Source organism: Alcaligenes sp. RM2, from assembly GCF_052931795.1.
Genome location: NZ_JBRFIO010000001.1, coordinates 402,964 through 459,144, shown reverse-complemented (window position 1 = coordinate 459,144; position 56,181 = coordinate 402,964). Strand labels below are relative to the sequence as shown.

The window sequence follows — 56,181 nt, the reverse complement described above, 5'->3', positions numbered from 1 at the left end:
TGTTGCTCTTCAACCTACAACACAGGTCCGCTTGCCTACCACTTGCGTTCGCGCTGTCGCACACCCTGCTGACAGCCGGAGAGTCGCTCAAACCGGCGTTGCCCGGTTGCACACAAGCCATCCACCAGGATTACCCATCCCGGTCGGCCCCCTCTCAACCGTCTCCTACCCCTCTCGGTGTTCCATTGCATCCGCAAGGCCAGCTTGCCTGTGTTTACTTCAGGAACACCTATGAAATTGATTACCGCCATCGTCAAACCCTTCAAGGTTGACGAGATACGCGAGGCCCTTTCCGATCTGGGCATACAGGGGATGACGCTTACCGAGGTCAAGGGATTTGGTCGTCAGAAAGGCCACACCGAGCTTTACCGCGGTGCGGAGTATGCAGTCGACTTCCTGCCCAAGATCCGCATTGAACTGGCTATTCCCGACGAGCAGTTGCAAAGCGTTCTGGAGGCCATTCAAAGCAGTGCCCGCACCGGACGTATTGGTGACGGCAAGATCTTTGTCCAGCCGCTGGACCATGTCATCCGCATCCGCACCGGCGAATGCGATGAGCAAGCCCTGTAATCGGAGACTCCATCATGAACAACGCTGATCTATCGTGGATGCTGGTCTCCACGCTTCTGGTACTGATGATGGCCGCGCCGGGCCTGGCCCTGTTTTACTCGGGGATGGTGCGTCAAAAAAATGCCTTGTCCATGTTGTCCCAGACCTTGCTGGTGTTCAGTCTGGGGGTGGTGCTGTGGTTTATCTATGGCTACTCACTGGCCTTTACCGCTGGCAATTCCTTGATTGGCAGTTTCGACAAGGTCTTGTTCAACGGCATGTTCACCGCTGCTGACCAACAGTTCTCCATGTCGGGCACCTTGCCTGAACTGCTGTTTGCGTCTTTTCAGGCCACCTTTGCCGGCCTGACTTGCGCTCTGGTTGTCGGTAGTCTGGCAGAACGTACCCGCCTGTCCGCCATCCTGGTCTTTACCGTGATCTGGTTCACTTTGGCCTATCTGCCCATTTGCCATATGGTCTGGTTTGCCGATGAACAGAACGGCGGCTTGCTCAACTCCCGTGGCGCGCTGGACTTTGCCGGTGGCACGGTGGTGCATATCAACGCCGGTATTGCCGGTCTGGTCGGTGCCTGGATGATTGGCCCCAGACTGAACTACCGTCGTGAAGCCATGCCACCTCATAACCTGCCCCTGACCTTTATTGGTGCTGCTCTGTTGTGGGTAGGCTGGTTCGGTTTCAACGCAGGCTCGGCTTTGTCGGCCAATGAAAATGCCACGCTGGCATTCTTCAACACCATGCTGGCAGCCGCCATCGGCGTTGTGGCCTGGACTTTGGGTGAATGGATCAGCAAAGGTCATCCTTCCTTGCTGGGTGCCTGCTCGGGTGCGATCGCAGGTTTGGTCGGCATTACCCCGGCAGCCGGTTTTGTGGCTCCTTCCGGCGCACTGGCCATTGGCCTGATTACCTCCCTGGCGTGCTTGTGGGGTGTGAATGTTCTGAAGCGCTGGTTACGCGCCGACGATACGCTGGACGTTTTTGGCATTCACGGTTTGGGCGGGATTGTGGGCGCTTTGCTCACAGGTCTGTTCAACGCACCTGTTCTGGGGGGGCCTGGTACTGCAGCTGGCAACAGTATCTGGATGCAGTTGTGGATTCAGCTCGAAGGCGTGCTGGTTACGCTGGTCTGGTCCGGTGTGGCTGCCTGGATTGCCTTCACCGTTGCCAAACTAGTCTGCGGCGGCTTACGTGTCGATGCTGACCACGAGCGCGAAGGTCTGGATATCCGTACCCACGGTGAAACGGGTTATCAACACTGAGATCCCATCATGATTCGTGCCAATCTTGCCTGCAGGCAAACTGCTCCCTTTACACACAGGCACAGGCCTAAAAGAAAAAGCCCTCTTTCGAGGGCTTTTTTTTATAGGCAAACCAGTTGCTTATTTTTCTTTGCGGTAAGCGTCGTGACAAGTCTTACAGGACTTGCCCACATTACCGAAAGCCACGCGGAAGGCATCAAAGTCGCCCGAATCGGAAGCCACTTTCAGCTTATCGATTGCAGCGGTGAAATCATCGGTAGCTTGCTTGAAACCCTGAGCATCGCTCCAGGCCTCAGCTTTGGTCTCGCCGCCTTCGGTACCAGCGCCAAATGCGCCCCAAGGCAAAGCCGCCAAAACCGTCAGCACTTCTACGTTTTTAGCGATTGCAGCCGCATCATACGGTGCTTCTTTTTTGGCCACGGGAGCCATACGACCAAAGTGCGAGCCAATCAGTGACATGCTGGCTTGACGGTAGTCCACGGCCTGTTCTGGCTTGGCAAACTGGGCGGTAGCAGGCGTGACAAACGCAGCACACAAGGCGGCAGCGGCAGTCAGAAACGCGAATTTTTTCATGTGAACTCCTGTGTGATGAAACATAAAACACTTCATAAAGCACTGGCTCAAGATACCCGGCTGGCTGTGCCCTTGTGCAAGAACACAGCCGTTTGGATTTAGATCGCCTGGGCCAACTTTACTGCCACACCCAGATAGCTGCGTGGAGTTAGCTCAAGCAAATAGGTTTTAGCGTCTGCGGGCAGTTCCAGACCGCCAATAAACTCGCGCAACGCTTCCTGAGTAATACCACGACCACGTGTCAGGGCTTTGAGTTGCTCGTAAGGCTGGGGCAAACCGTAGCGGCGCATCACCGTTTGAACCGGCTCGGCCAGGATTTCCCAGCATGCGTCGATGTCCGCATCGACAGCTGCGGCGTTCAGTTCCAGTTTGCCCAGACCACGCAGGCAGGCGTCGTAAGCCACCACGCTGTAACCCAGAGCCACGCCCAGGTTACGCAGCACGGTCGAGTCGGTCAGGTCACGCTGCCAACGGGAGATAGGCAGCTTTTCGGACAGGTGGCGCAGCATGGCGTTGGCCAGGCCCAGGTTTCCTTCCGAGTTTTCAAAGTCAATCGGGTTGACCTTGTGCGGCATGGTGGACGAACCGATCTCGCCTTCTTTGAGGCGCTGCTTGAAGTAACCCAGGGAGATGTAGCCCCAGACGTCACGGTTGAAGTCCAGCAAGATGGTGTTGGCGCGAGCGATGGCGTCAAACAGAGCGGCCATCCAGTCGTGGGGTTCGATCTGAATGGTGTAGACGTTTTGCGTCAGACCCAGACCAGCCAGCACTTTCTGGCTGAAGGCTGGCCAATCAATTTCGGGGTAAGCCGAGAAGTGAGCGTTGTAGTTGCCGGTGGCACCATTCATTTTGGCCAGAGGCTGGACCGCAGCAATGGCCGCAATGGCGTTTTGCAGTCGAGCGGCCACGTTGGCAAATTCCTTGCCCATGGTGCTGGGGCTGGCTGGCTGACCGTGGGTGCGCGAGAGCAAAGGCTGCTCGGCGTGCAAGCGGGCCTGAGCCTTGATGGCATCGCACACTTCTTGCAGTTGCGGCAAGATTACTTGTTCACGAGCACGCGTCAGCATCAGCGCATGCGAGGTGTTATTGATGTCTTCAGAGGTGCAGGAAAAATGGATGAATTCAGCCGCAGCGGACAGCTCGGCGTGGTCGGCCACTTTTTCTTTCAACCAGTATTCCACGGCTTTCACGTCGTGGTTGGTGGTGCGCTCGATGGCTTTGATGCGGGCGGCATCGTCTTCCGAGAAGTTCTGCACCAGGCTCTTGAGTACCTCGCGGGCTTCGGCAGAGAAAGTAGGCAGTTCGGGCAGACCCGCGTCGGACAGGCCGATCAACCAGGCCACTTCGACCTCTACGCGATGCCACATAAATGCGGCTTCGGACAACAGGCCACGCAAGGGGGCGGTACGGCTGCCATAACGCCCGTCCAATGGCGACAAGGCATTCAGAGTGCTCAGGGTATCGGCTATGTGCATCGTTCTACAGAAAAGAAGGGGGAATAAAGTCAGCCCGCATTCTAACATTGCAGGCTGGCACCCGTATGCCACGCGTTCAGCATGGGGTCAGAATGCGACGGCTGTTCGAGGCTTTGACGAATAAACCACAGTTTTCCAACATTGTTTCCAGCGACAGGTTCAGGCCCGGCCTGCGGGACGTTCGCCCATAGGTTCCTGCTATACTTTTTGAGCCTGCAACTTTTGATAGCTTTTTATGAAACTTCTAGCTTCCCTCACCAGCCCATACGCGCGCAAAGTGCGTGTTGTCATGGCGGAAAAAAAGCTCGACTACGAGCTGATTCTGGAGGATGTGTGGGCCGATGACAGCGATATTCTGAAGCACAATCCACTGGGCAAAGTCCCCTGTCTGATTATGGATGATCAGGCAAATCTGTTTGACTCCCGCGTGATCGTCGAGTATCTGGATACCCTCTCGCCCGTCGGCCGCCTGATTCCCCAAGCCGGACGTGATCGCGCTGCAGTCAAATGCTGGGAAGCCATTGCAGATGGCTTGCTTGATGCCTGCGTTGCCATCGTGGTGGAAAAACGCCGTCCCCAGGAGCTGCGTCTACCTGCCTGGATCGACCGCCAAAACAGCAAGATTACCGCTGCCCTGCAATCCATGAACAACACCTTGGGTGACCAGTCCTTTTGCATGGGCACCAGCTTTAGCCTGGCCGACATTGCCGTAGGCTGCGCACTGGGTTATCTGGATCTGCGCTTTCCTGAACTGGACTGGCGCTCGCAGTACGGCAATCTGCAACGCCTGGATGAAAAACTCCAAGCGCGCCCCTCGTTTGCCAGCACCTTACCGCCTACGCAGTGAGCGTTGCGCCAGCAAGCCAGGGCCCATTCTTTTGAATGGGTTTTTTTATGTCTGCTGGTTCAGGCCTCGCCCAGCAATCGGTACATCCAGAAGGCCTCATCAGACTTCATGCGCTGGGCGAACTGGGCAGGTGAAAAGCCCGAAACCCGTTTGACCTCTCTGCCAAAATGAGACTGGTCGCTATACCCGGCTTGCAACGCCACATCAGACCAGACCGGATTTTCCTGCTGCTGCAACAAGGCAAAAGCACGCTCGGCACGCACATACAGCTGCAGCTCACGCTGGCTCTGCCCGGCCCAACGCTTGAATTGCCTTTGCATCTGACGCAAGCCCGTTCCCGTGCGTGTTGCTGCCATCCTCATCCCCAATGCCGTCAACCAATGATGCAAGGTGGCAGCACCTTCTGTCGCCAGACAGCCATGAGCACAACGATGAATTGCCGCCTCCAGTTGTTCGAATAAAGGGCCTTCTTCTGTGCCAGCTTGCCCAAGTGCCTGACAGCTGGCAGCGGGCAAGACCTGCTCCATGGGCAGTACCTGATCCAGAAAGTCGCTGGCCTCGATACCAAACACACGTTTCAAGGCATCCGGGTACAGTCCAATCGAAATCGCATGGACAGGCCCCGGAGACCAGCTAATGGAAGGTGTGCGCGAAGGCCCGGCAAACAGCATGCCGGGCAGGGGCTCTGACAGTACCGGACTCCCTCCATCCACGGGCGTCTGCACCAGGTGCAGCTGGCCATGGAAAACCCAGGACAACACCACCAGGGGCGAAGCCGGATAACAGTTCAGACGTTGCTGCGGCAGCAGATCCAGAGCACGGGTATCACGCTCCACGCCCAGATGGATAATGGACGCCGTTTTTCGGCTGGGGTGATGCAAACGGGCACAAGGCAAAGCAGACATGGGAGGTCGTTTCCGTTCTATCCGGCCCAGGCAAGCCGGGCCACACTGAAAGTCCTTTTATCCTACTTCAGCCCCGCCCTTTTATGCCCAAAACTATCTTGCAAGGATCCTGGTCTCATCGTTGCCGAAGCGCCCTCGCCCTCTGGGCCACCACCATAGACGTACTGGCTCGACGTATCATCGCCAAGCCGCTGGTGCCCGGCTGGTCTGTGCCTTTTGAAATCGCCACCCTGTTCTATCGCAAGCAGTTCAACCACGCCTTCCGCTTGCCAACCATAGCTGAAGGCCGCGCCTATTTCGACAGCCTGTACACGATTGCCGAACCGGACTTGCCCGTCCAGATGCAGGCCAGCACGTCCCCAGAACCACGGGGTGACTGGTTCATTCCAGATCGCCCGAACAGCAGCAAAACCATCTTGTACTTTCATGGCGGCGGCTATGCTTTCTACCCAATCGTGTCGCGCCACTTCATTCGTCTGCTGGCCTACAAGCTGCAAATACCCATCTTCGCCGTGGACTACCGCCTGACCCCGGAGCACCCTCACCCGGCCCAACAGGAAGATGCGCTAGACGCCTACCGCTATCTGCTTGGACGTGGGATCCCCGCCCAGGATATTGTCCTGGCAGGCGACTCGGCAGGCGGACACCTGGTGCTGATGAGCTTGGTCGGCCTGCGTCAAGCGGGACTGCCCCAACCTTCTCTGGCCTTGGCACTAAGCCCCTGGACGGATATAGGACGACGCGGCGCCAGCCAGTTTGGTCATGATCGCTACGATATAGTGCAGGGCTATCAAACGCTGCAATACGGTCAATGGCTAAAGGGCAACGGCCCCTGGAGTGATGATCGACTCTCACCCATTGCACAGGATCTGCGCCATCTGGCCCCCATCTACATTCAGGCAGGCGGCAAGGAAATTCTGGTCGACATGATCCGGGATTTTGCCCGAGAAGCGCACAAGCAGGGGGCCAATATACGGCTGGATGTCTGGCCGGATATGACGCACGAATTTCATGCTTACGGCAGCACACTACCGCAAAGCGAGCAGGCAATGACTGCGCTACGGACAGCAATTCAATGGACAGCTGGGGGAGTTTTTGAGCCGGCAGAAGAAACCGAGCTGAATGGGCTGGACTGTGCGTATGGCAAAGTCCAGCCAGAAAACATCAAGCCTGTGTGATGGCCTGCGTAATCATGTAGATCGCCAGCACAGTCAACATGCCAGCAAAGATGCGCTTGAGCGTCACCTGATCGATCTTGTGGGCCAGACTGGCCCCCAGGGGGGCGGTACAAATACTGGTGGCCGAAACAATCAACAAGGCCGGCCAGTAGATAAAACCAATCATGCCGGGGTGGCTGCCAAAGGTGGCCTGCCCGGACCAGATATAACCCACGCTATTGGCCAGAGCAATGAAAAAGCCCAAGGCGGCCGAGGTAGCGACGGCCTGCCGCACAGGCACATTGCCGCGCAGCATGAAGGGGACAGACAAGAAGGCCCCACCCGCCCCCAGCAGACCGGACACGAAACCGATCAAGGCTCCCATGGCAGCAATCCAGAATGGGGCAGGCAAAGAGCGGCCTTGCACCGGGGCCGACTTGCGTGCCATTTTGGAGGCCGAATACAGGACGAACACACCGAACACAATCGCCAGCGCCGTGCTGTTGATCATGGCAAAAATCGCGCCGCCCGACAGCAGCCCACCCAGGATCAGGCCGGGCACCATGACCTTGACCACATCCCAGCGAATGGCACCATGTTTATGGTGCGCCCTCACACTGGACAAGGAGGTGAACAGAATCGTGGCCATGGCCGTGGCAATGGAAGCATGCACGGCCAGCTCTTGCGGCACACCAAACAGCGGTAGCAGGAAGGTCAGGAACGGCACCAGAATCATGCCTCCGCCAATCCCCAGCAGCCCGGCGGCCAAACCAATACCGGCACCCAGCACCAGCAAACTGATGACAAGAATGGGATCCATGCCCGCCTCTTATTGAATAATGCCGCCGCCCAGGCAGCGGTCACCGTCGTACAGGACCACGGATTGGCCCGGCGTTACGGCCCATTGGGGCTGATCAAAATGAAGAGACAGGCTGTCGCCTTCGGCAGCCAGGATCGTGCAGGCCGCATCGGCCTGGCGATAACGGGTCTTGGCATGAATCGGGCCCAGCGCTGGCGGATGGCCCGCTACCCAACTGGTCTGCTCGGCCTTCAATTCAGACTGCAACAGCCAGGGGTGATCGTGCCCTTGCACCACATACAGCGTGTTCGTGGCCAGATCCTTGCGGGCGGCATACCAGGCGTCGGCGGTACCGTCTTCGCGCTGCTTGCCCTTGACACCACCAATGCCCAAACCCTTGCGCTGACCATAGGTGTGGAAAGCCAGGCCCACGTGCTGACCCAGCACCTGCCCTTCTGGTGTCTTGATCGGACCGGGTTGAGTAGGCAGATAGCGATTCAGGAACTCGCGGAAAGGACGCTCGCCAATAAAGCAAATGCCAGTCGAGTCTTTTTTAGCCGCGTTGGGCAGCTTCAATTCCTCGGCAATACGGCGCACTTCCTGCTTGTTGATCTCGCCCAAAGGGAACAAGGTGCGCGACAGCTGCGCCTGGTTCAGGCGATGCAGAAAATAGCTTTGGTCTTTGGACGCATCCAGACCTTTCAACAGCTGATAGTCTGTACCGCCCCCAGCCATGGGCACGCCACGCACACGGGCGTAATGGCCGGTGGCAATCCAGTCCGCACCCAAGGTCATGGCGTGATCCAGAAAGGCCTTGAACTTGATTTCCGCATTGCACAGAACATCGGGATTCGGGGTGCGACCTGCCGAATATTCCCGCAAGAACTCCGCAAACACGCGGTCCTTATATTCCGCAGCGAAGTTGACCGCCTCGATCTCGACCCCGACCAGATCGGCCACGCTGGCCGCGTCCAGCCAATCCTGGCGCGAAGAGCAAAATTCGGAGTCATCGTCGTCTTCCCAGTTCTTCATGAACAGGCCCACGACTTCATAGCCTTGCTCTTTAAGCAGCCAGGCCGAGACAGAGGAGTCCACGCCGCCGGACATTCCGATAACGACGCGACCTTTTTTGGTGGAAATAGTCATTGCAGTGATGATGAGAGGTGCCGCATTGGCTGGGCTTTGCGCCCAGTGCGCACCTGACTAACTAAAAAAGGCATTGTACGCCTGCCCTGACACATGTACAGGCAGACACCGCCCGTACCTGGGGTTTCTGGAAAACTGTGCTGCCCAAGACACAAAAGCCCAGACGACATGGTCTGGGCTTCCAAGGCGACTACCGCAGAATCAGTCCAGAGGACGCGGGGGCAACATCTTGCCGGGATTCATGATGTTGTGAGGATCCAGCGCCTGTTTGATGCTGCTCATTACATCCAGTGCATCCTGACCGTGCTCGGCCAGCATGAACTCCATCTTGTGCAAGCCCACACCGTGTTCGCCAGTGCAGGTGCCCTGCATGGCAATGGCACGCTCTACCAGACGATGGTTCAAGCGCTCGGACTCGTCCCACTCTTCCTGACTATCGGCGTCCAGCAGCATCAGGACGTGGAAGTTGCCATCGCCCACGTGCCCCACGATGGTGTACGGGAACGGAGCCTGATCCATATCGGCCGCGGTTTGCGCCACACACTCTGCCAAGGCGGAGATAGGCACACAAACGTCCGTGGTGCTGGAGCGGCAGCCGGGACGCAGCTGCAAACCGGCAAAGTAGGCATTGTGTCGCGCCGTCCACAAGCGGGAACGATCCTCGGCCTTATCGGCCCACTCAAAGTCCATGCCGCCGTTATCACGGGTGATTTCCTGAACCACCTGAGCCTGCTCCTGCACACCGCTGGGGCTGCCGTGGAATTCAAACAGCAGCAAGGGCGACTCTTTCAGCGTCAGCTTGCTGTAGGCATTGGTGGCACGTACAGCGGCCGTATCCATGAACTCGACACGCGCAATCGGGATACCCATTTGAATGACCTCGATCACGCTTTGCACGGCAGAGCGCAGATCGGGGAAATTACAGATGGCAGCCGAAATGGCTTCGGGCTGCGGGTACAGACGCACCGTCACTTCGGTAATAATGCCCAGCGTGCCTTCGCTACCGATGAACAAGCGGGTCAGGTCGTAACCGGCGGAGGATTTCTTGGCACGGTTAGCCGTATCAATAATGCGGCCATCTGCCGTCACAACCTTCAAAGTCAGGACGTTTTCGCGCATGGTGCCGTAACGCACGGCATTGGTACCCGACGCACGCGTTGCGGCCATCCCGCCCAGGCTGGCATCCGCACCGGGGTCGATGGGAAAAAACAAGCCCGTATCACGGATATGCTCGTTCAAGGCCATGCGTGTCACGCCAGCTTGCACGGTGGCGGTGAAGTCCTCGGCGTTGATTGCGACGATCTCGTCCATACCGGACAAATCCAGGCTGACACCGCCTTGAATCGCCAGGAAATGCCCTTCCAGCGAGGAGCCAGCCCCGTAAGGAATCAGGGGCACATGGTGCTCATGACAATGACGTGCCACCCAGGCTACTTCTTCTGTGCTGCGAGCAAAAACAACCACATCAGGCAGCATGGGTGGATACGGCGATTCATCCCGTCCATGGTGTTCACGCACGGCGTGCGAAAGCGAGCAACGCTCTTGGAACTGAGCCTGCAAGGCTTCTACAAAACCTTCAGGTAAAGGGCGCCGCGCTAGGTCGGCATGACCGGGAGCATTCATGAGCATTCCAAAAAGGCAAAACCCTATTATGAGTGGCTAAGTGCCCCCTCTTCAAGAGCGACTCGTGCCTGGCGACGCTGACGCACCGCTTCAGCCAGTTTTTCCAGAACCGCCACCGTGTCATCCCAATCGATGCAGCCGTCGGTAATGCTTTGGCCGTAGGTCAGCGGCTTGCCTTCAACCACATCCTGACGACCACCTACCAGATGGCTTTCGATCATCACGCCGCAAATGCGCATGTCACCACCAGAGATCTGACCAGCCACATCGGCCAGCACTTCTGGCTGACGGCGGTAGTCTTTATTACTGTTGGCGTGGCTTGCATCGACCATCACACGCGGCACCATGCCGGCCTTGATCATGGCCTGGCTGGTTGCCTCAACATTTTCAGCGTCGTAGTTCGGCGTCTTGCCACCGCGCAAAATCACGTGGCAATCGTTATTGCCCACGGTGGACACAATGGCGGAGTGACCACCCTTGGTGACCGACAGGAAATGGTGCGGCTGGGAAGCGGCCTTGATCGCGTCCAGAGCAATACGGATATTGCCATCCGTGCCATTCTTGAAGCCGACGGGGCAGGACAATCCGGAGGACAGTTCGCGGTGAACCTGGCTCTCTGTCGTGCGAGCACCAATGGCGCCCCAGGAAACCAGATCAGCAATGTACTGGGGAGTAATCATGTCCAGGAACTCGCAGCCAGCGGGCAAATCCAGCTGGTTGACGGCCAGCAGCAATTCACGCGCCGTACGCAAACCCTGATTGATGTTGAAGCTGCCATCCATGAAGGGGTCGTTGATCAGCCCTTTCCAGCCCACGGTGGTGCGTGGCTTTTCGAAGTACACGCGCATCACAATTTCCAGCTCGGGGGCAAAGCGCTTGCGCTCGACCGTCAGGCGACGCGCGTAGTCCATGGCGGCTTCGGTATCGTGGATGGAACAAGGGCCGACCACGACCACCAGACGATCATCGCGTTCGTGAAGGATCTTGTGAATGCTGCGGCGGGCCTTGTGAACCGTCGTCGATACAGCAGAGGTACACGGGAACTCGCGCATCACATGGGATGGGGGAGACAGCTCCTTAATTTCACGAATCCGTAAATCATCAGTATTGTGCGACACGATTGAACTCCAGTTGGTTTGCCAGGTCCGGGGGCAAACGAAAAAAAAGCCGCCCGGTCTATGCTGGCGGCTTATTTCAGGATTTAGGTCTTACTTGTGTTTGGTGCAACCCGTCCTTTCCTCCACCAGCGGCATCGGAAAAGCATAAAAATAAAAGAAGAAAACGGGGGTTGCGAAAGTCATGGGAAAAATCCTAACACAGTTCCTGACGCGCCGCCAACAAAACCAGCAAGATTCATCCACAAAAACGCAGAACAACAAAATATTTATACCAAAATGACACTAAAAAACGCCACCAAACGAAATCATTGTTTCGTTTTGAATTTTTTATTGGCCCTTTTGTTTCGTGTTATCGCGAAAAACCACGATAAATCGTTTAGATGCCTTGTTTGTCTTATTTTTACATCTACATACAAACCTGATGGCACACTGCCAGGCACAAATGCAAAAGGGCCAGAACACTGGGTTCTGGCCCTTAGCCGCCTAATTTAGCAGCAGGCTATACGCCCTTTGCCACCATACCGGGCTTGCTGTCTCTCCCGGAAAAACTCGGCGTACTCCATCGGTTTCTGATCCGGGTGGTTCACCCGCATATGATTCAGATAGGTTTCGTAATCAGGCACGCCCACCATCAGACGCAAGGTTGTGGCCAGATAACGCCCGGTGCCCCGCCCTGCCTGGGCACTGCGCGAAATGGCTCCTGTCAATAATCCTTTCATATCAAGCTCCTGCTGCCGCTTGAGCCGGCAATGGCTCGTACGGAGTCTCGGCAGAATGCGGCTCCGTGCTGCGACGTGCTTTCAGCACGCAACGGATGCCAAAGAACACCATGCTCAAGACCACAAAGATGAACAGACCGCACAAGGTGGAGTTCACGTAATCGTTGAAAATCACCTGTTGCATCTGCTCCAGAGATTTGGCCGGCGCCATGACAGTTTGTTCCGCCAACCCTTCTTGATAAACCTTGGCGTGAGCCAAAAAGCCGATCTTGGGGTCGGGGTGGAACATTTTCTGAAAGCCTGCCACCAGCGTGCAAATCAGCAGCCAGATAGTGGGAACCACGGTCACCCATGCGTAGCGGTCTTTCTTCATCTTGAAGAGCACCACCGTACCCAGTACCAATGCCACCGCTGCCAGCATCTGGTTGGCAATACCGAACAAAGGCCACAAGGTGTTGATACCACCCAGTGGATCGACCACACCCTGATACAGGAAGTAGCCCCACGCCGCCACGCACAAGGATGTGGCAATCAAGTTGGCGACTAGCGACTCCGTACGCCGCAAGCCCGGCACAAAAGTACCCATCAAGTCTTGCAGCATGAAGCGACCTGCACGCGTACCGGCATCTACCGCCGTCAGAATGAACAGGGCCTCAAACAAAATGGCGAAGTGATACCAGAAGCTCATCATCGCCGGCCCGCCGATGACGTTATGCAAGATGAAGGCCATGCCCACCGCCAGGGTAGGAGCACCACCGGCACGGGAAATAATGCTGTTTTCACCCACGTCGCTGGCCATTTGGGTCAGATCAGCGGGAGTAATCAGGAAGCCCCAGCTGGACACCACTTGCGCGGCCTGCTCAGGCGTGGTACCAATCAAAGCGGCTGGGCTGTTCATGGCGTAGTAAATGCCAGGCTCGATCACGCAAGCCGCAACCAGGGCCATGATGGCCACAAAGGACTCCATCAACATACCGCCATAGCCGATATAGCGCGCCTGGGTTTCGTTTTCGATCATCTTGGGCGTGGTGCCCGAGGAAATCAAAGCGTGGAAACCGGACACGGCACCACAAGCAATGGTAATGAACAGGAAGGGGAACAAGCTCCCGGACCAGACCGGACCTGTGCCATCAATAAACTTGGTGGTCGCTGGCATTTTCAGCTCGGGCGCCACAATCACAATCCCGATGGCCAGACCCACAATCGTGCCAATTTTCAGGAAGGTGGACAGATAGTCACGTGGAGCCAGCAGCAGCCACACGGGCAGCACAGCAGCAATAAAGCCGTAAATAATCAGTGCCCAGGTCAGCTCTTCGCCATTCAGGGTGAAGAACGGGCCCCAGGTCGGGTGCGCCGCTACGTCCTGACCATACACAATCGCGGCCAGCAGAAAGATCAGTCCGATCACCGAGACTTCGCCAATACGGCCCGGCCTCAGGAAACGCAGATAAATCCCCATGAAGATAGCCAGCGGAATCGTCGCTGCTACCGTGAAGGTGCCCCATGGCGAATTGATCAGGGCCTTGACCACAATCAGCGCCAGCACAGCCAGAATGATGACCATGATCATGAAAGCGCCAAACAAGGCGATCACACCGGGCACCGTGCCCAGTTCAGACTTGATCAGATCCCCCAGCGAACGCCCGTCGCGGCGCATGGAGATGAACAGCACCGTGAAGTCCTGCACCGCCCCCGCAAATACCACACCGGCCAGAATCCAGAGCATGCCGGGCAGGTAGCCCATTTGCGCCGCCAGCACTGGCCCGACCAAGGGGCCAGCCCCTGCAATGGCGGCAAAATGGTGCCCAAAAAGCACGTGTTTATTAGTCGGTACGTAGTCCAGACCATCGTTATGACGCCACGCTGGCGTCATGCGGGTCGCATCCAGCTCAAAAACCTTGCGAGCAATGAAACGGCTGTAATAACGATAGGCAATTAAATAGACGCAGACTGCGGCGACTACGATCCATAGAGCATTGATGCTCTCCCCTCGGCTTAGTGCCACCGTTCCCAGGGCAAAGGCCCCCAGCACTGCAACCAGCACCCAAATCAAATGCTGTTTTATAAAACCGCCCTCTTCTCTGCTCATAGAGCCTCCACGATTTTGCATTAAGTAAGCCTGTCACCAACTTTTTCTTCTGGCCGCGCTTCTGATCTGAAGAAGTCGCCAGATGCCTGAACAAGAGACGCAATACCGAGTGTGGCAGGCGTTCTTGCGGGGTCAGCACAGTCGTTTGGTACCATGCATTTCCCGAACCGGCAGGGTTTGAAAGCGCGCCAAAGCGCACTTTCCAAAAGGGTGTCGGCGCGCCCGAAGGCGCGCCGAACTCATTCATGAATCAATCTGGGGTAGGCATAAGCCAGGCGCTTTTGAGAGGACAAGCGCTCTTTAATCCTTGGGAGCATAGTGAAAACACGTACTCAAGGCACCACGCATTTTCCCTAAGACCAAACTTTTCACTTATATATAAATTCTAATCAGTTCTTTTGAGCGATAGTTTCCATCCATTTAATTTGAGTACGAATGATTTTATGCGCTATGATTTCCCTGCAAATCTTTCGTAAAACAAATCATTCATAACGAAATGGTATAGGCGAGAAAAGGACTCATGATGAAACTACAATCCAAGCCCCTCTGCGCGTTGGCCTTTGCCCTGCTGGGCACCCTGGCTGCCGCCTCCAGCGCCCAGGCAGTCACGCTGGAACAAGTCAAAGAGCGCGGCGTGATTCGCGTCGCCGTTGCTAATGAAATTCCGTACGGATACATGGACATGTCCGGCAAAGCCCAAGGCGCTGGCCCCGAAGTGGCCCAGGCCATCATGGAGCGCCTGGGTGTCAAAGAAATCAAATGGGAAACCGCTAATTTCGGTTCCCTGATCCCCGGCCTGCAAGCCAAACGCTTTGATATGGTGGCCGCCGAAATGGCCATCCTGCCGCAACGTTGCAATACCGTGCTGTTCTCCGAGCCCAACAGCTCCTACGGTGAAGGCCTGCTGGTCGCCAAGGGCAACCCCAAGAACATCCACTCTTACGAAGACTTCGCCAAGACTGATCACAAGATCGCCATCATGGCCGGTGCCGATCAGCTGGAAATGATGCAGGCCCTGGGCGTGCCCGATAACCGCATGATCACTATTTCCAACAACGCGGATGCGATCTCCACCGTGGCAACCGGCCGTGCCGATGCCTATGCCGCAACTGGCCAGACCGCCAGTGATCTGGCCTCCAAAGGGGGCGGCAAAGTCGAGCTGGCCGCCGAGTTCAAGGACCCCATCATTAATGGCAACCCGGTTCGTAGCTGGGGCGGCTTTGCCTTTGCCAAGGAATCCGAAGACCTGCGCGACGCGGTGAACAAGGAACTGGCCGAATTCAAGAAAACCGATGAATGGAAAGCCATCCTGAGCAAACACGGCTTTACCGAAGAAGACGCCAAGCACTCGTTTGAGAAATCCACGGAACAGCTGTGTAAAGCCTGATCCTTCACCTGCGGGTAAGGCGGCCGCACGGGCCTGCGCGGCCCCTTGCAAAGGCCGACAGCGCACTGAAGGTGTACCGCCTGCCCTTGTCTGGAACCTGATATGGATTGGTTAAGTTACAGCTCGGCCCTGATGGACGGAGCCTGGGTCACCATACAGCTCACCCTGTATTCAACCGTGGTGGGAGCCATCGCCTCCTTTGCCCTGGGCATAGGCAGGCTATCCCACTCGGTCGCCTTGCGCTCGCTGTCCGTCACGATTATTGAAGTTTTTCGCGGCACCTCTTTATTGGTACAGCTGTTCTGGCTGTACTTTGCCCTGCCTATTCTGGGCGAGTCCATGGGTCTGGACTGGCGTCTGGACCCGGTCGTGGCCGGCACCCTGGCCCTGGGCCTGAACATTGGCGCTTACGGTGCCGAAGTGGTGCGCGGTGCCATCCAGGCCGTGCCGCACTCCCAACTGGAAGCGGCCAAAGCCCTGGACTTTACGGAGCGCCAAACCCTGTGGCGCATCAGCCTGCCCCAGGCCATCCCCGAGATGATGCCCAGCTTCGGGAATCTGGCCGTGCAAAATCTGAAAGACACCGCCCTGGTCTCCCTGATCAGTCTGGGCGACTTGAGCTTCAGAGCTGAACAAATACGCAACTTCACCCAGGACAGCACCACCATCTATACCCTGCTCTTGCTGATGTACTTCGGCATGGCACTGGTGCTGACCGTCCTGATGAAATTGCTGGAACGCGCAACCGGCCGCTGGCGTGCGCAAAGGAGCTGAACATGCTGTTTGGTATTGAATGGGACACCAGCAGCAACGGAGCATTTGCGCTGTCTATCCTGCCTATTTTGCTTAAAGGCTTATGGGTCACCATCCAGGCCGCCGTGCTGGGCTTTGGTGTTGCGGCTATCTTGGGACTGATTCTGGCAGGCCTGAAAAGCGTGCGCCTGCGCCTGATTTCCTGGCCCGCCTATGTGCTGACCGAATTCCTGCGCGACACGCCTTTGCTGGTGCAATTGTTTTTCCTGTACTACGTGCTGCCGGACTACGGGATTGTGCTGCCCGCTTTTCTGACCGGCGCACTGGCGCTGGGGGTGCAGTACAGCGCCTATCTGTCCGAGGTCTACCGAGCCGGTCTGGAGTCCGTTACCCATGGCCAGACTGAAGCAGCCCGCGCACTGGATATTTCCCCGCTGCGTACCTTTATGGTCATCACCCTGCCCCAGGCCATCCCGCGCATCATTCCGGCCATGGGTAATTATCTGGTGTCCATCATGAAAGACGTGCCAGTACTCTCTGTTGTATCGGTACTGGAAGTTCTGAATGTGGCCAAGATTATCGGTGACCGTACTTTTAACTACATCATTCCCCTGTCCATGGTGGGCGGCCTGTATCTGCTGCTGACCCTCCTGGCATCCGCTGGGGTACGAGCGCTGGATCAGCGTTTGCCCAAGCAAGGAATCCCCCTGCGATGACTGACTCTACAAACCCCATCATTCAATTTGACAATGTCACCAAGAAATTTGGTGATGTCACCGTGCTGGACGCCTTGAACTTCCAGGTGGAACCAGGTGAAAAAGTCACCATCATCGGCCCTTCCGGCTCCGGTAAATCAACCGTGCTGCGCATTCTGATGACGCTGGAGACCATCGATGAAGGTGTCATCACGGTAGCGGGCAAACCCCTCTGGCACGAGCGGGTCGATGACAAGCTGGTGCCCGCCAGCCAGAACCACTTGCGCGAGATGCGCAAGGAAATGGGCATGGTGTTCCAGCAGTTCAACCTGTTCCCGCACATGACGGTGATGCGCAATGTGACTGAAGCGCCCACCCATGTGCTGGGCCTGTCCAAAGAACAGGCGCGCGAACGGGCCACCAAATATCTGGATCTGGTGGGCCTGATCGACCATGCTGACAAATTCCCCAGCCAGCTCTCTGGCGGACAGCAACAGCGCGTGGGCATCGCCCGGGCCCTGGCGATGGAACCCAATATTCTGCTGTTTGACGAACCTACCTCGGCTCTGGACCCCGAACTGGTGGGCGAAGTGCTGGGCGTGATTCAAAAGCTGAGTCAGGAACAGGATCTGACGATTCTGCTGGTGACCCACGAAATGCAGTTTGCCAAGGAAGTCTCGGACCGCGTCTGCTTCTTTGATAAAGGCGTGATCGTGGAATCCGGCCCACCCGAACAAGTGTTCTGCCATCCGCAGGAAGCGCGGACGCAGGCGTTCTTGAGCAACTTTATTCAGGCGGCCTGAGCACTTGCGGTCTGCGTCACTTGAACGTGGTTCTGAGCTGAGCCACGTTCAAGCAGCTTTTGTCAAAGAGGTACCCATCTCTTGCAAAGGCAGCAGGCGGGAGTCCCCAGGCCTTATTAAGCCAAGGGTGTCGCCGGAGTTTCAGCCAGCTTGATAGCATGGTCCCGCACATCTTCCGGCCAGTCAGCCAGCAGGGTTTTGAAGTGCTCCAGCTCATCGACAAACAAGGCCCGCATGGCTTCTTCAAAGCCGGGCAAATCGCCACCAATCGCGGTCATGAAGTTATAGGTCCGCTCCTGCGCCTGGCGACGCTGATCTTTGGCGGAGCTGGCACGGCGAGCCTCTTCAACCAGCTTGCGCAGCGCAACCGATGCGCCGCCGGGTTGAGTCGCCAGCCAGTCCCAATGACGTGGCAATAAGGTCACTTCACGGGGAACAACGCCCAGCTTAGGACGACCTCGGCCTCGTGGAGCCTCTTTCTCTGTCTGCTCGACCTCTACTTCAGGAGCATCCACTGGCGCATAGCGTTGCGCCAGCTCTTCGTCCGTCCCTTGGGTGTTCACATCCACAAAACGGCCTGTCACATCGTCAAAGATCAGTACGGGATCGTTAACCCGGCTCTCCAGCACTTTCTTCACGGCCAGCACATTGGTCAGCATGGGACCGGACGCGATACGGCGGTGGCCCATAAAGCTGGTGTAGGTATTGGGGTAAGTCGTTTTCATGTCAAAACCAGAGCTTCAAGTAAGAAGGCTCTATTTTTACCCGGATGATATTAAGCCGTCAATATTACCCGGGTATAAATAAGCGATTGTTGCTAATTGGGTGCATTAACACAGTTGATCCCGTCCAGCAGCCATCACAAGGACTCCTGGACATGCCGAGGCATATCTGATGAGCATCTCCGATAACTGCTTTTCCGAACGCCGGTCAGTCAGTGCGGAGCAGACCCGTCATTTGCCAACGCCCGCCCCCAGACGCTGGCCGCTCCCCTCTTCTTCACAATCCTGAGCCCACAAAAAACGCCCCCTAAAAATAAATCCAGGGAGCGTCTTATCCAGCCAGGTCTGCGCACAAGGCACAGACCTTCTTCTTGCTTAGGACTCCAGCAGCGGACCTGTCAATGGCGTCAGGACAGGGAACTGCCCGCGAGTGGCCACATGCGCAGGACGGGGTGTCAGCCCCTGCTTGGGATCACCCACGCAGTTTTCCACGCTGTTATAGACCGTAAACACATTGGCTCGTGGCCAGGGCGAGATATTGCTGGCCGAGCCATGCAAGGTATTGCAGTCAAAAAAGATCACCGAACCGGCCTTGGCAGTAATGGCTTCAATCCCCCCCTGATCCACCAGCAAACGCAGGCTGATCGGATCGGGTACGCCATACTCCTGCTTGCGCAAGGACTCCTTGTAATGGTTGTCCGGTGTCTGCCCTGTGCAAGAGATGAACTGACGGTGTGAGCCCGGCACCAGCATCAAGGGGCCATTGCACACATTATTGTCCGTCAGCAGCACCGAGCAGCTTAAGGCGCGCATTTGCGGCATGCCATCTTCGATATGCCAGGTCTCGAAATCCGAATGCCAGTAAAACTCCTTGCCGGTAAAGCCCGGTTTCAGGTTGGCACGGGACTGATGCACATACACCTCCGAGCCCAGAATCTGGCGGGCCACATCCAGTACACGCGGATCGCGCACCAGGCGGGCAATCAGCTCACTTAACTCATGCACACGAAAGATCGAGCGCACGGCCTGACTGCCCTTTTCCACCACCGCTTCTTCACGCGACAAGATGCCGGGATCGGTGCTCATGGCCTCCACATTGCCCAGCAAGGCTTGCACTTCCTGCGCATTGAACAAATCAGGCAGCAGCAAAAAGCCATTGTCCTCGTACTCCCGCAGTTGGGACTTGTTCAAAGGCTGGCTACCTACCGGATCCGGATACACCACCGGCTCCTGGCGGCTGACGATGGCCGCCGTTCGTTCTGTACGGGATGTGTACAGATCGCTCATGGTCACTGTCATCATGCTCTCCTTAGGTCTTCAGTCTTCCACGATGGCTGGGTAAACCCCTTTCTCATCGTGAACTTCCTGACCGGTCAGGGGCGGATTGAACACGCAGATCACTCGCAGCGGCTCTTTGCCACCGCGCAGATAATGCTCATCGTGCTGGTCCAGGGCATAGACTACGCCTGGGCCCAAATCGTATTTCTTGCCGTCGGCAACGGTTTCGATTTCGCCATCGCCCTCGATGCACCACACCGCTTCCAGGTGATTCTGGTAGTGGATGTGAGTCTCGGTGCCAGGAAAAATAACGGTTTCATGAAAGGAAAAACCCATGCCGTCTTTCTTGAGCAGAACACGGCGGCTGACCCAGGTGTCCGTGCGCACCTCGTCACGGGTTCCAATCACATCTTGTACGTTCTTGACCAACATTAGCGTGCTCCTCCAATCTTCAGAATCTTGGCCTGGCTGCCGCGCTTGGACAGGCACTGGGCCACGCTGCGTTCAATAATGTCCAGGCCTTGAGTCAGCTCTTCATTGCTGATCGTCAGGGCAGGCAGCAGCTTCAGAACTTCGTCGTGGGCGCCCGAGGTTTCAATCACCAGACCTTGCTTGAAAGCCTGTGCAGCAATTTCATTGGCCAGACCGGCACCGGGCGGCGTCACCAGGCCCTGGATCAGGCCGCGACCGCGTACGCTCAAACCACGATCTGGATAGCTGTGCACCAGGTTTTCCAGCCAGTCGCGCACTTGACGCTCCTTACCCTGGATCTCGGCTTCAAAGTCCTCGTTGGCCCAGTAGCTTTCCAGAGCTTGAGCCGCAGTCACGAAAGCCAGGTTATTGCCACGGAAGGTGCCGTTATGGGCGCTGGGTTTCCATACGTCCAGTTCAGGACGCAACAAAACCAGAGACATGGGCAAGCCAAAACCGGACAAGGATTTGGACAAGGTGATGATGTCAGGGCTGATACCGGCCTGCTCGAAGCTGAAGAAACGGCCCGTGCGACCACAACCGACCTGAATGTCATCGACAATCAGCAGCATGTCGTGCTCGCGGCACAGACGTTGCAGTTCACGCAGCCAGCGCTGTGTAGCAACGTTCACGCCCCCTTCACCTTGCACGGTTTCCACGATGACCGCGGCAGGATGGTCCAGACCACTGCTGGGGTCTTCCAGCAAGCGCTCCAGATAAGCCATCGTATTGACGTCCGGTCCCAAGTAGCCGTCATAGGGCATGAACGAGGTATTGCCCAGGGCCACACCCGCTGCACTACGAAACTTGGAGTTCGCCGTCACTGCCAGGGAACCCGTGCTGACGCCGTGGAAACCGTGCGTAAAGGAAATCACATTCTGGCGACCCTTGACCTGGCGTGCCAGTTTTAACGCCGCCTCCACGGCATTGGTGCCGGTAGGCCCCGTAAACTGCAAGCGGTAGTCCCACCCGCGCGGTTTGAGCAGCACTTTGTCCACCGTTTCAAGAAAGTATTTCTTGGCGCTGGTGGCCATGTCCAAACCGTGTACCAAGCCGTCGGTGTTCAGGTATTCAATCAGCTTTTCTTTCAGGTGGGGATTGTTATGCCCATAGTTGAGCGTACCGGCTCCACTGAAAAAATCGATGTATTGCCTGCCTGACTCGTCCTCCAAAACCGAGCCTCGGGCTTTGTTGAAAATGACCGGGAAGGACCGGACGTAGCCCCTTACTTCAGACTCCATCCGGTCGAATATTTTTAAATCAGTCATATTTCCTCTCCTGGTTATAGAACGGCGTGTCTTGAGCCGACAAACAACAATCAGCGAACCAGACCGGCTCTACCGTTCATTTGCGTAAAGTCCCCTCTTATCCAGAGTCCAAGGGGCCGATTCGTAATAGAGGTTCTGCCTCGTGAGCCTGTGCGGCAAACAAGGCGGTATCAAAGAATTCCTGTTCCTGCATGGGGGCGCCCCAACGCCGGGCCATGGCCGCAAACAGGCCACGCGAAGCCCGGTTACCGGGGCTGACCGTCGTTTCCAGATAGCGCAAGGAACGGCCACGCAGACGCTGTCGCAGATGCTCCAGCATGGCCTGCCCCAGACGGCGCCCACGGGCGCGCTCATGCACGGCCACTTGCCACACAAAGAGCACATCAGGACGGTCGGGGAGAAAGTAGGCAGAGATGAAACCGTCTATTTGTTCCCCACGCTGCGCGACAACGCAGGTCCGGGAAAAGTGCTCGCTGAGCAGCAAATAGAGATATTCAGAATTCAGATCCAGTGGCGGGCTATCGGCAATCAGCTGATGGATTGCGGCCGCATCACGCAACAGGGGCGCACGCAGTGTCAGCGCCGGGTCACTGGGGGCAGGGTCGGCAGCAGTGATGCTGCCTGCCGAGCTGCCCGGACTAGGTCGGTCCGTCAAACCACCAACCCGGATTCGGGGGGTACATCCCCTTCCGGGACCTCAAGAATAGGCGAGGCCGTATCGTCGGCCTCCAGCACAACATCCGGGTCAGCATCGAGCAAGCGCACAATGCGCTCCAGGGACAAGGTCATGGTGGCCTGTTCCAGCTCGGGCAACTCTTTCAAGGCGTCCGACAACTTCTTTTGCAAGGGGGACGGCGTATCGCGTGCCAGGGTCTCCCCTTCTGGTGTCGCACTGACAAATACAATGCGTCGATCTTCACGACCACGCTCGCGCAGCACCAGCTTCTTGTCTTCCAGGCGGTCCAGAATACCAACCACGGTGCTGGGGCTGACGTGCATTTCGCGGCTGATGGCCGTGGCCGTCAACGGGCCTTTTTCGATAATGGTGCGCAGGCAGATCAACTGGGGCGCGGTGATATTGCTGTACGCCGACAGCTGCCTGGAATGCAGGGCAATCGAGCGCGTGATCTGGCGCAAAGCCCGCAAAATTCGTAAATCGTAGTGTTGATCTGTGGTCATTTAATTAGCCAAACAAAATAATTCAGCACGATTAATTCGTGTTGAAATGATATGCCTAGAAAAGATTCAAGTCAAACCGATTTACACTCAAAATCATAGAGAGCATAAACAAGAGGTTCTGACTCAAAGTCCAAAAAAATGTAAGTATCCTGGCTTACGGGGGCGGACCAGCAAGGCGCAGAAAATACCCTGCCTGCTCCCCTTTTCGCCATGAGTGGCTCGAGCCGACACGCCGCTTACAGTAAACTGCCACGAGCCCTTGCCGTGGGGGCCTGTCGGTTTTCACTCAAGACCGGGTGTGCCGCGTCACAGCCCTGCTTGCAAACCGGCACAGCCTGATACAAACCCGGTCCATTAACCCATAAGTCTCTTGGCCAAGTAAAGTCTGCTCCTGTTCTCGCCGTGCCTTGCAGACACTGAAACCCGCATGAAGCAATCTGATAAGGCAACCCTGATTGGTCTGATCGCCATTGTTCTTTGGAGCATGATTGTCGGCCTGATACGCAGCGTTAGCGACTACCTGGGTGCGACTGGCGGCGCCGCACTGATCTACACCCTGGCCTCTGTCTTTCTTCTTTTATCGCTTAGCTGGGTACGCTTGCGCGACTTTCCGCGCCGCTACCTGATCTGGGGCAGCGTTCTGTTCGTCTGCTATGAGCTGTGCCTGGCTCTGTCTATTGGCTACGCTCACAACAGCCAGCAAGCGATTGAAGTGGGAATGGTTAATTATCTGTGGCCCACCTTTACCATCGTGGCCGCTATTTTGTTCAACAAGCAAAGAGCCAACTGGCTGATCGCGCCAGGCCTGCTCTTGTCCATGATGGGTATCAGCTGGATTCTGGGCGGTGAGCAAGGTTTGAGTCTGCACAGCATCTGGCTGAATGTGCAGGACAACCCCTTGAGCTACGGCCTGGCCTTTAGTGGCGCACTGATCTGGGCGGGCTACAGCACCATGACTGCACGCATCGGCCAGGGCAAAAATGGCATTACCTTGTTTTTCATGCTGACAGCCACCGTCTTGTGGATGAAATATCTAGGCCAAGGGGCACCTGCAATGACCTTTACCCTTCCAGCACTGATCTACTTGCTGCTGGCGGCCATGGCGATGGGCTTTGGCTATGCGGCCTGGAACGTGGGTATTTTGCACGGCAATGTCACCATACTGGCCGGCGCCTCCTACTTCATTCCAGTATTGTCAGCCGCCCTGTCTACTTTTTTGCTGCAGGCTCCCTTGACGCCAAGCTTCTGGCAAGGCTCGGCCATGGTGTGTTCGGGCGCCTTGTTGTGCTGGCTGGCCATCCGGGTCCGCAAACCCAGGCGAACGAAAAGTGCTACCTGAAAAACCCTATTCATTAATCCGGGCACGGCTGTGCCTGATGAGCAAAAATCAAAATTAAATTCTATTTGCTGCACTGCAATAAAAACAGCATAAAAAAACCGCCCAACCTTGAATTAAGGGGGGCGGTTCTTTTTATCTATTTTGATTAGCCAGCAAATTAAATCAGGCGGTTCCACCTACGGTCAGATTTTCCATCCGCACGGTAGGAATACCGACTCCAACCGGAACGCTTTGACCTTCTTTACCGCAAGTCCCCACTCCTGAATCCAACTGCATGTCATTACCGATCATGCTGATTTGGTTCATGGCATCGGGGCCGCTACCAATCAAAGTGGCGCCTTTGACGGGATACATCAGTTTGCCGTTTTCAATCACCCAGGCTTCCGAGGCCGAGAAAACAAACTTACCGCTAGTAATATCGACCTGGCCGCCACCGAAGTCTACGGCATATAAACCCTTTTTAACCGAGGCAATAATTTCCTGGGGGTCTTTATCGCCACCCAACATAAAGGTGTTGGTCATGCGTGGCAAAGGAAGGCTGGCGTAGGACTCGCGTCGACCGTTGCCCGTAATGGCAGCCCCCATCAGACGCGCATTATGGGTGTCTTGCAAATAGCCTTTCAAAATACCGTCTTCAATCAAGACGGTACGTTGTGTGGCATTGCCCTCATCATCCATATTCAAGGAGCCACGGCGGTTTTCCAGGGTGCCATCGTCAATGACGGTCACGCCCTTGGACGCCACGCGCTGGCCAATACGACCCGAGAACAGGCTGCTGCCACGACGGTTAAAGTCCCCTTCCAAACCGTGGCCCACGGCTTCATGCAGCATGACACCTGGCCAACCTGGGCCCAAAACCACCGTCATCTGACCGGCAGGTGCGGGTTTGGCTTCCAGATTCGTCATGGCCGAACGCACGGCCTTATCCACGTAGCTGCGCAGCATATCGTCGGAGAAGTAGGACAGATCAACCCGTCCACCACCTGCCGCCGAGCCGCGTTCACGGCGGCCATTTTGTTCAACAATGACCGACAAGGACAAATGCACCAAGGGGCGTACATCGGCGGCCAGACGACCATCGCTACCGGCCACCAGCACGACATCGTATTCCGCACCCAGACTGGCCATGACCTGTACCACGCGCGGGTCCGCTGCACGAGCCAAGGCATCCAGTCGCCCCAACAGGGCTACTTTCTCAGGAGCAGGCAGGCTGGCAATAGGGTCTGTGCCCGTATACAAGGTGGGGCGCTGCGTGTCGGCTGGCACCAAAATGCCGCTTTTGCCTGAACCGCCCTGGCGGGCAATCGAGCGCACCACACGGGCCGAAGACAGCAAAGCCTCGGGGCTGAGGGAATCCGAATAGGCAAAGGCGGTTTTCTCGCCACTTAATGCGCGCACACCCACGCCCTGCTCAATGGAAAAGCTGCCGCTTTTGACGATTCCTTCGTCCAGCGCCCAGCCTTCGCTGCGGGTGTACTGAAAATACAAGTCGGCATAGTCAGCCTGATGGGTGAAGATCTCACCGAGCGCGCCGGACAAATGGCTTTCATTCAAGCCCCAGGGCTCAAGCAACAGTCCACGGGCGCATTCCAGGGCATTGATAGCCGGATCAACTAACTTCATCGTTTATTCCTACTGACAGATCCCCGGCAAACCCATGGCTGCAAGGGACGAAAATGGGTACCAAAAGACGTGCTGACATCAACTTGGCTTCCGTCCATCTGAGCATTAAAACAGAATGTGCCCCCGTATGCGATGCCGACGTACTGATCGGGCAGTTTCCTGGCTTTCAGAACCATGAATCAGCCTGCTGAACTAATAGGTTCAAAAATTCCAATTACGACATTTTCTGATACGGAATTAAAACTATTTTAAAATCTTCCTAATTAGAAACCCACCTATATGGTTTTGATATAAACCCATTCAAATTCATGATAACCCCTGATTAGATTAAATAATCAAGAGCCATTGAATTGTCTAATGACCTTAAATAATTACAAAAACCAAACACCTTTTTGATTAAGCGTTTATTTTTTATCCAAACCACTTATCTTTTTAAGAAAATCAAAGTACACTGTTTTCGCATGATAAACACGAGCTTGTACAGGCAGGGTTTATCAGATAACTACAATCATGAAACAGGAATCCCATATGTCAGTCGAAACTTACAGCTCCGCGAAGCAAAAGATAGAAAAAGAGATTCTGCGTCTGCAAAAGCAGATGAAATCCCTTCGAGTCAAACAGCGTCGTCCTGTCATCGCGTCTATCGTCAAGTCCATGCAAGATAACGAGATCACGATTGAAGAAGTCGCTGAAGCGCTGGAAAATTCCGCCCGCCGCGGTGCTGGTGCTGGTTCCAACGGCCCTAAAACCAGCCTGCCTCCCAAATACCGCCACCCCGGCACCCAGGACACCTGGACGGGCCGTGGCCGCCCACCACGCTGGATTATCGATGCTGAAGCCAATGGTCGCAGCCGTGAAGAGTTCCTTATCAAATAAGTTTTGGGCACCAAACAAAAGAAAGGGACCGCTTGAAAAAGCGGTCCCTTTCTTATTGATATAAATCCCCTACATAATGCCGGGGTTCTGGCGACTCAATCCCGAGCTAATGGATATCGGATATCAATCACTTGTCCATTATTACCCGGGAAACCATCAAATATGGCCTGGGACAAAAACGGTATCTGCTGGTCCAGGTTGTCGGAATGGCTATAAGACACGGCGGTGGCGCGATACACTTCTGCGCCCGAGTTTTGATTATCTGTAATGATTACATTTAGATAATTTTTATACACAGTGACAGGAACATTCACTACATTCGGAGAATAAAAGAAACCTCCGCCCCAACCATCATTTGGCGCATAATAGCCGCGCCCGATTCCCCACGCCGATGGACCGTAAAAACTATCTGCAAATTGAGGCACCCAGCTTTGTTCTTGCGGATTGCCATAATCCATTTGCACCACAAAACGCGCAGACTTCAGATCCGCTGCTTGCACCAGTCCGGTCACACCAATAGAGGCCCGTACAGAATCTGCAAAAGACTGGTATTGCAGACTACTGCTTTTGTCCGGCGAGGACTTGATGTAATAGGTATCGCCACTGGTCGCCGTGGGCCATTGCTGATAACGCGTCAATTTGGCGGACCAGCTAGGCGCAGCGCAAGCCGTGGTCAAAACCGCCAATACCAGGCTCATCAGGCGTAGGGCGCGCCAGGAAAACCCTTCAGAAAATAACGTCATAGTTTCACCCTTGCTTGTTTTTCGCTTGCACGTTCAAGCCCGATTAATGGCAGCGCCGTAGCGCCGACGAACAATTAGTTTACTGCCTGTTTCCGGCGTCCAGTGTGGGCGTTCAAACAACATTACAATAGACCATCTTTTTCGATTGTCGGACCAGGATCACATGCGCACAGACACCTTACCTACGATCTCCCGCCACGATTACCAGCCCTACCCTTATCAAATAGATAAGGTACGGCTGGAATTTGATTTGGCGGCCGAGCAAACCTTGGTTCGTCTGGCTTTTCGAGCCAGCAGCCGGGACGGCCAGATCCGCCCCCTGGTACTGGATGGCGAAGACATTGAACTGCTTGAAGTCAGCCTCAACGGGGTCGCCCTGACCGCCCAGGATTACCAGCTTGATGAACAGGGCCTGACGCTCGCGCCCCAGACCGCAGAATGTGATCTGGTGCTGGTAAGCCGTTGCCGCCCCCAAGACAACACCATGCTGATGGGCTTGTATGTCTCGGGCCAGAACCTGTTTACCCAATGTGAAGCCCAGGGCTTTCGTCGTATTACCTTCTTCCCGGACCGTCCTGATGTGATGTCCCGTTATGAAGTGGTCCTGCGCGGCGATGCCAAGCTCTACCCTTATCTGCTGTCCAACGGCAATTTGCTGGAAAGCACTACGCTGGACGATGGACGCAGCCAGGCCATTTGGGAAGACCCATTTCCAAAGCCTTCTTATTTATTTGCACTGGTTGCTGGCGACTTTGATGTGCGCGAACGCGAAATCAAAAAAGCCAATGGCCAGCCTGCCCTATTGCAGGTTTATTGCGATCGTGGTGACGGCGATAAAACAGAATGGGCCATGGAATGCCTGGAACATTCGGTACGCTGGGATGAACAACGTTTTGGGCTGGAACTGGATCTGGACCGCTTCATGATTGTGGCCGCTCGCGACTTCAATATGGGCGCGATGGAAAACAAGGGCCTGAACATCTTTAATGCCGCCTACGTGCTGGCCGATGCACAAAGCACTACCGATGCGTCCTTTCACGCCGTGGAAGCAGTTATTGGCCATGAGTACTTCCATAACTGGACCGGCAACCGCGTCACTTGCCGCGACTGGTTCCAGCTTTCCCTGAAAGAAGGTCTGACGGTTTTTCGCGATCAGGAGTTTTCGGCTGACATGCTGGCTCAAGGGCTGGACGGCGCTCAAGCCGCCAGCGCCCGCGCCGTCAAACGCATTGATGATGTCAGCGTCCTGCGCGCGGCCCAGTTCCCTGAAGATGCCGGCCCAATGGCTCACCCCATCCGCCCCGAGAGCTATCAGGAAATCAGCAACTTTTACACCGCCACAATTTACGAGAAAGGTGCGGAAGTCATTCGCATGCAGCACACCTTGCTGGGTGAAGAAAACTTCCAGGCTGGTATTCGTGAGTACTTCAAGCGCCATGACGGCCAGGCAGTCACTTGCGACGATTTCGTGGACAGCATGGACAGCGTGTATCGCCAGGTCAAACCCGGCCAGAGCCTGGAACAGTTCCGCCGCTGGTATCAGCAAGCGGGAACACCACGCGTTCAGGTCAGCCTGCAGCACGACCCTGCCACCCAAACCACCACGCTGACCCTGCGTCAAAGCAATGCGCCCGCCGGGATCGAAAACAAATCCACACCCAAGCCACCTTTGCACATCCCCTTTGCCTTGGGCATGCTGGATCAGCAAGGCGCACCACTGACCCTGCACCTGGATGGTCAGCAAGGCGATACTCTGGTACTGGATTTCACGCAAGCCGAACAAAGCTGGACCTTCACGCAGATTCCTGAGGCGCCCGTCCTATCCTTGTTGCGCAATTTCTCTGCGCCTGTGCGGGTGGACTACTACCGTCCGGATTCCGAGCTGGCCTTGCTGGCCCGTCACGACACGGATCCATTTGCACGTTGGGAAGCGGCTCAACTGCTAGCGACCCGTCTGATCTTGTCCTCGGCATCGGGACGCACACCGTCGGCCGCACAATTGGCGACCGTGGTGCAAACCTGGCATGCACTGGTCCAAGACCCGGCCTTGAGCCCTGCTTACAAGGCGCGCATCCTGTCCCTGCCCAGCGAGCGCGAATTGCTGGAACAAACCAAGCCCATGACCCCGCGCGCCGTGGTTCAGGCCCGTCGTCAGCTGCAACGTGAGCTGGGCCTGGCCCTGACTCCCTACTGGCAGGAACTGTATCAGTACCTGAGCCTGGAACAAGCCCCGTACAGCCCCGACGCCTTGCAGGCTGGCCAGCGCTCCTTGCGCAATCTGGCCCTGAATTACCTGCTGGTTGCCGGTGTGAATACAGGCCCGCAGTTGGCACGCAATCAATACGATCAGGCCACCAATATGACTGATCGCATGGGTGCCTTGAGCGCTCTGGTGAATTACGGTGACCCAGAGGATCGTCAAGACGGCCTGGATGACTTTTTCCAGCGCTGGCAGGACAATCCTCTGGTGCTGGACCGCTGGTTCAGCTTGCAGGCCACCGCCCCCAGCACGCAAGTTGCCCAGGTGCGCGCCCTGATGCTGCATCCCGCTTTCTCGATGCGCAATCCCAACCGCGCCCGCTCTCTGATTTTCCAGTTCTGCATGAATAATATGCAGGCTGTACACACGCCGGAAGGCTATGCCTTCTGGGCTGAGCAAGTCATTGCCCTGGACAAGCTCAACCCGGAAATCTCTGCCCGTCTGGCCCGTGTATTTGATAACTGGGCCCGCTTTGAACCCGAAGCCCGCGACCTGCTCAAGGCAGCGCTGGAGCGTATTCAGGCCGAACCTGGCCTGTCGGGCAATGTGGCCGAAATCGTACATAAAGCATTAACTCTTTGACCTCGGAGTCTGTCTTGAAGAAAAACCTTACTCAGTATCTGGTGGAGCAACAGCGCCAGAAGAAAACGGTCACCGCCGACGTGCGCCTGCTGCTGGAAACAGTGGCTCGCGCATGCAAGGCCATTGGCCATGCCGTCAGCAAAGGAGCGCTGGGCGGCGTTCTGGGTTCTCTGGACTCCGAGAATGTCCAGGGCGAAGTTCAGAAAAAGCTGGATGTGCTGTCCAACGAAATCCTGCTGGAAGCCAATGAATGGGGCGGTAACCTGGCGGCCATGGCCTCCGAGGAAATGGACACCCTGCACCGCATTCCCGACTACTACCCCAAGGGCGAAAACCTGCTCTTGTTCGATCCGCTGGATGGCTCGTCCAATATTGACGTGAACGTGTCCATCGGCACGATCTTCTCGGTCCTGAGCGTCCCACCTGAAGCACGTGATCGCGTCATCGAAGAGCAAGACTTCCTGCAACCCGGCGTGCGCCAGGTTGCCGCCGGCTATGCCATTTACGGCCCGCAAACCATGCTGGTCCTGACTGTCGGTGACGGCGTCGCCGCCTTCACCCTGGACAAGGAAATGGGCTCCTGGGTGCTGACCACCGAGCGCATCACCATCCCCGAGGACACCTCCGAGTTCGCCATCAATATGTCCAATATGCGTCACTGGGAAGCCCCGGTAAAACGCTATATCGACGACTGCCTGGCTGGCCCGGACGGCCCACTGGGCAAAAACTACAATATGCGCTGGATCGCCTCCATGGTGGCCGATGTACACCGCATCCTGACCCGTGGCGGTATCTTCATGTACCCGCGCGATGCCCGTGCCTCCGGTCGCAAGGGCAAGCTGCGTTTGATGTACGAAGCCAACCCCATGAGCTTCCTGGTCGAGCAGGCCGGTGGCATGTCGATTGACGGTACACAGCGTATTCTGGACGTGCAACCTACCGAGCTGCACCAGCGCATTGGCGTGATTCTGGGTTCGCGCAATGAAGTCGAGCGCGTGCGTCAGTACCACGAGCAAGGCTGACTCCTGTCCGCTGAATCTCAGCGGCTGCCGCACTGCTAAATAAAAATGGCCTCCGCTAAGGAGGCCATTTTTTATAAGTAGAACTATTGGGGCTGCGTGCTTATCGGGCTTTCCAAACACCTGACATGCAAATCGGGACATCAGGAAAAACAAGCAACACCAGAAGAGCGGATGCCTGACTTACACCTGTTATATCAAGCGCAGCGCTGAGCAAGGGCTAGCTGTTCATTCCCCTTCTTACCCGATAATCCGCCTTAATCCAGCGTCAACACCGTCGAGCCCGTGGTACGGCGCCCTGCCAATTCCTCATGGGCCTTGGCGACCTGATCCAGCGGGAAACGCTGACCGATCAGCGGCTTGATCTTGCCTTGCAGCACCAGCTCGAACATTTCGTCAGCGGCATCTTGCATGGTTTCCTGTGTAGGCACATAAGCCCCCAGCACAGGACGGGTCACATACAAGGAGCCCTTCGATGCCAGCGTCGCCAGATTCACACCGGTTACCGGGCCGGAAGCATTGCCAAAGCTGACCATCAGGCCACGCGGCTGCAAGCAATCCAGCGAGCGCTCCCAGGTATCCTTGCCCACGCCGTCATATACGACAGGTACTTTCTGGCCATTGGTCAGTTCCAGCACGCGCTGCACCACGTCTTCGTGGGAGTAATCAATCACTTCCCACGCACCGTTCTCTTTCGCCAAAGCGGCTTTCTCGGGGCTGGACACCGTACCGATCAACTTCACGCCCAAAGCACGTGCCCATTGGCAGGCGTACAAGCCCACGCCACCCGCAGCGGCATGAAACAGAATCGTCTGGCCTTCATGCACGCGATAGGTCTGACGCAGCAAATACCAGCACGTCAAACCTTTGAGCATCATGGCCGCCGCCTGCTCAAAAGTGACGCCATCAGGAATGCGTACCACACGATCAGCAGGCACATTACGGGCCTCGGCATACGCACCCAGCGGGCTTTGACCGTAGGCAACACGGTCACCCACTTTCAGATGCGTGACACCCAAACCGACTGCTTCCACAATGCCGGACGCTTCAAAACCCAAACCATGCGGCAAGGGATTGCTGTAGAGGCCATTACGGAAATAGATGTCGATAAAGTTCAAGCCCACTGCTTTTTGGCGTATGGTGACTTCCTTCTCCTGCGGAGCGGGCAGCTCTACCGAAGCCCACTGCAATACCTCCGGACCACCATTACGCTCAATCCGTATCGCCTTAACCGTCTGCGTCATTGTTTTACTCCTTTGATGAGGGGCCCGTAGCAATGTCTTAGAATAATGCCTTGCTCTTATTGCCTGCCCGACCCACTAGCCCTATCACTGGCTGATATAAAACACCAGAATAGCCTAAATTGACTCCTTTTTTTCGGATCGCTTTCCATGACGCATGGACGTGCTCTGGCTGCCATTCATGTGGCCGCCGTTCTGTTCGGACTGACTGGCATTTTTGGTGAGCTCATTCAGGTCGGCGCCATGCTGATCACCGCGGGCCGAGCCAGCTTTGCAGTCCTGGCCTTGTTTATCAGCATTCGCTCTCAAGGGCGCGGTTTAGGTCAGGGCATGAAAGCAGCGGACTTTCGCACCCTGCTAATGGCCTCCATCATGCTGGCCATTCACTGGGCCACTTTTTTTGTGGCCGTTAAAGTGGGCGGCGTGGCCATTGCCACCTTGGGCTTTGCCAGCTTCCCGGCCTTTATTACCTTGTGTGAATGGGCCGTACTGCGCGAGCGCGTTACCGTATCGGAGTGGATCATTCTGGCCTTGGTCACCGTGGGCTTGTTGCTGGTGACCCCCTCTTTTGATTTCCAGGATCAATCCACCATTGGCCTGGCCTGGGCCATTGCCTCCGGCTTTACTTTCGCCATGTTCACCCTCATCAACCGACGCGCAGCCAAGCACTTGTCGGCACAGCAAGTGGCCTGGTGGGAAAACCTGTTTGTCGCCCTGATGTGCTGGCCTTTTGCCATACCGCTGCTGGGCGACAGCACGCTGGTGGACTGGGTATGGATTGCACTGCTGGGGGTATTTTGTACGGCCTTGTCGCATTACCTGCTGGTCTCTGCGCTAAGCGTTTTGAATGCCCGCAGTGCCGGGATTGTGATCGCCCTGGAGCCTGTCTACGCCATCGCTTTTGCGGCGCTGCTTTTCGCTCAATACCCCAGCAGCCGTGCGCTGCTGGGTGGCGCCATCATGATTGGAGCCATCACTTGGGCAGGCTTGCGCCCACCCAAGTCCAACTGATGGCTTAGGCGATCGCTTCCAACACTTGGGCGATCGCTTCCCCTACTTGTGTTGTGCTGGCCTGACCACCCAAATCAGGGGTACGTGGGCCATTGGCCAGAACCTGCTCAATGGCTTGCACTACTTCGGCGGCTGCCTGGGGGTAGCCCAGGAAATCCAGCATCAAGGCACCACTCCAGATCTGACCGACCGGGTTGGCAATGCCCTTGCCATAAATATCCGGTGCCGAGCCGTGCACGGGCTCAAACAAGGAGGGGAATACGCGTTCGGGGTTCAGGTTGGCCGAGGGTGCAATGCCGATGGTGCCGGTACATGCCGGGCCCAGATCGGACAAGATATCGCCAAACAGGTTGGAAGCTACAACAACATCAAACCAGTCCGGGTGCTGCACAAAGTGTGCACACAGAATATCGATGTGATACTTGTCCCACTTTACATCCGGGTATTGCTCGCCCATGGCGGCCACGCGGGAATCCCACCAGGGCATGGAAATCGAAATACCGTTGGACTTGGTCGCAGCAGTAACGTGTTTACCGCGTTTTTTAGCCAGTTCAAAAGCGAACTTCAAGACTCGGTCCGTACCCGTGCGGGTAAAGACACTTTCCTGAATCACCACTTCGCGCTGCGTGCCCTCAAACATGATGCCGCCGCTATTGGAGTATTCACCTTCGGTGTTCTCGCGCACGATAAAGAAATCGATATCACCGGGCTCACGACCTGCCAGTGGCGAACGCACACCAGGCATCAAACGCACAGGACGCAAGTTGATGTATTGATCAAATTCACGACGGAACTTGAACAGAGATTCCCACAGCGAAACGTGGTCGGGAACCAGATCAGGCCAGCCCATGGCGCCAAAGAAAATGGCCTCGGTATCCATTAATTGGGCTTTCCAGTCCGAAGGCATCATGGTGCCGTGCTTCTGGTAGTAGTCCGAGCTCCAGTCCAGAACTTTCCAATCAAAATTGATGGCGTGACGGCGAGCGGCCACTTCCAGAATACGCAGCCCTTCCGGCATGACTTCCTTGCCGATCCCATCTCCTGCGATCACGGCAATACGATGAACTTTACTCATTCCTCTTTCCTTGTGGTTTTACATGGCCTCCACGGCCTTATTCTGAAAAGACGCTGCTCTGTTCACAAAACAGCAATTAGCCTGCCAGCTTCCACGGTGCCGGCAGGCCAGTCCAAATCGGTTAAGGATTAATAGCCCTGACTGTGATTCACCCGACCAGTCGCAGGCTTGCCTTGCTGCAAAAGCTCGATGCGCGAGCCAATTTGCTCCAATGCCAATTCACGAACGGTGATACCCGAAATATGAGGCGTAACCATCACAGAAGGAATACCCCAATACGGATGATCGGCTGGCAACGGCTCCTGGGTAAAGGCATCCAGCAAAGCGCCTGACAGATGACCGCTCTTCAGAGCATCCAGCACATCGGCATCGACCAAGTGGCCACCGCGAGCGACGTTAATCAAATAGCCACCAGGCTGCAAATTCGACAATACGTCGCGGTTGATCAAACCTTCTGTTTGCGGAGTCAGTGGCAAGGCGTTGACCAGGATACGGCTGGCAGAGACGCACTCTTTCAGGCCCTTTTCACCGGCATAGCAAGGGAAGTCCGCTTCGTGCAGACGACGCGACCAGCCATGTACGGGATAGCCCAGACTGGCGATGACCTTGGCAATCTTGCTGCCAATCGCGCCCAGCCCCAGCACAGCGACTGGCCACTGGCGGCGGTCGATCGGACGGTAGGCTTTCCACTTTCCTTCACGCGCCTGTTCCTCGTAGGGCTGAAAACGGCCTACCGCACGCAGCACGCCATACAAGGCATATTCGGCCATTTGCTCGGCCATGCCCGCATCTTCCAAGCGGTACAAAGGCATCTCGGCCGGGATGGTCCCTGCGACGGCATCCACGCCCGCCCCCAGATTGAAGGTGGCGCGCAAATGGGGTTCTTGCTTGAACAAGGCCGCATCCGGCTGCCAGACGATGGCGTAGGTCGCCCCGGTGCTGGGCTGACCCGCTACAAACTCATCAACTTTCCAATCGGGATAGGCTTTGCGGAATTCATCCGCCCAACGTGTTGTTTCTGATGGCCTTGTGGTGGCAACAATTAAATGAGGCAGTTGCGTGGGCATTAACGTTTCCCTCCAAATAAAGAACCCAATACCCCACGCAGCACTTTGGTGGCAGCCCGTTTGGTCTCGGTTTTGATCATGCTTTGCACCAGGCCGTCCTTCTTGCCACCACGCGGCCCGGTTGATCCAAACAGAAAGTCATTGACGACACCCATCAGGCCTTCGTCCTTGCCTGCCGCCGCTCCCGGCTGCGTGGCACCCGCGGCACCATTGGCAGCCGCATCAGCCGCTTTTTTGGCCAGCACCTCGTAGGCGGATTCGCGGTCAATTGCCTGGTCGTACTTCAAGCCAAACAAGGACGCCTGTCGTACCGTTTGCCGCTCCGCATCGGTAGCGGGGCCAATTCGGCTACCCGGAGCCACCAGCCAGGCACGCTCGGTAGGCGTGGGAATCCCCTTGGCATCCAGCATGGACACCAGGGCCTCGCCCACGCCCAACTCGGTAATGGCCGCTTCAATATCCAGACCGGGATTGGGGCGCATGGTTTGCGCTGCCGTCTTGACGGCTTTCTGATCACGCGGTGTAAAGGCGCGCAAGGCGTGCTGTACTCGATTACCCAGCTGACCCAGAACGGTATCGGGAATATCCAGCGGGTTTTGTGTCACGAAATAAATACCCACACCTTTGGAGCGGATCAGACGCACAACCTGCTCGACTTTTTCCAGCAAAGCCTTTGGTGCACCTGTAAACAATAAGTGGGCTTCGTCAAAGAAGAAAACCAGACGCGGTTTGTCCAGATCGCCCACTTCCGGCAGGCGCTCGTACAGATCGGCCAGCATCCACAGCAGGAAGACCGCGTACAAGCGGGGTGACTGCATCAGCTTGTCGGCTGCCAGCACATGGATCATGCCGCGCCCGGCCGAGTCGGTACGAATCCAGTCCATCACATCCAGCGCTGGCTCACCAAAGAAGCGATCCGCCCCCTGCGTTTCCAGGCGCAGCAAGGCGCGTTGGATTGCCCCCACACTGGCTGCTGCGATATTGCCATACTGATTGCGCAGCTCGGCAGCACGGTCCGATACGTCTTGCAGCACGGCGCGCAAATCCTTCAGGTCCAGAATCAACTGGCCCTCGTCATCTGCCAGACGAAAGACGATATTGAGAATCCCTTCCTGGGTATCGTTCAACTCCAGAATCCGGGACAGCAGCAAAGGCCCCATGTCGGAAATCGTGGCCCGGACCGGATGACCCTGCTCGCCAAAAATATCCCAGAAGGTGACCGGGTTCGCCCCCCAGGCTGGCTCGGGCAGGCTCAGCTTTTGCAGGCGCTCCTGCAATTTCGGATTAGGCTGGGCGGCTTGAGAAATTCCACTCAAATCGCCTTTGGCGTCGGCCAGAAAAACCGGCGTTCCCAGGCGGGAAAAGGCTTCGGCCAAAACCTGCAAGGTGACGGTCTTCCCCGTCCCGGTAGCCCCCGTAATACAACCATGCCGATTGGCCAGCGCAGGCAACAGGTAAATGGGAGTATCGCTATTCTGAGCAAGCAAAATTGGATCAGCCATGATTGTTTGTTCTCTTCCGGATAGAATGCCAAGTGCCTAGATTCTAGCGACTTTCGCCCAAGCTCGGGCCTTGTCGCGCAGACAGGTTAAAATAGATCTGTTTTTCTTTGAACGTAGTCTACTGAATTGGTAATACTTTATGGCCGGACATAGTAAATGGGCGAATATTCAGCACCGTAAAGGTCGTCAAGACGCAAAACGGGGCAAACTTTGGACCAAGATCATTCGTGAGGTCACCGTGGCCGCACGTGCCGGCGGCCCTGACCCCGAGTCCAACCCACGTTTGCGCATGGCCTGGGACAAGGCAACCGCTGCCAATATGCCCAAAGACAACATTCTGCGCGCCATCCAGCGCGGCGCAGGCGGCGCGGATGATGCCAACTACGAAGAAATTCGCTACGAGGGCTACGGTATTAACGGCGCGGCCGTGATTGTGGACTGCATGACCGACAACCGTCAGCGTACGGTCTCGGATGTGCGTCACGCCTTTACAAAAAATGGCGGCAATCTGGGTCTGGACGGCTCGGTCGTGTTTCAATTCCGCCACTGCGGTCAGTTTCTGTTCGCTCCGGGCACTTCGGAAGACACGATTATGGAAATCGGCCTGGAAGCTGGTGCCGACGATATCGTGACCGACGAAGAAGGCCTGATCGAAGTGCTGTGCGCTCCTACGGACTACCCGGCTGTGCAAGCCGCGTTCCAGGCCGCTGGCCTGACGCCTGAAGTGGAAGGCGTGGTCATGAAAGCCCTGAACGAAACGGAACTGAGCGGCGACGATGCCGTCAAGATGCAAAAACTTCTGGACGCACTGGAAGGCCTGGACGATGTCCAAGAGGTCTACACCACCGCCGTCATGGACGAAGCCGAATAAGCTATTTCTGAAAACTCCTCTTTGCGGGCCCTGCCCGACTCATCACTATGAAGCTACTTGTTGTCGGCAGCGGCGGCCGTGAACACGCCTTGGCATGGCGCCTGGCCCAATCTGCACGCGTGCAGACTGTCTACGTTGCCCCGGGCAATGGCGGTACCGCGCGTGCCGAACGTATTGAAAACCTGGCCATCACCGATATCCAGGAACTGATTGCCTTTGTGAAGCAAGAAAAAATTGCCTTCACTGTCGTCGGCCCGGAAGCACCGCTGGCCGCAGGCATTGTGGACGCCTTCCGTGCGGCCGGTCTGAAAATCTTTGGTCCCACCCAGGCTGCCGCGCAGCTGGAAAGCTCCAAGGACTATGCCAAAGCCTTCATGGTGCGCCACAACATCCCGACGGCGGCCTACGCGACCTTTACCGATCCGGACGCCGCCAAGGATTACATCCGTCAGCAAGGCGCTCCCATTGTGGTCAAGGCCGATGGCCTGGCCGCTGGCAAGGGCGTGATTGTGGCCACCACGCTGGAAGAAGCATTGGGCGCCATTGACGACATTCTGGGTGATGGTCGCTTTGGTGCCGCCGGTGCCCGCGTGGTCGTGGAAGAATGCCTGACCGGCGAAGAAGCCAGTTTCATCGTGATGTGCGACGGCAAGAATGTGCTGCCCATGGCTACCAGCCAGGACCACAAACGCCTGAAAGACGGCGACCAGGGCCCGAACACAGGCGGCATGGGTGCTTACTCCCCCGCCCCTATCGTCAGCCCCACGCTGCATAACCGAATCATGCGCGAAGTCATTCACCCCACCATGCAAGGCATGGCCAAGGAAGGCTTGCCCTACTCCGGCTTTCTGTACGCGGGCGTGATGATTGACGATGGCCCGGACGCTACCCGCCCCATCAAGGTGCTGGAATTCAACTGCCGCATGGGCGACCCTGAAACCCAGCCCATCATGATGCGCATCAAGAGCGATCTGACCGAAACCTTCGAACTGGCTCTGGCTGGCAAGTTGGACGAGGCCACTATCGAATGGGATCGTCGTACTGCCATTGGCGTGGTACTGGCCGCGGCCAACTACCCCGAAGAGCCTCGTACTGGTGATGCCATCACGCAATTTGCGAAAGACACCGACGAGTGCATCACCTTCCATGCAGGCACGCAGATGAAAGACGGCACCGTGGTCACCACGGGTGGTCGTGTATTGTGTGTCACCGCCATGGCCGACTCCATCCGTCGCGCTCAGGAAGCCGCTTACGAGGCCATTTCCCAAACGCATTTCGACGGCAAGCAATTTCGCACCGATATCGGCTGGCGCGCTCTGCCCAGCAGTGAATCCTGATTGTCGCAGCAAGGTCTTTTCATGTCTTTACCCATTGATACCGTCCAGGCTTATTTCCGTCAGTTGCAAAGCCACATCGTGGACACTCTGGAGCAGCTGGATGGCACGCCTTTCGAGTCGGACCAGTGGGATCGTCCAGAAGGCGGTGGCGGTCTGTCCCGCCTGCTGGAGAACGGCCCTGTTTTTGAACGGGCTGCCGTTCTGTTCAGCCATGTCAAAGGCCACACCCTGCCTCCATCGGCCAGCGCCCACCGCCCTGAACTGGCCGGACGCCCTTGGGAGGCCATGGGTGTTTCACTGGTGATTCACCCGCGCAATCCCTTTGTACCCACCACGCACATGAATGTGCGCATGTTTGTGGCCCAGGCCCAGACAGCGGATCAAGAGGATGTGTTCTGGTTTGGTGGCGGTCTGGACTTGACGCCCTACTACCTGCACGAAGACGATGCCCGCCATTTCCACCAGGTGTGCCACGATGCTCTGGCGCCGCACGGTGCGGATTACTACCCGCGCTACAAGCGCTGGTGCGACGAATATTTTTATCTGAAGCACCGCAACGAGACCCGTGGCATTGGCGGCATTTTCTACGACGACCTGAACGAGCCCGGCTTTGAAGCCAGCTTTGCCCTGACCCGCTCCGTGGGCAATTCCTTTACCGATGCCTATGCACCTATCGTGCGTGCCCGCATGGATCAGGAATACACCCAGGCGCATCGAGACTTCCAGGCCATTCGTCGCGGCCGCTATGTCGAATTCAATCTGGTCTTTGACCGTGGCACCCTGTTTGGCCTGCAATCGGGTGGCCGTACGGAATCCATCCTGTTGTCCATGCCACCCCAGGCGAGCTGGCGCTACAACTGGTCGCCCGAACCCGGCACACCAGAAGCGGCCCTGGCGCAATACTTGGTGCCTCGCGAATGGATTTAAAGCGTGTCGGGCTCCTGGGTGGCAGTTTCGACCCCATCCATAAAGCTCATGTGGCGCTGGCGCTTGCCGCGTTCGACCAGCTGCAGCTGGACCAGGTTCAGTTGCTGCCCGCTGCCCAGCCCTGGCAACGCGACGCCTTGGGTGCCAGCACCCAGGATCGTTTGGTCATGGCCGAGCTGGCCGCCCAAAGCCATCCGGGCTTGCAGGTCAACCCCGTAGAGATCGAGCGCGGTGGCCCAACCTACACCATCGACACGGTGCGCAGCTTGCCCGCCGGGTCGCGCTACTACTGGATTTTAGGCAGCGACCAACTGCATAATTTTTGCAGCTGGAACGACTGGCAAGAAATTCTTGAATACGTCGAACTGGCTGTTGCCCAGCGCCCCGGCAGTCCTTTGGAGACGCCCGTCGCCTTGCAGCAGGAACTGAGTCGACTTCAGCGCCGTTTGCATCAGATTGACTTTCTGCCCATGGACATCTCGGCCACCCAGATTCGGGAGCGAGTGCAGCGCGGTGACAACATCACCGCCCTGGTCCCGGAAGAAGTCGCTCAATACATTGACAAAAAACGGCTCTATCTTTCCCACCCACAGGCGCGCCCTGTATAGTTCTTTTTATGAATATAGAAACACTTCAACGACTCGTCATCGATGCCCTCGAGGACGTCAAAGCTCAAGACATCAAGGTCTTTAGCACTACCCACATGACCGGCCTGTTCGATCGTGTGGTCATTGCCAGTGGTACTTCCAACCGGCAAACCCGCGCTCTGGCCCAGAGCGTGTTTGACAAGGCACGCCAAAACAAGGTCGAAGTCCTGGCCCATGAAGGCGAGGACACCGGCGAATGGGTGTTGCTGGATTTGGGTGACATCGTGGTGCATTGCATGCAGCCGGCCATCCGCCAGTACTACAACCTGGAAGAACTTTGGGGCGAACGCCCTGTCGAAGTGGAACTGCTGCCGCAATCGCGCCAGGTTCCACCGGCTGGCTTTTTCGCCAGCGCCGACGAAGACGAAGACTAAGCCCTTCCACTGTCCTGTCGGCAATACCCGGGCCGCAGCTTACGATGCGGCCTTTTTTCTTTTACGACATTCCATGAAACTCATTGTCATCGCGGTAGGTCAGCGCATGCCCGACTGGGTGGAACAAGGCTGGCAGGAATATGCTCGCCGCATGCCCCAGGACTGCGCCATAGAACTGCGCGAAATCAAGGCCGAACCCCGTACCAGCGGCAAGACGCCTGCCCAGATGATGCAGGCCGAGGCCAAACGCATTGAAGCGGCCATTCCCGCCCAGGCGATGCGCATCGCCCTGGACGAACGCGGCAAGGACCTGACCACCGTCAAGCTGGCTCAGGAGCTGGAGCGTTGGCGCAGCAGCGGTCAGGATATTGCCATTCTGGTCGGTGGCCCGGACGGACTGGATGCGGCACTCAAGCAAAGCTGCCACGGCATGTTGCGTCTGTCCTCCCTGACCCTGCCCCACCCCTTGGTACGTATCTTTCTGGCCGAGCAACTGTATCGCGCCTGGTCCGTCATGACCGGGCATCCTTACCACCGCGCCTGAACCTTCTTTTAGTCCTGGTTTCTTATGCCTTTTCAGCCCATCTATCTGGCCTCAGCCAGTCCACGTCGCCACGATCTGCTCAACAGCATCCAGATCACTCATGAAGTCCTGCATGTGCCCAGCCCTCCGGGCGAGGATGAACCGCGTCTGGAACAGGAAGCGGTGCTGGATTATGTCCGTCGCACGGCTCGCGACAAGCTGCTGCGCGCCCTGGAATGGCGGGCACAGTACAGCAGTCTGGATCAGGAGCGCGCTATTTTGAGTGCCGACACCACGGTCTGCATGGACGAGACCATATTTGGCAAACCTTCTGATCTGGCCGATGCCGCACGTATCTTGCGCGAGCTCTCGGGCCGCCGTCACAAAGTGATGACCGCCTTATCCCTGGGCGTAGGTGGTGTGGAGTTTGAAAGTATCAGCATCAGCGAAGTCAGCTTCAAAACTCTGAACGAACAAGAAATTGCGGAATACTGCGCCAGCGGCGAGCCTATGGGTAAAGCGGGAGCCTATGGCATTCAAGGTCTGGGCGGTGCCTTTATCAGCCACTTGAGTGGCAGCTATACCGGCGTAATGGGCTTGCCTGTTCACGAAACCTACCGCTTGCTGGAACTGGCCAATCTGAAGATCCGCGCTTAAAGACCGGCTAATGCAGAGAAACAACCTGATCAGAACAGGAATGGGGAACTATCCAGGCAAGGCCTAGTCCCATTCTTTTATTCAATTTTGATCTTAGTATATATTTTCTGGATATATACATTCACCGACTGTTTTGCAGGATTAACCACCATGCCGCTTTCCTCTTTTTCGATCCGTCTTGCCTTGGCCGGTTTACTGTGCGTCAGCACCGTCGTCCAAGCCGCCGACCGCCCCGCTGCCCTGAAGGCCCTGGAAGAGCAAGGGCTATCCATTGTGGGCGAATTTGATGCTCCCGGTGGTCTGAAAGCCTGGGGTGCGTATAGCGGGAATCGCGCATTGGCCATCTATAACCTGCCCGACGGGCAGCACATGATGGTGGGCACCATGATCGATGCCAAGGGTGAAGAGGTACGCCCGGCCGGTCTGGACGAACTGGTGCAACCCGCCATTGCCAAGGACATGCTGGGCAAACTGGAAAAATCCCGCTGGATCAAGGATGGCGACGACAAGGCCCCACGCGTGGTCTACGTGTTTACCGACCCGAATTGCCCTTACTGCATGCAGTTCTGGCAAATGGCTCGCCCCTGGGTTGAGTCCGGCAAAGTACAGCTGCGCCACGTCATGGTGGGCATTCTGGCCCCCAGCAGCAGCCTGAAATCGGCTGCCATCCTGGCTGCCAAGGATCCCACAAAGGCCTTGAACGAGCACTCTTTGGCCATGCTGAAAGATCGCAGCGCCGGAGTGAAAGGCCTGGACAGCGTGCCCAGTGATATCGAAGCCGATCTGACCCGCAATGAAGATCTGATGATGGGCTGGGATTTGCGTGCCACCCCCGCCATGGTCTGGCAGGATGAGCAAGGTCGCATTCAAATGCAGACCGGCGCTTCACCCGATATTACCGAACGCGTTTTTGGCCCACGCTAATTTCAAGCAGGACGTTTATTCATGAGCACTCGTGTTCTCTTGCATGCCCCCACCGTTCATGCCCTGGAGCGCGCCCGCAGCAATGCGCGCAACTTGCTCAAGGACATACCGGATGCCCAGATTCGCATCATCGCCAATGCGCAGGCCGTTAAAGCTTGCGTAGAAGGCGCGGAACACGATTGCGACGCCTACACCTACCTGTGCCCCAACACGCTGCGCAATCAGTCCCTCAGTGCGCCAGAACGCTTCCAAACCTTGGAGCAAGGGGCCATCACTGCCCTGGTGAAACTGCAGGCGGAAAACTGGATTTACATTCGAGCCTGATGGGGTGTAGGGCCAGAACAACAGACCATACTGGCCGGTCATGATTCTGCCTGCCCCCACCCAAACCTTGATACGATAGCTAAGCTCGCGACAAGCGGGCCTGTTTTTACCCGTATCACAAGGAATCTGTCATGCCCACCCTCGTCCGTTCTGCTCTGCGTCCCTGCCTTTTACTGGCTTTATGTGCTTTAGGAACCAGCCAGGCACTTGCACAGCAAACTACCGTGGGTGTCGGTGTTGGTTTTGCCCCCAAGTACGAAGGGGCTGACAGCTACGACGGCCGTTTCTACCCTCTGCTCTCGCACCGTAACGGCCATTTTTTCCTGGCCCCCAAAGCAGGCATGCCTGCCATCGGTCTGCAAACCAATCTGACAGACAACTGGACTATCGGTACTTACGCCGCTCTGGCCCGTGCCCGTAAATCCGGTGATGCCGACCGCCTGTACGGAACTGATGATATTGATCGTCACGGCAATCTGGGTGTATTTACTGCTTACCAACTGGGCAATGCCAAGATTGAAGGCAGCTACTACCAGGCACTGAAAAGCGGTTATGGCGCCACGGCCGTTCTGGATTTGAGCTACCGCCTCTGGAACGATCAGGACAGCAGCTTCTCGCTGGGTGCCGAATTGAAATGGTCCAACGAAAAAGCCATGCGCACCTACTTTGGCGTGAAGTCGCATGAAGCTGCTGGCAGCAATGGACAACTGCGCACCTACCGCCCTGACGCTGGTTTGCGCTCTTATGCCTTGTACGGCCAGTACACCCACAAGATCAGCGAAAGCTGGTCCCTGCAAGGTCTGCTGGGCGTGAACACCTTGGGTGAGGAAGCCAAAGACAGCCCGCTGGTCGAGAAGAAAAGCAGCGTCTTTGGTGGCGTAGGCTTGGGCTACAGCTTCTAAATTCCTGTCAGGGTCTGCCGACCCGCTTGACCGTCAAGCCGTTGTGTTCCAGGCGTGCCTGCACAACGGCTCGATGATCGCCCTGAATCTCCAGCGTTCCCTCTTTCAGCGTCCCTCCCGCTCCACAGGCGTTCTTCAGTTCCTTGACCAGCGCCTTGAGCTGCTCCTCGGGCATCACCAGGCCCGTTACCACGGTCACTCCCTTCCCTTTTCGCCCCTTGGTTTCCAGACTCAAGCGCACCGGCCCCTGAGCCTGAGACAGGCTTTGCTCGCGCCGATTCTCCTCGCAACGACATTGCTTTTGTGGCTGCCCGCAATCAGGACACATACGCCCTTGTTCCGTGCTGTACACCAGCCGAGACAGCTGATCCGATAAGCTGGCCATAAAATCTGGCTCCCTTCGCTGATTAAATAAAAAAGGCCCCCACGCTGCGCCTTCGGCTTGCGCTCCACCCTGGGACGGCCCGACAGTAAAAAAAAGCCCACCGAATTTCGGTGGGCTTTACGCTGGACCAGGCCCAGACGAATTACATCATGCCCATCAGGACCAGACCAAGCAATTGCTCGGAAGTGAAACGCTGACCGTTGATGTCGAACACGCGATCCTTGCCCTCGTACTTGATGGTCGTGGAAATGCCGTTCTCGTCATTCTTGACCATATTGGATTCGGCGTAGGGAGCGACAGCCGCATCCAGAATCATGTCCAGCATGGCAGCATTGCCTTCTTCAGGCGACAGGCCTTCAGCCTTGTCCATCTCGGCAGCCAGGCCACGCAGCATGGGCTTGGAAATCAAAACATCCAGCTGAGCAGCAGGAATGGCTTCGATCCACATTTCAGGGCTGGTTTGCAGCTCTTGCAAGGTCGCATTGGGTTTTTGGAAGTCCATGCGCAGCGTGGCTTTGGACTCGCCAGCGGCGGTGTACCAACGCAGAGGCTCAACACGCAGCACAGGCTTGTGCTCCAGCGCCTGCAGCACCAGTTCCATCATCTTCTGAGCCGTTGGGCCATCTACCGAATCCATATCGTTTTGCAGATTGGAATCGGAAATCAGCTTGGACAGAGCGGAGATTGCAGGTGCGTAAACGCGGTCAAAGTTCATCGACAGCTCAACCGAACCCAGCTTGACCTTGTCTTCAAACACCAGATCAGTCAGCGCGTAAACAACCTTGGTATCACTGACGGAGTCTTTGGTGACCGCATCGGAATTGATGGCGATCTGCTTGAAGGTAATGCCATCGGTCTCGGCAGATTGCATCTTGACGTCATCAACGCTCAGCTTGCCGACCTGGGTGCCGCTGACATTGATGTCACCGTCTTGCTTGAAGTCCACCACGAAGTTGGAGGCCTCAAGCTTCAAGGGATCTGCGCTGATGTCGTCAACAAACAGCTTGGGGAAGCTGCCGGTCACAACAATATCTTTGCTCTTGCCACCGGCTTTGGTGCGCAATTGACCACCGCTGAAGTCCACTTTGACTTCGTCGCCTTGGTGCTTGATGGCTTCAAAATGCACATTGGAGTCCACGGCACCGTCAAAACCGACCAGGCTGTCCGCCCACAAAGGGGTCTTGTCGCCCGTCAGCTTGTACCAGCCTTCGGTGTCTTTGGTCTTGACCAGAGTGCTGTGCGACAAGGCGGCAACAGGAGTGAAGTTGCCCAGAGCCATTGCCGACATAGGCAGCGGGCCATGGCTGATCTTGTCATCAAAAGTCAGCTCCAGAGGCTTCTCTTCAGCGTCGGAAGGCTTGATGGTGATGGTGTAACGAGCAGTAGAGGAAAATACGCCACGTTGGTAGTCCACCACGTTCATGACGACCGACTCGCTCATGCCCATTTGCTGCATCTGCTCGGCAGCCAGGGTGTTGAACTGGGCCACTTTCTCACCCACCAGCGCTTCAGTTTTCTTACCGGTGTACCAGGTCGAACCGCCGTATGCGGCCGCTAACACGACAACCAGTGTGACCAGCCCTGTACTTTTCTTCATGACTTCCCTTTTGTAGACCTACAGTCCCAACTTCAAATAGCCGACATAATACCGAAACTAAGTTTGACTGATGGTAGTTTATTCCCCGTAATTGTAACTATTCACATGTGTAATGCGAGCGACATCGTCTGCGCCCAAGCCCAAACGATGGGCCGCACGATAGGTTTGCTGGGCTGCATGAGCCACTGGCATGCTGGTGTGACTGGCACTGGCCAGCTCCGCCACGGTATTCAAATCCTTCAACATGGTATCGACCGACGCTTTTACTTGATTGTCGGGCGTAGTCATGCGCGGCACGAACAATTGCAGCAAAACCGAATCGGCCCAACCGCCCCCCAGGGCCTCACTGATTTTGGAGGCGTCCACGCCATTGTCATTGGCCAGGCTCAAGGCCTCGGCGATAGCGGTCAAGGTGGTGGCCACAATGGTCTGATTGCATAACTTTGTTACTTGGCCGGCCCCTACCGCCCCCATCAAGGTGACGCGCTGCGAATACGCGGCCAGCACCGGACGAACACGATCCAGCTGCGCCGCCTGCCCGCCCACCATGATGGCCAGCGTGCCTTGTTCTGCTCCGCCCACACCACCGGATACCGGAGCATCCAGCCAATGAGCCCTGCAACGTTGCTGCAATTGGGCAGCCATCTCGCGTGTGGCCTGTGGAGGAATCGAGGAATGGTCCACCACAATCCGCAAGGCTCCCTGCACCGACGCCAGGCCCTGCTCGCCCAGGACCGTGTCGTGCACCGCCTGTGCATCGAAGACACACAGGAAAACGGCTTCGCACTGCTCGGCCATTTGCGCCGGGGTATCGCACCAGTGGGCACCGGCTTCGATCAGGGCTTGCCCCTTGTCTTTGGAACGATTCCAGATACGAACCTGATGACCGGCCTTCAACAAGCGGTGCACCATAGGCTGACCCATACGGCCCAAACCACAAAAACCAATATTCATGTCTCGTCCTTTACGCCCCCAACATCATCCAGCCAATTGAAGCGGGGCAAGAAAAACCCGCCTGTCAGGCGGGTGAAGTCTGGTCGGCCCAACAAGGGACCGCCCTTATGCTGATACTCAAGCCGCGTCGGGCTGGCGGTCGGGGGCCGCTTCCTGAAAGGCGGACAGCTCCAGACATTTTTCCTCCACAGCCAAGAGGCGTGGAAATGTGCTGAGATCAATGTCAAAACGACGGGCATTGAACATTTGAGGAATCAGGCAGATTTCGGCAAGACCAGGAGTATCACCAAAAATAAAGTCATGATCCTTTTTGCCATGGCGCTGCACCAAGGCTTCCAGGCCTTCCAACCCTACGCTGACCCAATGGCGATACCATTGATTGCGAGCATCCTCCTGGGCGTGCAGTTCGTTTTTCAAATACTGCAACACGCGCAGATTATTCAGCGGATGAATATCACAAGCCACGGTTTGGGCCATGGAACGTGCCCAAGCCCGCTCTGCCGACGCTTTGGGCAACAAAGGCAGTTCAGGATAGCGTTCGTCCAGATATTCCAGGATGGCCAGGGATTGCGTGATGATCAGACCATCATCATCCAAAGCAGGCAGCAGTTGCACGGGATTGACCTGCACATAATCGGGCTGATGCTGCTGACCACCATCCTTGAGCAGGTGTACAGGCTTGATCTGGTAGTCCAGCCCCTTGAGGTTCAGACCAATCCGCACCCGGTAAGCGGCGGAACTGCGAAAGTAGCTATACAGAATCATCTTGTCTCCTGTCCACCCTGCAAAAATCGTTTTTTATTTGTTCAGGCTTTCAATCTTGCGCGACAGTTCTCGGGGCAGCGGGAAGGCAATGTTTTCTTCCACACCATCCAAGGCCCGCACTTTGCCTACGCCCAGTTCCTGCAAGCGCTGAATCACCTGATTCACCAGAACTTCCGGAGCAGAAGCGCCGGCCGTCACACCCACGCGCTTTTTACCGACCAGCCAGGCCGGATCAATCATTTCCGGTTTATCCAGCAGATAGGCTTCAGCCCCCTTGCGTTCGGCGACTTCGCGCAAACGATTGGAGTTGGAGCTATTGGTACTGCCCACCACCAGGACCAGATCACACTGTGGAGCCATGATCTTGACCGCATCCTGACGGTTCTGTGTGGCATAACAGATATCGCTTTTCTTGGGTTCCACAATATTGGGGAAGCGTTCACGCAAGGCCTGGGCCACAACTGCCGCATCGTCCACGGACAAGGTGGTTTGCGTCACAAAGGCCAGCTTGTCGGGATCGGCCACTTTCAGGTTAGCGACGTCCTCGGGCGTTTCCACCAGGTACATGCCGCCGTCAGCCTGCCCCAGCGTACCCTCGACTTCAGGGTGTCCGACGTGACCAATCATGATGATTTCCCGGCCTTCGGCGCGCATGCGAGAGACCTCGATATGCACTTTGGTCACCAGCGGGCACGTGGCGTCAAAGACTTTCAGACCACGCTTTTCGGCATCGTCACGCACCTGACGCGATACGCCGTGAGCCGAAAAAATAACGATTGCACCCGAGGGAGCCTCGTCCAGCTCTTTAATAAAGATCGCCCCTTTATTGCGCAGGTCTTCCACCACGTAACGGTTATGGACGATTTCATGGCGCACGTAAATGGGTGCGCCGTGCAATTCCAAAGCGCGTTCGACAATATCAATCGCGCGGTCGACCCCAGCACAGAATCCACGGGGCTGGGCCAGAACAACCTCAGCGTTCTGAACGGGAGTAGCTTGACTCATTACAGAATCCCCAAAATATGTACATCCAGGCGCAAGGCCACGCCGGCCAAGGGATGGTTGAAATCGAACAAGGCCGTCTTGTCGTCGATTTCCTTGAGTACACCCGAATAGCGGCTGCCATTAGGGGCGGCAAACTCCACCATATCACCGGGTACGAACTCCACGCCTTCGGCGGCATTGCTGGCCAGCATTTCGCGAGTGATGCGCTGCAAGAGGTCCGGGTTACGGGCGCCGTAAGCATCTTCAGGGGTGATGTCGAGCTGAAAGCGCTCGTCTTCACGATGCCCCAGCAATTTCTCTTCCATGCCAGGAGCCCACTGACCATTGCCCAGTTGCAAGGTCGCCGGGCGGCCCGTAAAGGTATCCGCAAACACAGAGCCTGCCGCCGGGCCACTGGCCAGCTCTATACGATAGTGCAAAGTCAGGTAGGAATCCTGACGGACAATTCCAAGCTCGGAACTAGCAGAGTTACTCACGATCGCTCACTATAGAAAATCATTCAATTACCGCATTTTAGCGTTTCTTATGGCCACATCCACTTTACGCCGCCAAGGGCCCCGTGAGCGCATGTTGGCGCACGGTCCTGCCTGTCTGAGCACCCCGGAACTGCTGGGTATTGTCCTGCGCACCGGTACACGCGAGCGCAATGCTGTCGAGCTGGGCCAGATGTTGCTGGACCATTTTAACGGACTCAAAGGATTATTATCGGCCGATGCGTCTGCCCTGCGCCAACTGGACGGAATCGGCCCGGCCAAATGCGCGGAACTGTTGGTTATCCGGGAACTGCAACGCCGCTGTGCCCTGGAATCACTCACGGACTTGCCGGTGCTGAACCAGGCGGACAAGGTGCGCGAATATTGTCTGGCCCATATTGGACATTTACCCGTGGAGCATTGCCTGGCCCTGTTTCTGGACAATCAGCTGCGACTGATCTGCGCCGAGGAGATCAGCCGGGGCACAGTCAACCAGGCTTCAGTCTACCCACGGGAGATTTTGCGCGCCGCCCTGCGTCACCACAGCTGCGCCATTATTCTGGCGCACAATCACCCTTCCGGTGCCGCCTATCCCAGCGCCTCCGATATCCGGCTGACCCGGCACATTCGCCAGGCACTGGCTTTGGTTGATATACGCTTGCTGGACCACATTATTGTCACGCCCAGCCAGACTGTCTCCATGGCCGAGCGCGGAGATCTATAGACGATTCAGGGCGATGAATGCCACCTTATTTTTGATACAGTTCCATGAGCTTCCCCGTAAAATCCAGAACACACTACAAGAGTACGGAGCGCCATGTCTGATCCCGCCGTCAAGTCCTTTGTTGGACGCGTACGTGACATTCTTCACGATCTATCCCCATCAGAGCGACGTCTGGCGGAATTTGCCCTGGACTTTCCGGGCGACCTGGCCGGCTACACCGCCTCGGAGCTGGCCTCCCTGGCCAATGTGTCCAATGCGACGGTCACCCGCTTTATTCGACGCCTGGGTTACAGCAATTACGAGGCCGCCCGCAAACAAGTGCGCTCCGAAAAGAAAGCAGGTTCACCCCTGTTGCTGGCAGCCACTGAAACGGAAGCCGAGCGCTCGCTGGCCACACACTTGCAGCAAAGTCAGAACAACCTGGCCGCTACCTATAGACGCATCCCCGACTCGTTGCTGAAAGAAATCGCCCAGGCCATTCTGGGTGCGCGCAAAGTATGGGTTCTCGGGTTTCGATCCAGCCATGCCCTGGCCAATTACTTTCGCTGGCAGTTGCTGCAAATCGTCCCTGAGGCTCAACTGATTCCCGGCCCTGGCGAGACCATGGGGGAACATCTGGCAGGCATACACGCTGACGATGTCGTAGTGATTTTTGCCCTGCGTCGCCGGGTGCGCAATATGGATCAGTTGATCGGGCAGATGGCGCAGCTGAACCCGAATGTGTTGCACATCACTGACCAGCTCAGCCCGGAGAAAAGTACTTGTCGCTGGACTCTGCGCTGTGATGTCCAGTCACCCGGTGTGCTGGATAACCACGTGGCGGTGATCGGGCTGTGCCATCTGATCCTGAGCCAGGTGATGGATCAGGCCGGTCCTGCCGGGCGTCGTCATCTAGGCTTGGTGGAGGCTTTCCACGACAGCTTTCTGGAGCTGTAGACCGCTACTCTCGTATTGCAGGCCCATATCAGGCACTCCGTAGTCAAGCCAGCCCAGAAGTTTCATGGCTGGAATCAGATAAGGATCCTACGCAAACGGCGATGATCCTTTTTTTTTATTAAAAATCCTTGTATATCAACGCCCTGCTCAGTCAATCAGTAGACACTGCAAAATCTTTCTCGTTTACCCTAGTTTTGAAAATATTTTTTCACGACAATAATGATTGAAAAAATAGTGCTGGGCTCATACACGCCCTGAAACGAGGAGAAACCATGTCTAGCAAGCAGCAACCCTTGCCAGCCGATACCGGGCAGGCACAGGCCAGTTCTACGGCCAACAATCACACGGTTCAGCAGCAACTGGAAAACTCGCTGGAAACCATAGGCGTCACCAACTCGCACCGCAAAGTGCTGGCCCTGATTTTGCTGGGCGTCCTGTTTGACGTGCTCGAGCAAAATGCCGTGGGCCTGGTCGGTCCGCTGCTGCAGGAACACTGGGGGCTGACGCCTCGTGATGTCGGGTTTCTGAACACCTTGACCTTCGCTGCCGCCGCCCTGGGGCGTTTGCTGTCCGGCTATATCGCCGACCACTACGGTCGCCGTGTCATGCTGACCATCAATCTGGCCCTGTTCACGCTGGGCGCCCTGATCTGCGCCCTGGCTCCCAGCTACTGGGTACTGGGCCTGGGTCGCATGATTGTGGGTTTTGGGCTGGGTGGCGAAATCTCGATTGCCGTCACCATGCTGGCCGAGTTCTGCTCCTCACGCTTTCGCGGCACGGCTGTCGGCACGATCAACGTCGCAGGTGGCGGTCTGGGCAATATGCTGGCCCCGGCCTTCGGCTTGCTGGTCTTCACCCTCTTTCCCGGCCCAGAAAGCTGGCGCTGGGTGTTTGGCCTGCTGGTCATGCCTGCCTTCATGGTGCTGTTCTATCGTCGCTACATTCCTGAAACGCCCCGTTTCCTGGTGTCGCAAGGGCGTATCGAGGAGGCCAATCAGGTTTTGAATATTCTGGCCTCGGGCAAGCTGGGCCGTCACGTTGCCAATCCCTATCCTTATTTGCACAGCGGCCCGCAGGCACAAAAAGCAGAGCGGGTGCGTTTGAACGAGATTTTTCAAGGCCCGCTGGCCATGCGCACCCTGGTGACCGGCATTGCCGTGTGCATGACTTATGGCGCACAGCTGACGGTTCTGACCCTGATGCCTACCCTGCTGGTGGAGCAAGGCTATTCTTTGGTGAAAAGCTATACCTTCACAATCCTGATGCAGTCGGGCAGCCTGCTGGGTGCCTTGACCGCCTCTTACCTGGGCTCCCGCGTGCCTCGCAAGCGCGTCTTCACCTACGGAGCGTTACTGGCTTGCGCCAGCGGTCTGGCCTTTGGCTTCCTGAGTTTCAATATCTACCTGGTGCTGCTGTTCGGTGCTGCTTTCCAGTTCTGCGTGCTGCTGCTCAACACCACGATCTGGATTTTCTCCCCCGAACTGTATCCCACCCGCGTCCGCGCCTTTGGCACCGCCTTCATTCTGGCACTAGGCACCCTGGCGGGCGCATTTATCCCTACGCTTAGCGGCTGGGTGCTGGAAGGCTACGGCGTAGCCGGCATGTTCACCTTGATGGCGGGCATGTACATCACCTTTGCCGCTGTCCTGCAGTTGGCGCCCGAAACCTTTGGTCGCCCCCTGGATACCTGATTCACTTAAAAAGCCGCCTTGCTGCGGCCCTTGTATTTATGTCTCATACCGTACTGCTCATCAACCCCAATACTTCCCGTCCCACCACGGACATGATGGTGGCGCTTGCCCAGGCTTGTTTCCAGAGCCTGCAGCGCCGCGACATCCAGGTCCGGGGGCTGACCGCCCCTGAGGGACCGGGCATGTTGACCGAAATGGAAGAACTGGAGCAGGCCGCCGCCATATCCAGGCACCCGCAGGTGCTAGCCCAGGCGCAAGACGTTGACGGCGTCATCGTCGGCGCTTTTGGAGATCCCGGCCTGCAAGCCCTGACTGAACGCCTCACGGTTCCGGTCATCGGCATCGGTCAGGCCTCCATGATGCTGGCTGCCCGAGCAGGCACGCCTTTTGGCATTGCCACCACCACCCCCGGTCTGGAGCAATCCATTCTGGATCAAGTACAGCGCTATGGCTGGAGCGAACAATTCTCCGGCCTGCGCCTGACCCCTACCGCCCCACTGGATCTGGCCCAGGCCCCTGATCGTCAGGATCAGGAACTGGCCGATAGCGTCGCGGCGTGTATCGAACAGGACGGTGCCCGCGCCGTCATCATCGGCGGCGGCCCACTGGCCCAAAGCGCCCAGGCCCTGCAAAGCAGGCTGGCTGTGCCGGTGATCAATCCCATCATTGCTGCCTGCGAGCTTATGGCCGAGCGCCTGCCCCCAGATCAGCCATAACACGCTGTACCACACAAGGAGACACCCCATGACAAGCAGCACCCTTGCGCATGGCCTTCATCAGCCTGATTATTGCCGTGTCCGGCACCATGGGTTGCATTCCGGTGTACTGGCAACTGCCTAACGCCGTTCTGGCAGGCTCGGCAGCAGCTATTGGCGTGGCCTTCATCAACTCGGTCGCCAACCTGGCCGGCTTTGGCGCGCCCTTCATGTTGGGTGCCCTGAAAGACGCCAGCGGTAATTTCCAAAGCGGTTTGTGGATTATTGCGGCACTTGAGCTGGCGGTCGGCATCTGGATTCTGTCTTTCCGCAAGCGCAAACAGATCGACTGACGACCTTATCGACCATCAAGCAAGACGCCCCGAACCCTGACAATCTCCGGGTTTCGGGACCTGACGCCCAACATTAGGCGGCTTCTTGTTGCGCTTGTGCCGCGCTTTGATGGAGTTTTCTTTGAAAAGCGGCGGCTCAATGCTAAAATTTCAGGCTTCATCGGATACGTGGCAAAAAGTCTTTAGGCATTATTCAATCGGGCAGGATGTCAAAACCCAAACCCGGTTAAAAAAACAGCCCTCTAGCTTTTTAGTGCCGGTACTTACAAGACTGGAAATCTGCCCTGCGCAGCTTTATTTTTGTAAATACGTGCCTTGCTGGCGGTCCTTATTTGTCAAAACAGGAATCATCATGAAAGAAGGCATTCACCCAGAATACCGTGACGTGGTGTTTCTGGACCTGCAAACGGGCAACTCCTTTATCACCCGTTCCACTGTCCAGACTCGCGAAACCACCGAAAAAGACGGTCAGACTTACCCGCTGTTCAAGTGTGACGTGACGTCCGAGTCGCACCCCTTCTACACGGGCGCTCAAACCCGTATCGTGGAAACTGGCCGCGTTGAAAAATTCCGCGCCCGTTTTGCCCGTACGGCTGGTACCGTCAAGAAAGGCGAATAAGCTCTCTTTCTCGGCATACCGCGTTCAGCGCAAAAAAGGCAGCTTCGGCTGCCTTTTTTTTACCGCACATTTCCCGGCCAAGGCGCCCCCTTTGCATTAAGATAGGGCGAATCAACAGACTGTTTTACCCTAGACGTGTCATCCAGCCTCATACCCACCTCCACCCCTGCTCGCCTGACTGCTACCGCTGCCGTCAAACTTCCCCGATTGGTCCTGCTGGTCGTTGGGACTATTTACATTCTTGCGGGTCTGTTTTTCCGCGATCCCTGGAAGGCAGACGATGTCATCGGGCTTGCAACCATGCTTACCGCTTTGTCAGATCCCAGCGGTCAGGCCTTGTTGTTGCCGCAGGTGGGCGATCTGGCACATGCCCAGGACGGGCCGCTGACCACCTGGCTGGGTGCCCTGTTCATTACACTGTTTGCGCCACTGCTCAAACTCTTTACCTCCGAGCTGAATGCCAATATTGTGGCGTCTCGACTGCCTAACCTGCTGTGGTTCGGCATGTTGGCGGCTTCGGTCTGGCACAGCGCCTACTGGCTGGCTCGACGCCCTGAGGCCCAACCGCTGCGCCTGCCCTTTGGGGGCGAGCCCTCGCCCACGGACTATGGGCGCATGATTGCCGACGCCACCTTGCTGCTGACGGTAGCCACGGTCGGCATCCTCTGGCGTATGCACGAAACCTCGGAAGTACCAGCCATCATTGCCTTCCAGGCTCTGGCTTTGTACAGCCTGGTGCGCATGTTTGACCGTCCCGCTTCCGGTGCGATCATGCTGGGCCTGTCTTTGGGCGCCTGCTTCCTGACCCGTGGCTGGCTGGGCGCTGGCCCCATCATGCTGGCTACCGCTCTGTGCTTCATTCCACGCGGCCCCTTGCGTCAGCACAGCCAATGGCTGGCCCTCAGTGCCGTCCTGACCCTGGCCATCATCATGGCCTGGTGGATTCCCGCCAAACGCGTCAGTGTGTACTGGACTGAACAGTGGCGTCTGTGGCATCTGGCCGCCTGGGGCTGGGCGGGTTTCAAGGAACAACTGAATAATCTGCGTGACTTGCTGTGGTTCCTCTGGCCGACCTGGCCTTTGGCACTGCTGGCAATGTGGCAGTGGCGCAGCTGGTTCAAGGCCCCGCATATTTATGTGCCTGCCATCAGCCTGCTGGTCCCGCTGCTGAGCCTGCTGTTTATCCGCGATGCCTTCGAGCCTGAATACGCCCTGCTGGTCGTACCTTGCGCCGTCCTGGCCGCGTTCTCGCTGCCCACCTTGCGGCGTGGCGTGGTCAATACGCTGGATTGGTTTGCCATCATGTGCTTCTCACTGACGGCAACCA

The 56,181-nt window shown here is 56.7% G+C and carries 57 protein-coding genes (1 of these 57 only partly in view); 30 read left to right on the top strand and 27 right to left on the bottom strand.

Translation table 11 applies throughout. The annotated features are described in order from the left end of the window. The first annotated feature begins 231 nt into the window (after positions 1-231). Both glnK and ACU6HM_RS02090 read left to right on the top strand, forming a co-directional pair. Positions 232-570: a P-II family nitrogen regulator gene (gene glnK / locus ACU6HM_RS02095; RefSeq protein ID WP_009456229.1), complete on the top strand. Its 339-nt coding sequence runs from the start codon at positions 232-234 to the stop codon at positions 568-570. A gap of 14 nt (positions 571-584) precedes the next feature. Continuing rightward, positions 585-1,826, top strand: a complete 1,242-nt coding sequence (locus ACU6HM_RS02090; protein ID WP_446763294.1) for an ammonium transporter — start codon at positions 585-587, stop codon at positions 1,824-1,826. Between the two features lie 120 nt (positions 1,827-1,946). On the opposite strand, the gene ACU6HM_RS02085 is transcribed toward ACU6HM_RS02090, so the two are convergent. Both ACU6HM_RS02085 and purB read right to left on the bottom strand, forming a co-directional pair. Further along, positions 1,947-2,399 (bottom strand): c-type cytochrome, encoded by a 453-nt coding sequence (locus ACU6HM_RS02085; RefSeq protein ID WP_009456228.1) that lies wholly within the window; start codon positions 2,397-2,399, stop codon positions 1,947-1,949. Positions 2,400-2,497: 98 nt separating this feature from the next. Beyond that, positions 2,498-3,874, bottom strand: a complete 1,377-nt coding sequence (gene purB, locus ACU6HM_RS02080; protein ID WP_009456227.1) for an adenylosuccinate lyase — start codon at positions 3,872-3,874, stop codon at positions 2,498-2,500. 235 nt (positions 3,875-4,109) lie between these two features. Here purB and ACU6HM_RS02075 point away from each other — a divergent pair, with 235 nt between their 5' ends. Next, the gene (locus ACU6HM_RS02075) at positions 4,110-4,721 is read left to right on the top strand and encodes a glutathione S-transferase family protein (protein ID WP_009456225.1); all 612 of its coding nucleotides are present in this window, start codon (positions 4,110-4,112) and stop codon (positions 4,719-4,721) included. A gap of 59 nt (positions 4,722-4,780) precedes the next feature. Here the strand turns inward: ACU6HM_RS02075 and ACU6HM_RS02070 are convergent, their stop codons facing one another. Next, entirely contained in the window at positions 4,781-5,626 is an 846-nt protein-coding gene (locus ACU6HM_RS02070) for a helix-turn-helix domain-containing protein (protein WP_446763293.1), read from the bottom strand. An 83-nt stretch (positions 5,627-5,709) separates the two neighbouring features. On the opposite strand from ACU6HM_RS02070, the gene ACU6HM_RS02065 reads away from it, so the two are divergent. Further along, the gene (locus ACU6HM_RS02065; protein ID WP_446763292.1) at positions 5,710-6,804 is read left to right on the top strand and encodes an alpha/beta hydrolase; all 1,095 of its coding nucleotides are present in this window, start codon (positions 5,710-5,712) and stop codon (positions 6,802-6,804) included. Here ACU6HM_RS02065 and ACU6HM_RS02060 read toward each other — a convergent pair. From ACU6HM_RS02060 to ACU6HM_RS02035, 6 genes are all read right to left on the bottom strand, one after another. Further along, entirely contained in the window at positions 6,791-7,603 is an 813-nt protein-coding gene (locus ACU6HM_RS02060; protein WP_009456212.1) for a sulfite exporter TauE/SafE family protein, read from the bottom strand. The two genes, ACU6HM_RS02065 and ACU6HM_RS02060, sit on opposite strands and share 14 nt — an antisense overlap. A gap of 9 nt (positions 7,604-7,612) precedes the next feature. Continuing rightward, the gene (gene mnmA / locus ACU6HM_RS02055; protein WP_009456210.1) at positions 7,613-8,728 is read right to left on the bottom strand and encodes a tRNA 2-thiouridine(34) synthase MnmA; all 1,116 of its coding nucleotides are present in this window, start codon (positions 8,726-8,728) and stop codon (positions 7,613-7,615) included. A 201-nt stretch (positions 8,729-8,929) separates the two neighbouring features. Then, positions 8,930-10,351: an FAD-binding oxidoreductase gene (locus tag ACU6HM_RS02050; RefSeq protein WP_022983265.1), complete on the bottom strand. Its 1,422-nt coding sequence runs from the start codon at positions 10,349-10,351 to the stop codon at positions 8,930-8,932. A 26-nt stretch (positions 10,352-10,377) separates the two neighbouring features. Further along, the gene (gene aroG / locus ACU6HM_RS02045) at positions 10,378-11,472 is read right to left on the bottom strand and encodes a 3-deoxy-7-phosphoheptulonate synthase AroG (RefSeq protein WP_279630670.1); all 1,095 of its coding nucleotides are present in this window, start codon (positions 11,470-11,472) and stop codon (positions 10,378-10,380) included. A 485-nt stretch (positions 11,473-11,957) separates the two neighbouring features. Then, positions 11,958-12,188: a YbdD/YjiX family protein gene (locus ACU6HM_RS02040; RefSeq protein WP_009456207.1), complete on the bottom strand. Its 231-nt coding sequence runs from the start codon at positions 12,186-12,188 to the stop codon at positions 11,958-11,960. A gap of 1 nt (position 12,189) precedes the next feature. Continuing rightward, positions 12,190-14,277, bottom strand: coding sequence for a carbon starvation CstA family protein (locus tag ACU6HM_RS02035; protein WP_250755892.1), 2,088 nt, complete (start codon positions 14,275-14,277; stop codon positions 12,190-12,192). 520 nt (positions 14,278-14,797) lie between these two features. On the opposite strand from ACU6HM_RS02035, the gene ehuB reads away from it, so the two are divergent. From ehuB to ehuA, 4 genes are all read left to right on the top strand, one after another. Next, positions 14,798-15,664, top strand: a complete 867-nt coding sequence (ehuB, locus tag ACU6HM_RS02030) for an ectoine/hydroxyectoine ABC transporter substrate-binding protein EhuB (protein ID WP_009456202.1) — start codon at positions 14,798-14,800, stop codon at positions 15,662-15,664. A gap of 102 nt (positions 15,665-15,766) precedes the next feature. Continuing rightward, the gene (gene ehuC / locus ACU6HM_RS02025; protein WP_009456199.1) at positions 15,767-16,438 is read left to right on the top strand and encodes an ectoine/hydroxyectoine ABC transporter permease subunit EhuC; all 672 of its coding nucleotides are present in this window, start codon (positions 15,767-15,769) and stop codon (positions 16,436-16,438) included. A gap of 2 nt (positions 16,439-16,440) precedes the next feature. After that, a complete protein-coding gene (ehuD, locus tag ACU6HM_RS02020) occupies positions 16,441-17,133 on the top strand; it encodes an ectoine/hydroxyectoine ABC transporter permease subunit EhuD (protein WP_009456197.1) in 693 nt (230 codons plus the stop codon). Beyond that, a complete protein-coding gene (gene ehuA, locus ACU6HM_RS02015; RefSeq protein WP_009456195.1) occupies positions 17,130-17,915 on the top strand; it encodes an ectoine/hydroxyectoine ABC transporter ATP-binding protein EhuA in 786 nt (261 codons plus the stop codon). Before ehuD ends, ehuA begins: the two co-directional genes overlap by 4 nt. Positions 17,916-18,031: 116 nt before the next feature. Here the strand turns inward: ehuA and ACU6HM_RS02010 are convergent, their stop codons facing one another. The 6 genes from ACU6HM_RS02010 to ACU6HM_RS01985 all read right to left on the bottom strand — a co-directional run bounded on the left by ACU6HM_RS02010 (position 18,032) and on the right by ACU6HM_RS01985 (position 22,833). Then, positions 18,032-18,640, bottom strand: a complete 609-nt coding sequence (locus ACU6HM_RS02010; RefSeq protein WP_446763291.1) for a DUF2239 family protein — start codon at positions 18,638-18,640, stop codon at positions 18,032-18,034. A 372-nt stretch (positions 18,641-19,012) separates the two neighbouring features. Continuing rightward, positions 19,013-19,936 (bottom strand): ectoine hydroxylase, encoded by a 924-nt coding sequence (gene thpD, locus ACU6HM_RS02005; protein ID WP_446763556.1) that lies wholly within the window; start codon positions 19,934-19,936, stop codon positions 19,013-19,015. An 18-nt stretch (positions 19,937-19,954) separates the two neighbouring features. Continuing rightward, positions 19,955-20,347 carry an ectoine synthase gene (locus ACU6HM_RS02000; RefSeq protein ID WP_009456191.1) on the bottom strand — a complete coding sequence of 131 codons (393 nt, stop codon included), beginning with the start codon at positions 20,345-20,347 and terminating at the stop codon, positions 19,955-19,957. Beyond that, positions 20,347-21,654, bottom strand: coding sequence for a diaminobutyrate--2-oxoglutarate transaminase (ectB, locus tag ACU6HM_RS01995; RefSeq protein WP_009456189.1), 1,308 nt, complete (start codon positions 21,652-21,654; stop codon positions 20,347-20,349). Before ectB ends, ACU6HM_RS02000 begins: the two co-directional genes overlap by 1 nt. 97 nt (positions 21,655-21,751) lie before the next feature. Continuing rightward, on the bottom strand, positions 21,752-22,309 hold the full coding sequence (gene ectA, locus ACU6HM_RS01990) for a diaminobutyrate acetyltransferase (protein WP_009456188.1): 558 nt from the start codon (positions 22,307-22,309) through the stop codon (positions 21,752-21,754). Continuing rightward, the gene (locus ACU6HM_RS01985) at positions 22,306-22,833 is read right to left on the bottom strand and encodes a MarR family winged helix-turn-helix transcriptional regulator (RefSeq protein ID WP_009456186.1); all 528 of its coding nucleotides are present in this window, start codon (positions 22,831-22,833) and stop codon (positions 22,306-22,308) included. The genes ectA and ACU6HM_RS01985 overlap by 4 nt, the downstream gene beginning before the upstream one ends. 427 nt (positions 22,834-23,260) lie before the next feature. On the opposite strand from ACU6HM_RS01985, the gene yddG reads away from it, so the two are divergent. Beyond that, positions 23,261-24,172: an aromatic amino acid DMT transporter YddG gene (gene yddG, locus ACU6HM_RS01980; RefSeq protein ID WP_254498991.1), complete on the top strand. Its 912-nt coding sequence runs from the start codon at positions 23,261-23,263 to the stop codon at positions 24,170-24,172. A 162-nt stretch (positions 24,173-24,334) separates the two neighbouring features. Here the strand turns inward: yddG and tldD are convergent, their stop codons facing one another. Next, the gene (tldD, locus tag ACU6HM_RS01975) at positions 24,335-25,795 is read right to left on the bottom strand and encodes a metalloprotease TldD (protein WP_009456184.1); all 1,461 of its coding nucleotides are present in this window, start codon (positions 25,793-25,795) and stop codon (positions 24,335-24,337) included. Between the two features lie 528 nt (positions 25,796-26,323). On the opposite strand from tldD, the gene ACU6HM_RS01970 reads away from it, so the two are divergent. After that, a complete protein-coding gene (locus ACU6HM_RS01970; RefSeq protein WP_009456182.1) occupies positions 26,324-26,671 on the top strand; it encodes an H-NS histone family protein in 348 nt (115 codons plus the stop codon). A 95-nt stretch (positions 26,672-26,766) separates the two neighbouring features. On the opposite strand, the gene ACU6HM_RS01965 is transcribed toward ACU6HM_RS01970, so the two are convergent. Then, positions 26,767-27,414, bottom strand: a complete 648-nt coding sequence (locus ACU6HM_RS01965) for a DUF4136 domain-containing protein (RefSeq protein ID WP_446763290.1) — start codon at positions 27,412-27,414, stop codon at positions 26,767-26,769. Between the two features lie 163 nt (positions 27,415-27,577). Between ACU6HM_RS01965 and pepN the strand changes: the two genes are divergently transcribed. Continuing rightward, positions 27,578-30,256 carry an aminopeptidase N gene (gene pepN, locus ACU6HM_RS01960; protein WP_446763289.1) on the top strand — a complete coding sequence of 893 codons (2,679 nt, stop codon included), beginning with the start codon at positions 27,578-27,580 and terminating at the stop codon, positions 30,254-30,256. Further along, entirely contained in the window at positions 30,253-31,278 is a 1,026-nt protein-coding gene (locus ACU6HM_RS01955) for a class 1 fructose-bisphosphatase (protein WP_009456167.1), read from the top strand. Before pepN ends, ACU6HM_RS01955 begins: the two co-directional genes overlap by 4 nt. Before the next feature lie 254 nt (positions 31,279-31,532). On the opposite strand, the gene ACU6HM_RS01950 is transcribed toward ACU6HM_RS01955, so the two are convergent. After that, positions 31,533-32,519, bottom strand: coding sequence for a quinone oxidoreductase family protein (locus ACU6HM_RS01950; RefSeq protein ID WP_446763288.1), 987 nt, complete (start codon positions 32,517-32,519; stop codon positions 31,533-31,535). Between the two features lie 147 nt (positions 32,520-32,666). Here ACU6HM_RS01950 and ACU6HM_RS01945 point away from each other — a divergent pair, with 147 nt between their 5' ends. Next, the gene (locus ACU6HM_RS01945; RefSeq protein WP_115633896.1) at positions 32,667-33,527 is read left to right on the top strand and encodes a DMT family transporter; all 861 of its coding nucleotides are present in this window, start codon (positions 32,667-32,669) and stop codon (positions 33,525-33,527) included. Between the two features lie 4 nt (positions 33,528-33,531). On the opposite strand, the gene ACU6HM_RS01940 is transcribed toward ACU6HM_RS01945, so the two are convergent. From ACU6HM_RS01940 to ACU6HM_RS01930, 3 genes are all read right to left on the bottom strand, one after another. Further along, complete coding sequence (locus tag ACU6HM_RS01940) at positions 33,532-34,602, bottom strand: tartrate dehydrogenase (protein ID WP_035272581.1); 1,071 nt, start codon at positions 34,600-34,602, stop codon at positions 33,532-33,534. A gap of 128 nt (positions 34,603-34,730) precedes the next feature. After that, the gene (locus ACU6HM_RS01935) at positions 34,731-35,669 is read right to left on the bottom strand and encodes a 2-hydroxyacid dehydrogenase (protein ID WP_446763287.1); all 939 of its coding nucleotides are present in this window, start codon (positions 35,667-35,669) and stop codon (positions 34,731-34,733) included. After that, positions 35,669-37,171: a helicase HerA-like domain-containing protein gene (locus tag ACU6HM_RS01930; RefSeq protein WP_446763286.1), complete on the bottom strand. Its 1,503-nt coding sequence runs from the start codon at positions 37,169-37,171 to the stop codon at positions 35,669-35,671. Before ACU6HM_RS01930 ends, ACU6HM_RS01935 begins: the two co-directional genes overlap by 1 nt. Before the next feature lie 139 nt (positions 37,172-37,310). Between ACU6HM_RS01930 and ACU6HM_RS01925 the strand changes: the two genes are divergently transcribed. The 10 genes from ACU6HM_RS01925 (at position 37,311) to ACU6HM_RS01880 (ending at position 44,657) form a co-directional block, all read left to right on the top strand. Further along, the gene (locus tag ACU6HM_RS01925; RefSeq protein ID WP_026483044.1) at positions 37,311-38,042 is read left to right on the top strand and encodes a YebC/PmpR family DNA-binding transcriptional regulator; all 732 of its coding nucleotides are present in this window, start codon (positions 37,311-37,313) and stop codon (positions 38,040-38,042) included. 47 nt (positions 38,043-38,089) lie between these two features. After that, positions 38,090-39,379 carry a phosphoribosylamine--glycine ligase gene (gene purD / locus ACU6HM_RS01920; RefSeq protein ID WP_022983309.1) on the top strand — a complete coding sequence of 430 codons (1,290 nt, stop codon included), beginning with the start codon at positions 38,090-38,092 and terminating at the stop codon, positions 39,377-39,379. A gap of 21 nt (positions 39,380-39,400) precedes the next feature. Then, positions 39,401-40,306, top strand: a complete 906-nt coding sequence (gene hemF / locus ACU6HM_RS01915; protein ID WP_022983308.1) for an oxygen-dependent coproporphyrinogen oxidase — start codon at positions 39,401-39,403, stop codon at positions 40,304-40,306. After that, positions 40,297-40,914 (top strand): nicotinate (nicotinamide) nucleotide adenylyltransferase, encoded by a 618-nt coding sequence (gene nadD / locus ACU6HM_RS01910; RefSeq protein ID WP_009456143.1) that lies wholly within the window; start codon positions 40,297-40,299, stop codon positions 40,912-40,914. Before hemF ends, nadD begins: the two co-directional genes overlap by 10 nt. Positions 40,915-40,922: 8 nt before the next feature. Then, on the top strand, positions 40,923-41,327 hold the full coding sequence (gene rsfS, locus ACU6HM_RS01905) for a ribosome silencing factor (RefSeq protein ID WP_009456142.1): 405 nt from the start codon (positions 40,923-40,925) through the stop codon (positions 41,325-41,327). Between the two features lie 73 nt (positions 41,328-41,400). Further along, positions 41,401-41,871 (top strand): 23S rRNA (pseudouridine(1915)-N(3))-methyltransferase RlmH, encoded by a 471-nt coding sequence (gene rlmH, locus ACU6HM_RS01900; protein WP_009456141.1) that lies wholly within the window; start codon positions 41,401-41,403, stop codon positions 41,869-41,871. Between the two features lie 24 nt (positions 41,872-41,895). Then, on the top strand, positions 41,896-42,507 hold the full coding sequence (locus tag ACU6HM_RS01895) for a Maf family protein (RefSeq protein ID WP_336971387.1): 612 nt from the start codon (positions 41,896-41,898) through the stop codon (positions 42,505-42,507). Between the two features lie 150 nt (positions 42,508-42,657). Further along, positions 42,658-43,431 (top strand): thiol:disulfide interchange protein DsbG, encoded by a 774-nt coding sequence (gene dsbG / locus ACU6HM_RS01890; protein ID WP_336971385.1) that lies wholly within the window; start codon positions 42,658-42,660, stop codon positions 43,429-43,431. A 21-nt stretch (positions 43,432-43,452) separates the two neighbouring features. Further along, positions 43,453-43,755, top strand: coding sequence for a DsrE family protein (locus ACU6HM_RS01885; protein WP_009456361.1), 303 nt, complete (start codon positions 43,453-43,455; stop codon positions 43,753-43,755). 131 nt (positions 43,756-43,886) lie between these two features. Further along, positions 43,887-44,657, top strand: coding sequence for a MipA/OmpV family protein (locus ACU6HM_RS01880; protein WP_009456452.1), 771 nt, complete (start codon positions 43,887-43,889; stop codon positions 44,655-44,657). Positions 44,658-44,664: 7 nt separating this feature from the next. Here the strand turns inward: ACU6HM_RS01880 and ACU6HM_RS01875 are convergent, their stop codons facing one another. The 6 genes from ACU6HM_RS01875 to ACU6HM_RS01850 all read right to left on the bottom strand — a co-directional run bounded on the left by ACU6HM_RS01875 (position 44,665) and on the right by ACU6HM_RS01850 (position 49,839). Next, the gene (locus ACU6HM_RS01875; protein ID WP_009456454.1) at positions 44,665-45,042 is read right to left on the bottom strand and encodes a hypothetical protein; all 378 of its coding nucleotides are present in this window, start codon (positions 45,040-45,042) and stop codon (positions 44,665-44,667) included. A 142-nt stretch (positions 45,043-45,184) separates the two neighbouring features. After that, positions 45,185-46,639, bottom strand: coding sequence for a YdgA family protein (locus tag ACU6HM_RS01870; RefSeq protein WP_009456455.1), 1,455 nt, complete (start codon positions 46,637-46,639; stop codon positions 45,185-45,187). 78 nt (positions 46,640-46,717) lie between these two features. Further along, positions 46,718-47,593, bottom strand: coding sequence for an NAD(P)-dependent oxidoreductase (locus ACU6HM_RS01865; RefSeq protein ID WP_446763285.1), 876 nt, complete (start codon positions 47,591-47,593; stop codon positions 46,718-46,720). Between the two features lie 117 nt (positions 47,594-47,710). Then, positions 47,711-48,358 carry a maleylacetoacetate isomerase gene (gene maiA / locus ACU6HM_RS01860; RefSeq protein WP_009456458.1) on the bottom strand — a complete coding sequence of 216 codons (648 nt, stop codon included), beginning with the start codon at positions 48,356-48,358 and terminating at the stop codon, positions 47,711-47,713. A gap of 33 nt (positions 48,359-48,391) precedes the next feature. Next, on the bottom strand, positions 48,392-49,363 hold the full coding sequence (gene ispH, locus ACU6HM_RS01855) for a 4-hydroxy-3-methylbut-2-enyl diphosphate reductase (protein ID WP_009456459.1): 972 nt from the start codon (positions 49,361-49,363) through the stop codon (positions 48,392-48,394). Next, positions 49,363-49,839 carry an FKBP-type peptidyl-prolyl cis-trans isomerase gene (locus ACU6HM_RS01850; protein WP_223254057.1) on the bottom strand — a complete coding sequence of 159 codons (477 nt, stop codon included), beginning with the start codon at positions 49,837-49,839 and terminating at the stop codon, positions 49,363-49,365. The genes ispH and ACU6HM_RS01850 overlap by 1 nt, the downstream gene beginning before the upstream one ends. A gap of 49 nt (positions 49,840-49,888) precedes the next feature. On the opposite strand from ACU6HM_RS01850, the gene radC reads away from it, so the two are divergent. From radC to ACU6HM_RS01815, 7 genes are all read left to right on the top strand, one after another. Continuing rightward, complete coding sequence (radC, locus tag ACU6HM_RS01845; RefSeq protein WP_302356932.1) at positions 49,889-50,560, top strand: RadC family protein; 672 nt, start codon at positions 49,889-49,891, stop codon at positions 50,558-50,560. Between the two features lie 93 nt (positions 50,561-50,653). Continuing rightward, positions 50,654-51,496 (top strand): MurR/RpiR family transcriptional regulator, encoded by an 843-nt coding sequence (locus tag ACU6HM_RS01840; RefSeq protein ID WP_254498988.1) that lies wholly within the window; start codon positions 50,654-50,656, stop codon positions 51,494-51,496. A 272-nt stretch (positions 51,497-51,768) separates the two neighbouring features. After that, positions 51,769-53,187, top strand: a complete 1,419-nt coding sequence (locus tag ACU6HM_RS01835; protein ID WP_022983306.1) for an MFS transporter — start codon at positions 51,769-51,771, stop codon at positions 53,185-53,187. A 38-nt stretch (positions 53,188-53,225) separates the two neighbouring features. Beyond that, positions 53,226-53,903: an aspartate/glutamate racemase family protein gene (locus ACU6HM_RS01830; protein WP_035272554.1), complete on the top strand. Its 678-nt coding sequence runs from the start codon at positions 53,226-53,228 to the stop codon at positions 53,901-53,903. A 50-nt stretch (positions 53,904-53,953) separates the two neighbouring features. Then, positions 53,954-54,235: a hypothetical protein gene (locus ACU6HM_RS01825; RefSeq protein ID WP_009456465.1), complete on the top strand. Its 282-nt coding sequence runs from the start codon at positions 53,954-53,956 to the stop codon at positions 54,233-54,235. Between the two features lie 352 nt (positions 54,236-54,587). Next, the gene (locus ACU6HM_RS01820) at positions 54,588-54,854 is read left to right on the top strand and encodes a type B 50S ribosomal protein L31 (protein ID WP_009456467.1); all 267 of its coding nucleotides are present in this window, start codon (positions 54,588-54,590) and stop codon (positions 54,852-54,854) included. Between the two features lie 300 nt (positions 54,855-55,154). After that, positions 55,155-56,181: the 5' portion of an ArnT family glycosyltransferase gene (locus ACU6HM_RS01815; protein ID WP_446763284.1), read on the top strand. Its footprint extends 569 nt past the window's final position; the window shows 1,027 of its 1,596 coding nt (coding positions 1-1,027); the start codon lies at positions 55,155-55,157; its stop codon lies beyond the right edge, outside the window.

Excerpts from the sequence above, each read along its gene's own strand:
- ehuD (WP_009456197.1), top strand. The coding sequence starts at position 16,441 with ATGCTGTTTGGTATTGAATGGGACACCAGCAGCAACGGAGCATTTGCG.
- ACU6HM_RS01925 (WP_026483044.1), top strand. The coding sequence starts at position 37,311 with ATGGCCGGACATAGTAAATGGGCGAATATTCAGCACCGTAAAGGTCGT.
- ACU6HM_RS01885 (WP_009456361.1), top strand. The coding sequence starts at position 43,453 with ATGAGCACTCGTGTTCTCTTGCATGCCCCCACCGTTCATGCCCTGGAG.
- ACU6HM_RS01865 (WP_446763285.1), bottom strand. The coding sequence starts at position 47,593 with ATGAATATTGGTTTTTGTGGTTTGGGCCGTATGGGTCAGCCTATGGTG.
- ACU6HM_RS01930 (WP_446763286.1), bottom strand. The coding sequence starts at position 37,171 with ATGGCTGATCCAATTTTGCTTGCTCAGAATAGCGATACTCCCATTTAC.
- maiA (WP_009456458.1), bottom strand. The coding sequence starts at position 48,358 with ATGATTCTGTATAGCTACTTTCGCAGTTCCGCCGCTTACCGGGTGCGG.
- purD (WP_022983309.1), top strand. The coding sequence starts at position 38,090 with ATGAAGCTACTTGTTGTCGGCAGCGGCGGCCGTGAACACGCCTTGGCA.
- ACU6HM_RS02035 (WP_250755892.1), bottom strand. The coding sequence starts at position 14,277 with ATGAGCAGAGAAGAGGGCGGTTTTATAAAACAGCATTTGATTTGGGTG.
- ACU6HM_RS01895 (WP_336971387.1), top strand. The coding sequence starts at position 41,896 with ATGCCTTTTCAGCCCATCTATCTGGCCTCAGCCAGTCCACGTCGCCAC.
- ACU6HM_RS01870 (WP_009456455.1), bottom strand. The coding sequence starts at position 46,639 with ATGAAGAAAAGTACAGGGCTGGTCACACTGGTTGTCGTGTTAGCGGCC.
- ACU6HM_RS02075 (WP_009456225.1), top strand. The coding sequence starts at position 4,110 with ATGAAACTTCTAGCTTCCCTCACCAGCCCATACGCGCGCAAAGTGCGT.
- ACU6HM_RS01840 (WP_254498988.1), top strand. The coding sequence starts at position 50,654 with ATGTCTGATCCCGCCGTCAAGTCCTTTGTTGGACGCGTACGTGACATT.
- pepN (WP_446763289.1), top strand. The coding sequence starts at position 27,578 with ATGCGCACAGACACCTTACCTACGATCTCCCGCCACGATTACCAGCCC.
- ACU6HM_RS02065 (WP_446763292.1), top strand. The coding sequence starts at position 5,710 with ATGCCCAAAACTATCTTGCAAGGATCCTGGTCTCATCGTTGCCGAAGC.
- hemF (WP_022983308.1), top strand. The coding sequence starts at position 39,401 with ATGTCTTTACCCATTGATACCGTCCAGGCTTATTTCCGTCAGTTGCAA.
- purB (WP_009456227.1), bottom strand. The coding sequence starts at position 3,874 with ATGCACATAGCCGATACCCTGAGCACTCTGAATGCCTTGTCGCCATTG.
- ACU6HM_RS02090 (WP_446763294.1), top strand. The coding sequence starts at position 585 with ATGAACAACGCTGATCTATCGTGGATGCTGGTCTCCACGCTTCTGGTA.
- ACU6HM_RS02010 (WP_446763291.1), bottom strand. The coding sequence starts at position 18,640 with ATGAAAACGACTTACCCCAATACCTACACCAGCTTTATGGGCCACCGC.
- ACU6HM_RS01875 (WP_009456454.1), bottom strand. The coding sequence starts at position 45,042 with ATGGCCAGCTTATCGGATCAGCTGTCTCGGCTGGTGTACAGCACGGAA.
- glnK (WP_009456229.1), top strand. The coding sequence starts at position 232 with ATGAAATTGATTACCGCCATCGTCAAACCCTTCAAGGTTGACGAGATA.
- ehuB (WP_009456202.1), top strand. The coding sequence starts at position 14,798 with ATGATGAAACTACAATCCAAGCCCCTCTGCGCGTTGGCCTTTGCCCTG.
- nadD (WP_009456143.1), top strand. The coding sequence starts at position 40,297 with ATGGATTTAAAGCGTGTCGGGCTCCTGGGTGGCAGTTTCGACCCCATC.
- thpD (WP_446763556.1), bottom strand. The coding sequence starts at position 19,936 with ATGACAGTGACCATGAGCGATCTGTACACATCCCGTACAGAACGAACG.
- ACU6HM_RS01880 (WP_009456452.1), top strand. The coding sequence starts at position 43,887 with ATGCCCACCCTCGTCCGTTCTGCTCTGCGTCCCTGCCTTTTACTGGCT.
- ACU6HM_RS01835 (WP_022983306.1), top strand. The coding sequence starts at position 51,769 with ATGTCTAGCAAGCAGCAACCCTTGCCAGCCGATACCGGGCAGGCACAG.
- ectB (WP_009456189.1), bottom strand. The coding sequence starts at position 21,654 with ATGACTGATTTAAAAATATTCGACCGGATGGAGTCTGAAGTAAGGGGC.
- ACU6HM_RS02050 (WP_022983265.1), bottom strand. The coding sequence starts at position 10,351 with ATGAATGCTCCCGGTCATGCCGACCTAGCGCGGCGCCCTTTACCTGAA.
- ACU6HM_RS02085 (WP_009456228.1), bottom strand. The coding sequence starts at position 2,399 with ATGAAAAAATTCGCGTTTCTGACTGCCGCTGCCGCCTTGTGTGCTGCG.
- ehuC (WP_009456199.1), top strand. The coding sequence starts at position 15,767 with ATGGATTGGTTAAGTTACAGCTCGGCCCTGATGGACGGAGCCTGGGTC.
- ACU6HM_RS01820 (WP_009456467.1), top strand. The coding sequence starts at position 54,588 with ATGAAAGAAGGCATTCACCCAGAATACCGTGACGTGGTGTTTCTGGAC.
- mnmA (WP_009456210.1), bottom strand. The coding sequence starts at position 8,728 with ATGACTATTTCCACCAAAAAAGGTCGCGTCGTTATCGGAATGTCCGGC.
- radC (WP_302356932.1), top strand. The coding sequence starts at position 49,889 with ATGGCCACATCCACTTTACGCCGCCAAGGGCCCCGTGAGCGCATGTTG.
- dsbG (WP_336971385.1), top strand. The coding sequence starts at position 42,658 with ATGCCGCTTTCCTCTTTTTCGATCCGTCTTGCCTTGGCCGGTTTACTG.
- ACU6HM_RS01970 (WP_009456182.1), top strand. The coding sequence starts at position 26,324 with ATGTCAGTCGAAACTTACAGCTCCGCGAAGCAAAAGATAGAAAAAGAG.
- ACU6HM_RS01830 (WP_035272554.1), top strand. The coding sequence starts at position 53,226 with ATGTCTCATACCGTACTGCTCATCAACCCCAATACTTCCCGTCCCACC.
- rlmH (WP_009456141.1), top strand. The coding sequence starts at position 41,401 with ATGAAACTCATTGTCATCGCGGTAGGTCAGCGCATGCCCGACTGGGTG.
- ACU6HM_RS02040 (WP_009456207.1), bottom strand. The coding sequence starts at position 12,188 with ATGAAAGGATTATTGACAGGAGCCATTTCGCGCAGTGCCCAGGCAGGG.
- tldD (WP_009456184.1), bottom strand. The coding sequence starts at position 25,795 with ATGAAGTTAGTTGATCCGGCTATCAATGCCCTGGAATGCGCCCGTGGA.
- ACU6HM_RS02060 (WP_009456212.1), bottom strand. The coding sequence starts at position 7,603 with ATGGATCCCATTCTTGTCATCAGTTTGCTGGTGCTGGGTGCCGGTATT.
- ehuA (WP_009456195.1), top strand. The coding sequence starts at position 17,130 with ATGACTGACTCTACAAACCCCATCATTCAATTTGACAATGTCACCAAG.
- ACU6HM_RS01965 (WP_446763290.1), bottom strand. The coding sequence starts at position 27,414 with ATGACGTTATTTTCTGAAGGGTTTTCCTGGCGCGCCCTACGCCTGATG.
- ACU6HM_RS02000 (WP_009456191.1), bottom strand. The coding sequence starts at position 20,347 with ATGTTGGTCAAGAACGTACAAGATGTGATTGGAACCCGTGACGAGGTG.
- rsfS (WP_009456142.1), top strand. The coding sequence starts at position 40,923 with ATGAATATAGAAACACTTCAACGACTCGTCATCGATGCCCTCGAGGAC.
- ACU6HM_RS01950 (WP_446763288.1), bottom strand. The coding sequence starts at position 32,519 with ATGACGCAGACGGTTAAGGCGATACGGATTGAGCGTAATGGTGGTCCG.
- ACU6HM_RS02070 (WP_446763293.1), bottom strand. The coding sequence starts at position 5,626 with ATGTCTGCTTTGCCTTGTGCCCGTTTGCATCACCCCAGCCGAAAAACG.
- yddG (WP_254498991.1), top strand. The coding sequence starts at position 23,261 with ATGAAGCAATCTGATAAGGCAACCCTGATTGGTCTGATCGCCATTGTT.
- ispH (WP_009456459.1), bottom strand. The coding sequence starts at position 49,363 with ATGAGTCAAGCTACTCCCGTTCAGAACGCTGAGGTTGTTCTGGCCCAG.
- ACU6HM_RS01945 (WP_115633896.1), top strand. The coding sequence starts at position 32,667 with ATGACGCATGGACGTGCTCTGGCTGCCATTCATGTGGCCGCCGTTCTG.
- ACU6HM_RS01825 (WP_009456465.1), top strand. The coding sequence starts at position 53,954 with ATGGCCTTCATCAGCCTGATTATTGCCGTGTCCGGCACCATGGGTTGC.
- ACU6HM_RS01935 (WP_446763287.1), bottom strand. The coding sequence starts at position 35,669 with ATGCCCACGCAACTGCCTCATTTAATTGTTGCCACCACAAGGCCATCA.
- ACU6HM_RS01940 (WP_035272581.1), bottom strand. The coding sequence starts at position 34,602 with ATGAGTAAAGTTCATCGTATTGCCGTGATCGCAGGAGATGGGATCGGC.
- ACU6HM_RS01985 (WP_009456186.1), bottom strand. The coding sequence starts at position 22,833 with ATGACCACAGATCAACACTACGATTTACGAATTTTGCGGGCTTTGCGC.